The 57,422-nt window shown below is 70.9% G+C and carries 49 protein-coding genes and 3 pseudogenes (2 of these 52 cut by a window edge); 18 read left to right on the top strand and 34 right to left on the bottom strand.

All coding sequences use genetic code 11. The features are described from left to right. From AB852_RS08890 to AB852_RS08910, 5 genes are all read right to left on the bottom strand, one after another. Positions 1–575, bottom strand: partial view of a pyridoxal-phosphate dependent enzyme gene (locus AB852_RS08890; RefSeq protein ID WP_079184441.1) — the beginning only. The gene continues 823 nt to the left of window position 1, outside the view; the window shows 575 of its 1,398 coding nt (coding positions 1–575); its start codon is at positions 573–575; the stop codon falls past the left edge of the window. Positions 576–951: 376 nt separating this feature from the next. Beyond that, positions 952–1,299 carry a hypothetical protein gene (locus AB852_RS39600; protein WP_178390969.1) on the bottom strand — a complete coding sequence of 116 codons (348 nt, stop codon included), beginning with the start codon at positions 1,297–1,299 and terminating at the stop codon, positions 952–954. A gap of 389 nt (positions 1,300–1,688) precedes the next feature. Further along, positions 1,689–3,149, bottom strand: coding sequence for a helix-turn-helix domain-containing protein (locus AB852_RS08900; protein ID WP_245876691.1), 1,461 nt, complete (start codon positions 3,147–3,149; stop codon positions 1,689–1,691). Positions 3,150–3,286: 137 nt separating this feature from the next. Continuing rightward, positions 3,287–4,087 (bottom strand): SAM-dependent methyltransferase, encoded by an 801-nt coding sequence (locus AB852_RS08905; RefSeq protein WP_073785832.1) that lies wholly within the window; start codon positions 4,085–4,087, stop codon positions 3,287–3,289. A gap of 11 nt (positions 4,088–4,098) precedes the next feature. Further along, positions 4,099–4,947, bottom strand: coding sequence for a helix-turn-helix domain-containing protein (locus tag AB852_RS08910; RefSeq protein WP_073785834.1), 849 nt, complete (start codon positions 4,945–4,947; stop codon positions 4,099–4,101). A gap of 194 nt (positions 4,948–5,141) precedes the next feature. Here AB852_RS08910 and AB852_RS08915 point away from each other — a divergent pair, with 194 nt between their 5' ends. Both AB852_RS08915 and AB852_RS08920 read left to right on the top strand, forming a co-directional pair. Further along, positions 5,142–5,582: an ATP-binding protein gene (locus tag AB852_RS08915; protein ID WP_073785837.1), complete on the top strand. Its 441-nt coding sequence runs from the start codon at positions 5,142–5,144 to the stop codon at positions 5,580–5,582. 29 nt (positions 5,583–5,611) lie between these two features. Continuing rightward, positions 5,612–5,965, top strand: a complete 354-nt coding sequence (locus AB852_RS08920) for a hypothetical protein (protein WP_073785839.1) — start codon at positions 5,612–5,614, stop codon at positions 5,963–5,965. Here AB852_RS08920 and AB852_RS40595 read toward each other — a convergent pair. The 3 genes and pseudogenes from AB852_RS40595 to AB852_RS08935 all read right to left on the bottom strand — a co-directional run. Next, positions 5,960–6,210 (bottom strand): annotated as a pseudogene (locus tag AB852_RS40595) (SRPBCC family protein); the annotation flags it as partial. The gene AB852_RS08920 and the pseudogene AB852_RS40595 sit on opposite strands and share 6 nt — an antisense overlap. 37 nt (positions 6,211–6,247) lie before the next feature. Further along, entirely contained in the window at positions 6,248–6,970 is a 723-nt protein-coding gene (locus tag AB852_RS08930; RefSeq protein ID WP_245876692.1) for a hypothetical protein, read from the bottom strand. Between the two features lie 312 nt (positions 6,971–7,282). After that, the gene (locus AB852_RS08935) at positions 7,283–7,696 is read right to left on the bottom strand and encodes a hypothetical protein (protein ID WP_178390970.1); all 414 of its coding nucleotides are present in this window, start codon (positions 7,694–7,696) and stop codon (positions 7,283–7,285) included. Positions 7,697–8,252: 556 nt separating this feature from the next. On the opposite strand from AB852_RS08935, the gene AB852_RS08940 reads away from it, so the two are divergent. Further along, positions 8,253–8,990 (top strand): dienelactone hydrolase family protein, encoded by a 738-nt coding sequence (locus AB852_RS08940; protein ID WP_073785843.1) that lies wholly within the window; start codon positions 8,253–8,255, stop codon positions 8,988–8,990. 244 nt (positions 8,991–9,234) lie between these two features. Here the strand turns inward: AB852_RS08940 and AB852_RS39605 are convergent, their stop codons facing one another. The 6 genes and pseudogenes from AB852_RS39605 to AB852_RS08965 form a co-directional block, all read right to left on the bottom strand. Beyond that, positions 9,235–9,375, bottom strand: a complete 141-nt coding sequence (locus tag AB852_RS39605) for a hypothetical protein (protein ID WP_178390971.1) — start codon at positions 9,373–9,375, stop codon at positions 9,235–9,237. A 68-nt stretch (positions 9,376–9,443) separates the two neighbouring features. After that, positions 9,444–9,671, bottom strand: a complete 228-nt coding sequence (locus AB852_RS08945; RefSeq protein WP_073785845.1) for a hypothetical protein — start codon at positions 9,669–9,671, stop codon at positions 9,444–9,446. Between the two features lie 246 nt (positions 9,672–9,917). Further along, positions 9,918–10,325, bottom strand: coding sequence for a hypothetical protein (locus AB852_RS40600; RefSeq protein WP_245876769.1), 408 nt, complete (start codon positions 10,323–10,325; stop codon positions 9,918–9,920). 307 nt (positions 10,326–10,632) lie between these two features. Then, positions 10,633–10,692 (bottom strand): annotated as a pseudogene (locus tag AB852_RS41610) (hypothetical protein); the annotation flags it as partial. A gap of 405 nt (positions 10,693–11,097) precedes the next feature. Next, positions 11,098–13,821 (bottom strand): cation-translocating P-type ATPase, encoded by a 2,724-nt coding sequence (locus AB852_RS08960; RefSeq protein WP_245876693.1) that lies wholly within the window; start codon positions 13,819–13,821, stop codon positions 11,098–11,100. Between the two features lie 235 nt (positions 13,822–14,056). After that, complete coding sequence (locus tag AB852_RS08965) at positions 14,057–16,441, bottom strand: phosphoketolase family protein (protein ID WP_073785851.1); 2,385 nt, start codon at positions 16,439–16,441, stop codon at positions 14,057–14,059. 297 nt (positions 16,442–16,738) lie between these two features. Between AB852_RS08965 and AB852_RS08970 the strand changes: the two genes are divergently transcribed. From AB852_RS08970 to AB852_RS08990, 5 genes are all read left to right on the top strand, one after another. Next, on the top strand, positions 16,739–17,629 hold the full coding sequence (locus AB852_RS08970; protein WP_073785853.1) for a universal stress protein: 891 nt from the start codon (positions 16,739–16,741) through the stop codon (positions 17,627–17,629). Between the two features lie 348 nt (positions 17,630–17,977). Further along, on the top strand, positions 17,978–18,613 hold the full coding sequence (locus AB852_RS08975) for a hypothetical protein (RefSeq protein WP_073785855.1): 636 nt from the start codon (positions 17,978–17,980) through the stop codon (positions 18,611–18,613). Between the two features lie 207 nt (positions 18,614–18,820). After that, the gene (locus tag AB852_RS08980) at positions 18,821–19,567 is read left to right on the top strand and encodes an HAD family hydrolase (RefSeq protein ID WP_073787566.1); all 747 of its coding nucleotides are present in this window, start codon (positions 18,821–18,823) and stop codon (positions 19,565–19,567) included. Next, on the top strand, positions 19,564–21,957 hold the full coding sequence (locus AB852_RS08985) for a glycoside hydrolase family 65 protein (protein ID WP_073785857.1): 2,394 nt from the start codon (positions 19,564–19,566) through the stop codon (positions 21,955–21,957). Before AB852_RS08980 ends, AB852_RS08985 begins: the two co-directional genes overlap by 4 nt. A 141-nt stretch (positions 21,958–22,098) precedes the next feature. Continuing rightward, entirely contained in the window at positions 22,099–22,965 is an 867-nt protein-coding gene (locus AB852_RS08990; RefSeq protein ID WP_073785859.1) for a universal stress protein, read from the top strand. Between the two features lie 499 nt (positions 22,966–23,464). Here the strand turns inward: AB852_RS08990 and AB852_RS08995 are convergent, their stop codons facing one another. After that, positions 23,465–25,186, bottom strand: a complete 1,722-nt coding sequence (locus AB852_RS08995) for a GAF domain-containing sensor histidine kinase (RefSeq protein ID WP_073785861.1) — start codon at positions 25,184–25,186, stop codon at positions 23,465–23,467. A gap of 103 nt (positions 25,187–25,289) precedes the next feature. Next, positions 25,290–26,051, bottom strand: coding sequence for a response regulator (locus tag AB852_RS09000; protein WP_079184445.1), 762 nt, complete (start codon positions 26,049–26,051; stop codon positions 25,290–25,292). Between the two features lie 245 nt (positions 26,052–26,296). Here AB852_RS09000 and AB852_RS40610 point away from each other — a divergent pair, with 245 nt between their 5' ends. The 3 genes from AB852_RS40610 to AB852_RS09015 all read left to right on the top strand — a co-directional run bounded on the left by AB852_RS40610 (position 26,297) and on the right by AB852_RS09015 (position 28,352). After that, positions 26,297–26,770 carry a PP2C family serine/threonine-protein phosphatase gene (locus AB852_RS40610; protein ID WP_073785863.1) on the top strand — a complete coding sequence of 158 codons (474 nt, stop codon included), beginning with the start codon at positions 26,297–26,299 and terminating at the stop codon, positions 26,768–26,770. Between the two features lie 294 nt (positions 26,771–27,064). Further along, positions 27,065–27,517 (top strand): apotyrosinase chaperone MelC1, encoded by a 453-nt coding sequence (gene melC1 / locus AB852_RS09010; protein WP_073785865.1) that lies wholly within the window; start codon positions 27,065–27,067, stop codon positions 27,515–27,517. A gap of 16 nt (positions 27,518–27,533) precedes the next feature. Continuing rightward, on the top strand, positions 27,534–28,352 hold the full coding sequence (locus AB852_RS09015) for a tyrosinase family protein (RefSeq protein ID WP_073785867.1): 819 nt from the start codon (positions 27,534–27,536) through the stop codon (positions 28,350–28,352). A gap of 46 nt (positions 28,353–28,398) precedes the next feature. On the opposite strand, the pseudogene AB852_RS41615 reads toward AB852_RS09015, so the two are convergent. Continuing rightward, positions 28,399–28,804 (bottom strand): annotated as a pseudogene (locus AB852_RS41615) (IS701 family transposase); the annotation flags it as partial. 395 nt (positions 28,805–29,199) lie between these two features. After that, positions 29,200–29,523, bottom strand: a complete 324-nt coding sequence (locus AB852_RS09020; protein WP_073785869.1) for a beta/gamma crystallin domain-containing protein — start codon at positions 29,521–29,523, stop codon at positions 29,200–29,202. A 426-nt stretch (positions 29,524–29,949) separates the two neighbouring features. Here AB852_RS09020 and AB852_RS09025 point away from each other — a divergent pair, with 426 nt between their 5' ends. The 4 genes from AB852_RS09025 (at position 29,950) to AB852_RS09040 (ending at position 34,522) form a co-directional block, all read left to right on the top strand. Continuing rightward, the gene (locus tag AB852_RS09025; RefSeq protein ID WP_079184447.1) at positions 29,950–30,927 is read left to right on the top strand and encodes a helix-turn-helix domain-containing protein; all 978 of its coding nucleotides are present in this window, start codon (positions 29,950–29,952) and stop codon (positions 30,925–30,927) included. 355 nt (positions 30,928–31,282) lie between these two features. After that, positions 31,283–31,516, top strand: coding sequence for a hypothetical protein (locus AB852_RS09030; protein ID WP_143201195.1), 234 nt, complete (start codon positions 31,283–31,285; stop codon positions 31,514–31,516). A gap of 182 nt (positions 31,517–31,698) precedes the next feature. Continuing rightward, positions 31,699–32,898, top strand: a complete 1,200-nt coding sequence (locus AB852_RS09035; protein ID WP_073787570.1) for an AAA family ATPase — start codon at positions 31,699–31,701, stop codon at positions 32,896–32,898. Between the two features lie 19 nt (positions 32,899–32,917). Beyond that, the gene (locus AB852_RS09040; RefSeq protein WP_073785873.1) at positions 32,918–34,522 is read left to right on the top strand and encodes a VWA domain-containing protein; all 1,605 of its coding nucleotides are present in this window, start codon (positions 32,918–32,920) and stop codon (positions 34,520–34,522) included. Positions 34,523–35,342: 820 nt separating this feature from the next. Here AB852_RS09040 and AB852_RS09050 read toward each other — a convergent pair. From AB852_RS09050 to AB852_RS09065, 4 genes are all read right to left on the bottom strand, one after another. Continuing rightward, positions 35,343–36,566 carry a cytochrome P450 gene (locus AB852_RS09050; RefSeq protein ID WP_073785875.1) on the bottom strand — a complete coding sequence of 408 codons (1,224 nt, stop codon included), beginning with the start codon at positions 36,564–36,566 and terminating at the stop codon, positions 35,343–35,345. Then, positions 36,547–37,359: a tRNA-dependent cyclodipeptide synthase gene (locus AB852_RS09055; protein WP_178390972.1), complete on the bottom strand. Its 813-nt coding sequence runs from the start codon at positions 37,357–37,359 to the stop codon at positions 36,547–36,549. Before AB852_RS09055 ends, AB852_RS09050 begins: the two co-directional genes overlap by 20 nt. 75 nt (positions 37,360–37,434) lie before the next feature. After that, on the bottom strand, positions 37,435–38,265 hold the full coding sequence (locus tag AB852_RS09060) for a class I SAM-dependent methyltransferase (protein WP_073785879.1): 831 nt from the start codon (positions 38,263–38,265) through the stop codon (positions 37,435–37,437). A gap of 584 nt (positions 38,266–38,849) precedes the next feature. Beyond that, positions 38,850–39,731, bottom strand: coding sequence for an NAD-dependent epimerase/dehydratase family protein (locus AB852_RS09065; protein ID WP_073785881.1), 882 nt, complete (start codon positions 39,729–39,731; stop codon positions 38,850–38,852). A gap of 168 nt (positions 39,732–39,899) precedes the next feature. Between AB852_RS09065 and AB852_RS09070 the strand changes: the two genes are divergently transcribed. Both AB852_RS09070 and AB852_RS09075 read left to right on the top strand, forming a co-directional pair. Next, positions 39,900–40,856, top strand: coding sequence for an AraC family transcriptional regulator (locus AB852_RS09070; RefSeq protein WP_073785883.1), 957 nt, complete (start codon positions 39,900–39,902; stop codon positions 40,854–40,856). 486 nt (positions 40,857–41,342) lie between these two features. Continuing rightward, positions 41,343–43,442 (top strand): SMI1/KNR4 family protein, encoded by a 2,100-nt coding sequence (locus tag AB852_RS09075; RefSeq protein WP_073785885.1) that lies wholly within the window; start codon positions 41,343–41,345, stop codon positions 43,440–43,442. A 349-nt stretch (positions 43,443–43,791) separates the two neighbouring features. Here AB852_RS09075 and AB852_RS09085 read toward each other — a convergent pair whose 3' ends face one another. The 12 genes from AB852_RS09085 to AB852_RS09145 all read right to left on the bottom strand — a co-directional run bounded on the left by AB852_RS09085 (position 43,792) and on the right by AB852_RS09145 (position 56,735). After that, positions 43,792–44,142, bottom strand: a complete 351-nt coding sequence (locus AB852_RS09085) for a MerR family transcriptional regulator (protein ID WP_073785889.1) — start codon at positions 44,140–44,142, stop codon at positions 43,792–43,794. Positions 44,143–44,247: 105 nt separating this feature from the next. Continuing rightward, positions 44,248–45,444 carry an MFS transporter gene (locus AB852_RS09090; RefSeq protein ID WP_218623242.1) on the bottom strand — a complete coding sequence of 399 codons (1,197 nt, stop codon included), beginning with the start codon at positions 45,442–45,444 and terminating at the stop codon, positions 44,248–44,250. Between the two features lie 101 nt (positions 45,445–45,545). Further along, complete coding sequence (locus AB852_RS41620; protein ID WP_107499220.1) at positions 45,546–46,046, bottom strand: pentapeptide repeat-containing protein; 501 nt, start codon at positions 46,044–46,046, stop codon at positions 45,546–45,548. A 480-nt stretch (positions 46,047–46,526) separates the two neighbouring features. Continuing rightward, positions 46,527–47,735 carry a flavin reductase gene (locus tag AB852_RS09105; protein WP_143201196.1) on the bottom strand — a complete coding sequence of 403 codons (1,209 nt, stop codon included), beginning with the start codon at positions 47,733–47,735 and terminating at the stop codon, positions 46,527–46,529. Positions 47,736–47,743: 8 nt separating this feature from the next. Beyond that, entirely contained in the window at positions 47,744–49,237 is a 1,494-nt protein-coding gene (locus AB852_RS09110) for a 4-hydroxyphenylacetate 3-hydroxylase family protein (protein WP_073785899.1), read from the bottom strand. Between the two features lie 38 nt (positions 49,238–49,275). Continuing rightward, positions 49,276–50,937 carry a thiamine pyrophosphate-binding protein gene (locus AB852_RS09115; protein ID WP_073785901.1) on the bottom strand — a complete coding sequence of 554 codons (1,662 nt, stop codon included), beginning with the start codon at positions 50,935–50,937 and terminating at the stop codon, positions 49,276–49,278. Positions 50,938–50,996: 59 nt separating this feature from the next. Beyond that, positions 50,997–51,773, bottom strand: coding sequence for an SDR family oxidoreductase (locus AB852_RS09120; RefSeq protein ID WP_073785903.1), 777 nt, complete (start codon positions 51,771–51,773; stop codon positions 50,997–50,999). Then, positions 51,758–52,675, bottom strand: a complete 918-nt coding sequence (locus AB852_RS09125) for an alpha/beta fold hydrolase (protein WP_073785905.1) — start codon at positions 52,673–52,675, stop codon at positions 51,758–51,760. The genes AB852_RS09120 and AB852_RS09125 overlap by 16 nt, the downstream gene beginning before the upstream one ends. Beyond that, entirely contained in the window at positions 52,672–53,460 is a 789-nt protein-coding gene (locus tag AB852_RS09130) for an aspartate dehydrogenase domain-containing protein (protein ID WP_073785907.1), read from the bottom strand. The genes AB852_RS09125 and AB852_RS09130 overlap by 4 nt, the downstream gene beginning before the upstream one ends. Next, positions 53,457–54,476 (bottom strand): VOC family protein, encoded by a 1,020-nt coding sequence (locus tag AB852_RS09135; RefSeq protein WP_079184452.1) that lies wholly within the window; start codon positions 54,474–54,476, stop codon positions 53,457–53,459. The genes AB852_RS09130 and AB852_RS09135 overlap by 4 nt, the downstream gene beginning before the upstream one ends. Positions 54,477–54,549: 73 nt before the next feature. Beyond that, complete coding sequence (locus AB852_RS09140; RefSeq protein ID WP_245876694.1) at positions 54,550–55,083, bottom strand: cupin domain-containing protein; 534 nt, start codon at positions 55,081–55,083, stop codon at positions 54,550–54,552. A 179-nt stretch (positions 55,084–55,262) separates the two neighbouring features. Continuing rightward, complete coding sequence (locus AB852_RS09145; RefSeq protein ID WP_073785909.1) at positions 55,263–56,735, bottom strand: aldehyde dehydrogenase; 1,473 nt, start codon at positions 56,733–56,735, stop codon at positions 55,263–55,265. 191 nt (positions 56,736–56,926) lie between these two features. Between AB852_RS09145 and AB852_RS09150 the strand changes: the two genes are divergently transcribed. Further along, on the top strand, positions 56,927–57,422 hold the 5' portion of the coding sequence (locus tag AB852_RS09150; RefSeq protein WP_245876695.1) for a MarR family winged helix-turn-helix transcriptional regulator. The gene runs 89 nt beyond the window's last position; 496 of the gene's 585 nt are visible here — the first part of the coding sequence; the start codon lies at positions 56,927–56,929; the stop codon falls past the right edge of the window.

Consider the following 57,422-nt stretch of genomic DNA (forward strand, 5'->3'; position numbering starts at 1 on the left):
ACGACCACCGTGCCGGGTGCCAGGGGCGCTTGACGATGCAATTCCCGTAACAGGCCCACAGCCGTTCGGGCTTTGACCGATCCGGTGACCCCATGTTCTTCCATCTTGAGACCGAAGCGGGCCGTCCTGCCTCGCAGCGATAACGAGATCCGCCGTAGCGGGGTACGGCATAAGGCGTGGTCGAAGGCACGTTCAACCTGCAGCATGGACACCTTCCCATGGGTTCCGTCGCACGAATGTCCGCACCGCGAAGGGACCCAGCAGATCATGTATCGACATGTACTCGACTGCAAGCATGTTTCGAGCCACGCCATTCGTCGCGTATCGACGACATCCGCAGGAAATAACGGGTGCGGCCCGTGCCCGGGTTCGCGCGAGTCGGCGAAAAGACGCTGGCCGGGAAGTTGGCCGGTCCAAATTTCGTCCTGTGGCTCGAGTTCCGGAAGTGCAATCCGGGACAACTTGAACTCAGGCATACGGAAGAGCCGTGTGTAGCTGCGCATACAGGAGTTTCGCAAGGTGCACGAGTTGCTAAAGGTCCTTGCGGCGCCATGAGGCAGCCAGAAACGACGCATTCCTGTCCGCCCTCCCGAGCAGACCGTTGAATTCTGTCCTCCCGAGCTCGCCCAATCCAGACGCCTCTCTACCGCCTTCGGCGGGGGCTGACGTGAGGAACCTCCGGCTCACCTTGCCGACGCGTCCGCAGCGATCGCACTGAACGGGTCCTGTGCTCGAGCGCCACGCAGAACCGGAACAGGACACCGCCCGCATAACCTGCGCGCGGTGATTACCACCAGCTTGAACTCCCGGCCACCCGGTCAGCGGATTCCCCGACAGGGGTTTAACCGCTCTCAGGCACGGTGAACGACTTCTCGGTCCCGGCCACCGTCATATGGACGTCGGTCGTGTAGGCATTGCCCTTGACACCGTAGACGGACTGAATCTCCCGGCTCAGATAGCCCTGGTTCCCGGTGAACCGGAAGCAGACCTGTCCTGCCTGCCGCCAAGCGCCCACACCTCCAGCAGTCCCGGCGCACTGCCACAGGTGACGAGGGTGATGTTTCCGTCACCGCCCTTGAGCACGATGCCCTGCTCCTGAAGAATCCTGGCGGCCTCGGGATAGGCGAAGTTTTCCACCGCGTACGGCATCGAAGCGTCCGCCCCGCTCTGCGGAGAGCCCGGCTGATCCGCGAACGCAGAACCCGACAGCATGGCGGGGGTGTCCAGGCGCTGCGGCGGGCAGGCGGACCTGCTGCGGGTGGCCTTCACCGCCGTGAGACCGCGTCCGGCGGCGTCCAAGCAGACCGTCCACACCCGTGGCGTCACCCGCTCCCCGACCGCGGGAGGCTGCCCCGTGAACCGCCCCGTTTTCCGCCTCCACCGAAAGATCCGGAACCGAAGTGCCGACATCATCCGCCATCCCCCGCGCCCGCCGGGGCGATCGGCCACACCGTGCCGCGCCAAGATCCGGCACCGGGATCACGCCACCGCCCCACAACTGGTGGCCCCCCACGAGACGGGAGACGCCCGGGAGTCCGCCGCGCTGATCACGCCGCCCGGGCTGACTCGACTGGCGTGCGGGGTGTGGTCGGCGGGGCCGGTGTGTGCCGAACGAGGACCCTGAACGGCCTCGCTGCGTGCCGAGGCCGGCCATCCGCATCGCAGGCGGCGGTCCCGGTTCGGTCCGCTCATTTCTCCGGTGGCGGGGGTGTTCGCTCCGCAGGCGCGCCTCCTGTGAAGGTCCGGCCGCCGCGTCGTGGGAGCCCGCCGGGCCCGCTGTGCTCGTCGAGTGTCAGGCAGGCGAGGTGGAGTTCCGCGCGGGTGGCCGGTGAGGTCAGGTCGGCGGCGAGGCGTTCGGTGATCTCATCGAGCCAGCGGTTCAGGGTGGTGCGGTGAAGCCCGAGGGCGTCGGCTGCCGGAGCGGTGTGGCCGAGGTGCTGCAGCCAGACGCGGAGGGCGATCCGCAGGGGCGGAGCGTCCAGGGGCGCGAGGAGGGTGGTGGCCCATCGGTGCGCGGTCGGTTCGTCGGTCAGGGCGACGGGGAGCGGTGCACGGCTGCTGGGGTCGCGGGTGGGGGGCGGGTCCGCCGTGGCAGCGGCATCGGGGGTGGGAGTGGGGGTTCTGAGGGCGAGGAGGAGCTGGGCCTGGGTGGTGGCGGAGTCCAGGGGTGTGTGGAGGAGGTGGGCGGTGGTGCGCAGGCGGGTGCGGACGGTGGCGCGGGAGACGCCGAGGATGTGTGCGGTGGTGCCGATGGAGGCGGTGCGGAGCCAGATGTTCAGCAGGCGGCGGGCGGTCGTGTCGAGGGGGTGGAGCAGGGTGCGGGCCCAGGCGGTGAGCCGGTCAGGTGGGATGAGGCGTAGCAGGGCGCGGTCGCCGAGGCCGGTGACGGGGGCGAGGCGGTGGCCGGGGGTCGCGGCGGTTTGTGCTTGTCCGGCTTCGTCCCAGGCAGTGGTGATCATGTCGAGGGCGCAGGGGTCGGCGACGCCGCCGAGGAGGTGGTGGCGTTCGGCCGCGCGGGCGATGAGGCGCAGGACGCGGCCGTTGTCGGCGGCCGGATGGAGGGCGATGACGGTGAGTTCGCCGCCTTGGAGGGTGAGCAGGGTGTGTTCGCCGTTGTCCGGCGCGGTGGGCTGGAGGGCGCGGCGCAGAGCGTGGTGGGCGCGCTGGGGGTCGGGGCCGGTGAGGCGGTAGACGGTGGCGGTGGGGGCGAGGGTGCCGAGGATGGTGTGGGCGAGGGTCGTTTCTCCGCGCAGGAGGAGGCGGACGGCGGCGGTGTGGAGGCGGATCTCGGCGGGTCTGAGGTCCAGGGTGCGGCGGGCGCGGACGTCGAGGAGGCCGGTGGTGGCGGTGGCCACGAGGTCGGCGCGGCGGCTGGAGGTGTCGGTGCCGGGGCACAGGACCAGGGCGGCTCCGGCAACCGGGTGGACGGTGACGGGGGTGGTTTCCCCGGCGTCGGTGGCGGGTGGGGCGGCTGCGGCGCGGATCCCGTCCTCGGCGGCGTCGGGCGGGGTGCTGTAGATCGCGCCGGCGATGGGGTCGGCCAGCACGGCCCAGCCGTTGATGGTGTGGGCTGCTTCGGCGATGAGCCGGGCGCCGGAGCGGGCGGCCGCGGCGATGAGCCGCCGGATCACCACAGCGTCGCTGTCCATGACGACCAGCGTTGGGCAGGTGCTGCCGCGGCGCATCCGCAGGGGTGAACGGCCGGTCGCGGTGTCGGTGGTCGGCGCTGTGCGGTTCTCCGGCCGGGTGGGCAAGGGGGCGGGAGTGCGGGAAGGGGGTGGTGGTCCTAGGGGATGCGGGCGACGGCTCCCCAGCCGGCGCGGATGGCGGTGGTCCCGGTGGTGGCGTCCGGCCGCCAGTTCGGCCAGGACACCAGTCCCGGGGCGACCAGTTCCAGGCCCTGGAAGAAGCGCCCGATCTGCTGGGGCGTGCGGAGGATGTAGGGGATGGCGCCGGTCGCGTTGTAGGCGTCCTGGGCGGCCCGGTGCTCGGGGCCGTCGGCGTCGCAGTGGCTCAGGGCGAGGTAGCTGCCCGGCGGCAGCCGCCGTACGATCCGCTCGATCAGGTCGAGTGCCTCGTCGAAGTCTTCGATGTGGCCGAGGACATCCGCGCAGACCAGGGCGACGGGCCGGGACAGGTCCAGGGTGTCCGCCGCTCCGGCGAGCACGGTGTCGGTGTCGCGCATGTCCGCTTCGACGTAGGCGGTGGCCCCTTCGGGGGTACTGGTCAGCAGCGCGCCGACGTGAACGAGGACCTGCGGGTCGTGGTCGACGTAGACGATCCGGGCGTCCGGGGCGATCCGCTGGGCCACCTCGTGGGTGTTGTTGACCGTCGGGAGTCCGGATCCGAGGTCGAGGAACTGGCGGATGCCGGCCTCGGCGGCGAGGTAGGTGATCATGCGGCGCAGGAACGCCCGGGACTCCTGCGCCCACTGCCGGGCCTGGGGAAGGGCGGCTTCGTAGGCGAGGCCGGCAGCCTGATCCGCCGGGTAGTGGTCCTTCCCGCCGAGCCAGTAGTTCCACACGCGGGCGGAGTGGGCGACGGAGGTGTCGATGCGCGGGCGCTGGGCGGGCTGGTCGTCGGTCATCACGGTTCCTCTCACAAGGTGGTGGGGAGCGGCGTTTCGGGGCCGGGGGCGGCGGCGCACGCCTGGTCCAGCAGCATGCGGTAGGCGGTCACGGTGAGGGTGTCGTCCCAGATGCCGGGCGGGCCGACGGGGCTGTCCCGGACCACATGGTCGGGGATCTCCTCGACGTCGACCCGGTACAGGGTCAGGGCGCAGGCGCCGGTCAGCGGATGCGCCGGTCCGGCGAGCGGCGAGACCTGGATGGTGCGCAGCCCGCGCGGGGGCCCGGCCGCCGTGCGCAGGGCCTCGATCTGCTCCGCCATCACCGCCGGGGAGCCGACACGGGTGCGCAGCGCGGCCTCCGGCACCAGGGCCCAGATGCGGGCTTTGCGTGCCGCGATCCGGGCCTGCCGCTGCGCCAGGAACTCCGCGCGCCGCCACCGGGCCGGCTCCGGGGACCCGGGGAGCCGCACCCGGTCGAGGGCCTCGGCGTAGGCGGGGGTCCGCAGCAGTTCGGGAACCAGGGCGGGGTCCCAGACCCGGATGAGGCTGGCGGCCGTCTCCACGGCCATCGTCTGCTGCTGCCACTCGTCCATGACGTCGCGCCAGGGGTGCCACCACTGCGGTGCGTTCGCCTCCGCCAGCTGGGCGAGGAACTCGGCGGTCTCCGCCTCCCCCGCACCGTAGAACCGCAGCAGCGTGCCGACCTGCCCGGCGTCCAGCGACGTCTCCGCTCCCTCGATCCGCCGCACCGTCGCCGCGTGCGACCCGAGCTCCGCAGCGGCCTGCGCGGCGGACACGCCGGCTCCTTCCCGCCGCCACTTGAGACGGGTGGCCAGCACCGCGTGCAGTACGCCCGGCCCCGATCTCGGCCTCGGCATCCCGGCCTCCTCCCGGCGTGTCCGACACGGTGCGCACCCTGCCCATGGTGTACATCCTGTGCGTTGCACCTGTCGTGCGGTGCGTCACACAGTTGAGTGTGTCCGCAAATCCGGCGCGCCACCACGCCGCGCCCCGCCGGCCGCAGGCCGTCACGCCCGGACCGTCACCGCACCCAACCTGTGGAGCCACCTGTATGACCAGCCCCACCTCGTCCCGACCCGCCGGCATCCGGCACACCCGCATCCATCTCGACCGCTGCGCCCGCGCGTGCGGCGAGGCCCGCCGGTGGGCCAGGAACACTTTGCGTGACTGGCCGCCGCCTGACGGTTGCCCCCATGGGCGTGCGGACGAGGACATCGTCCTGGTCGTCTCCGAGCTGGTCACCAACGCGGTGACCCATGCCGTCGGCCCGATCCGGGCGGACCTGCACCGGCACCCGGACGGCTCCATCCGGGTGGCCGTCACCGACGGCGGCCCCGCCGCCTTCACGCACCGCCCCGCGGCCGGCCCTCTCGCCGAACACGGGCGCGGCCTGGCCATCGTCGCCGCCCTCGCCGCCCGTCACGGCCGCGACACCACCCCCGCCCGGCCCTTCCACGCCAGATCCTGGGCCGTCCTCACCCCCACCCGCTGACACCCCACCCCGCAAGGAGCACCCCACGGATGACCCACGACGCCGTCTCCCTCCCCCGCCAGCGCCGGCACACCGCACCCGATGTCCGCCCCGCGTTGACCGAGGTGACCGTCACCCAGACCCTGCGGCTCGCCGTGGCCGACACGGAACAGCTCCCCCGAGCAGGCCGCCAGACCGCCGCCCAGGACCCCGACACCGCCCGCGCCCAGGGCTGGCGCCCCGGGACACACCTCGACCCGGCCACGGCGCTGCGCCTCCTTCTCGCCGACCGGGACCCCTCCGACCTCGCCGACAACGCCCCCGAGTACGGCCTTCGCCTCACCAGCAGCATCACCCTCGCCACCGCTGCCACCGGCGCCACTCTCTACGAAGAGACGTCATAGCCGTGCCGGAGTCCAGGCGGTGCCGCGCCGGACGCCGGCCTCAAGGCCCTGGGCCCCGGTGAACTCCTTGAAGTCCTTCAGACCGCGCCTGGCCCGACGGCGGACGAACCCGAGCTTGTCACCGTCGGTGTAGGCGGCCTTCCCTGCGGGGCGTGGTCGAGCTGGAGCATCACGTTCGTACGCGTGTCGTCGAGCCGGTGGAACGTGACCACCCCCGCCTGACGGACCTCGCCCGCCACCGTGGTCGATGAGAAGGCCGATGGCGATGCCGGTCGCATCCGCTCAGCCGGCCGCAGTGTTCTGTGTCGCCTCGCGTGCCTCGGTGAGGGCTCGCTGCCTGATGCTGCCGAACAACTGCGTCGTGACGGAGGCCAGGACGTCATCCCTGCCGATGGTCCACCCGTCCCCCGTGCGAACGGACAGGGCCCGGAGGGGGTCCTTGAGGGACAGGGGCGGGGCCGGTTCGCCCGGCATCACCAGGGCGACCGTACCGAAACGTTTGACCCCGCCCCCGCGGACGACCATGGCCGCGTCCCGGGCGAGGTTCGTCAGGAACATGCTCGCGATCCCGTCCAGGTCGCGGACCATCGCCGGGACGGCTGTCACCCCTTGGCCCCGCAGCAGCTTCTTGACCCCGGCCTCGAACCTGTGGGCTCCGACAACAGCACTCGGCTTGCGCGACCTGCTGCGCCTACGAGAAGGCACGACGACACCCTCAGCGCCGTACAGGACACCGGTCAGGCCCCGGAACGTCGGGCTGTAGTGGTACCACTGGTCCCCCACATCGACCTCGACGTCCCGTTCGAGTGCCGAGACAAGGTCCCCGGGAATCAGCTTCTTCCGGGCCTGCTCTGCTCCCACTCTCCTCGCACCGTCGATGATCTGCGTCAGCACCGTACGCGTCACCGACGCGGCGGCCCACACGGCCGGCCGGGAGACGTGCATCAGGGTCACGTCCCTGAACACCGCTCTGACGAGAACGGGCTTGAACGGCGGGACACCCATGACCGAGGCAGCGTCAGGACCTATGCGCGCAGGACGTCCGGGCTGTGCGGTCACCGGAAGAAACGCTCCCTGCTGTCGGAGTTGTCACAAGCCCGCACTTCACCACACAGACCCGCCCTCGTCCCCCATCATCCCCTGGCCAAGGGCCTGACGGGCAATCGAGCCCACCCGGCGGGAGTTCCTGGACCCGCTGGAAACGGGCGGGCGGGATGCGGACCCGGTCGCGGCGGCCGTACGCTCCTTCGCCGCGCTCCAGGCCGCAGTGGTGGGCTCGTCCCGGAGATCGACGCGGTCAGGCGAAGCGGAGCGCTCCTACGGGCTCTCGGGGCTGGCGTCCTCGGCTCGCGCGGTGGCCGCCGGTTCCAGCAGGGACCAGCCGTCGATCTCCACCGCTCCCCGCTCCTCCGGCTGCCACCCACCGGCCAACGCCGCGTCGAGCAGAGCCCGGACGGCACCGGGCTCGTGCAGGTTCAGGCCCGCACCCCGGACGAAGCCCACGTCACCGGAGCCCAAAGGGGCGCCGCCCGGGACGTACCGGCCGGGACCGGAAGCAAAGACGATACGCAGCGGCCCTCCGGTACCGGCCGGCTGCGGGGACAGGGTCAGGGTGTGGCGGCAGTCCACCGACCGGCCCCCGGCATCCATGTGGTGGGAGTGGCGCATCGACCACATGTACACGCGCCCGTTGGCAACCAGCCGACGGGGCTTCTTCAAAGGGCGGGGCACGGAGCCGAAGGTACGCGATCTGCATCCACGGGGCACCCCTGCCCCTGGCAATGACCAAGCATCGATGAGACGAACAGGACAGGGCGGTCGCCCAGGGTCTACGTCCCTGACGGACCGTACGAGCCGCACGAGTTGGCCGCCGAAAGCTCAGAAGCAAGGTCCTGTTTCGACACCATCGCCAGCGGCCACCGGCTCCCGTAGGCGTCGTCGTAGCTGCGGGACTCCGAGTGTCCGCCGTCGAGTGTGTCGTCGCCGGGGCCGCCCCGCAGGATGTCATCGCCGTCAGCCTCCGCCGCCCCGGGACTTCAGGCAACGGCGGGGCGGCGGGCGGATGCATGCTTCACGGGTTTGCCGCGGTACGACGCCGGAAGCCTGCCGCGAAGGTCAGCCTCCAACGCCGCGGCCTGGGCAGGTGATCCGACAGCGCCGCCGTGGGAACGGGGTTTTTTGACCGCTTTCGTTAGCCCGCGCCATATGTCGGAGAGATGCCCGCGGTGTTCTGCCGGTGGCAGAACACCGGCCGGACCGGGCTCGACGATCACTACAGTCCGGTCCCATGACGACGATCACGACGCGTACGGTCGAGTACCCGGCGGACGGTCTGACGATGATCGGGCACCTCGCGCTCCCGGCCGGTGCCGACCGTCGGCCCGCGGTGCTGCTCGGACCGGAGGGCACGGGACTCAGCGACGTCGAACGCCGCCGGGCCGACGCTCTCGCCGAACTGGGATACGTGACATTGGCCTTCGACCTGCACGGGGGGCGCTATCTGGGGGACCCCGAGGAGATGCTGGCCCGTTGCCTGCCGCTGCTCGCCGATCCCGGCCGGATGCGGGGCATCGGCCATGCGGCCCTCGACGTGTTGCGCGCCGAACCGCGGACCGACCCCGACCGGATCGCCGCCGTCGGCTACGGCACCGGGGGCGCCGTTGGGCTGGAACTCGGGCGCGACGGCGTCAGCCTGCGCGCGATCGGGACAGTCAACGCGACCACCACGGGCCGACCGGGTGAGGCGGCGCGCATCAGCTGCCCGGTGTGGGCCGGGGTCGGGTCGGAGGACCCGATCATGCCGCCCGCGCAACGGGACGCGTTCACCGCCGAGATGCAGGCCGCGGGCGTCGACTGGCGCCTCACGGTCTACGGCGGCGCCTTGCACGCCTTCCACCACCCGCCGGTCGACCACCCCGTGGTCCCCGGCGTCGGCTACCACCCACAGCACGCGCGGCGAGCCTGGCGCGACGTGCTCGACCTGCTCGCCGAGTGCCTGCCCGTGACGGAGGATCTCGGGCCCTGACGCAGGTGAGCAGGCCGGCGCCGGGCACTGACAGTCCCCTCCCCGCAAGTCCGCACAGCAGAACCGCATCCGGGCACAGGACAGGGCAGACGCACCCCTGGCCAACGAACAGGCTTCCTTCGTTCGCATCGCTTCACGGCCCCATCGCCGCGCCCGGACATCGGCGGACAGACCACCCTGGCTGTGCCGACGCGCCCTGGAGGGGGAACGCCGTGCCCGGGAGCCGCCGGGAGGCCCCGGGGTCTCACGGCTCGATACCGGCGGTCCTCCACACCGTGGCCGGCTGCGTGTACGCGGCGCCAGCGTCGAAGCCCGGGGTGCCCAGGACGAAGGCCGCGGTGGGGTCCCGGCCGGCCAGGATGTCGAGGGTCAGGACCACCAGCACCCTTTCGAGGCCGGCGATGAAGGCCGCGGCGGCCAGGGAGGGCGAGAAGCATCGACCGAAGCTCTCGATCAGCTCCGACCCCGACGGTCCCTCGCCCGCCGCAGGACCTCCAGGACCTTCCACAGGGCGTCCAGCTCGAAGGCCGGAACGGTCAGCAGGCGGACCGCGGGTCTCCCGGCCTCCGGAGCGAGGACCTCGCCCCTGATGCGCCCGATCACGCACCCGGCGATGCGGTAGGTGAGACCGGTCAGGACGTACCGGTCCGCGTCGTCCCTGTCCTCAGCGACCTCGGCCACTCTACCGAGAAGACGGAAGGTGTCCTCAAGGCAGGCGGCGGCCCCCGATCCAGGCCGGATCGCCGGGCATGACGCACACCCGGCCGGGCCCCTGCCGCTTCGTCATTGCAGCAGCATGCCCTCCTCACAGCAGGTACATACCGGGCACGCGCACCCGCCGTCACCTCAGGGGACGCGGTCCGTGTCACCTCCTGAACCCGATGCTCCGAGACCGGCCCCAGGGGCCGGCATGCCGCCGGGGCAGAGTCAGCAGCCGGGGCCGTCCGGCGCAGACGACGTCAGGGCGAGCGCAGCAGTCCGTATCCCGGCCTCCCACGTCCGCCGGTCGAGCCCCAGCGTGTACCCGATGCAGCAGCCGCATCGCGGAATCAGGGAGACGAACGCCCGTTCCTCAACGGTTTCGGCTTCCGTCTCCCACCAGTCGCCCGTCGCCAGGTCGGCGGGAGCGATGTCCCCGTCGACCGGTCTCGCGGCCAGCCTGCGCAGCGCGTGGCGCCGTGCCACGCCCCGCTCAGGCAACTCGATTCCGGTCTCGGAGAGTGCTTGGTCGAACGCGTCGCGGATATCGCGGGTATCCGCGCTGCGGGGCAGCCCGGCGAGCTCGCACAGCGTGGGGGTGTCCAGCCCGGCAGCGAGTGCCTCGGCAGCGGTCATCGGCCGCGCACCCGGGCAGCATCGAGGTCGCCGTCCACGACCCCGGCCCGCGGATGCCCTCGCGGACCACTGCCTCCAGCGCGGAATGGCCGTCCGGCTCGGCAGCGAGCTGTTTGACGCTCCAGCACCGGCGGTCGGTGTGCACGGTGAACGACCGGCCCTTCGGCGGCACCCTGAGGGTCGCGGGCACGTTCAGCGGCGAACGATCAGCCGCTCTCTCGGGTGAGGGTGGCCCTACAGGCCAGCCGAGTGCCTCGAAGACCCCGGCGCCCCGCCACTGCCGAAACCGGTTGTGCACGGTGGACCAGGCACCGAACCGGTCCGGCACCTCCCGCCACTGCGCTCCCGAGCGGAACTTCCAGATCACGCCCTCGCACTGTGGTCCCGCAGCCGCCCGGGATACGGACCGTACTCACCCACCGGCAAATACCGCTCGACGAACCCCCACTCCTCGTCGGTCAGTTGCGCACGCGTCATGTGTGCTGGCCTACCAGACCCACCCTCGGAACAAGGCCGGATCCGGCAGACTGATCACGGCTCAATACAGGCCCTGAGGTGTTGGCGCGCCGGCTGAACGGTTACGGCTGCTGCTACTGGATCACCTGGTCCGGCTGTCCGACCCGGCACCTCCCTGGCCGGCCGTCCGCTACCGCCAGAGCGCGCCGGTCCCGCCTCCGTCTTGCCGCCTCCACACGCTGTGCTCGATCCAGCCGTTCAACACAGGGGCGAGATGCTCGGTGCGCACGTACGGCACGGACACGACCTGGACGAGTCATTCCGAATGCTGACGGTGTCTCCGTGAGCGCAGACATGACGTCCAAGACCGTTGGGTCACGAACAATCTGGACGCCCTGTGCCTGAAGATCGACGACGAGATCGGAGGTACCCGATGGCGCTTGGCAAGCCGCCGGGCCCGACGGACTCCGAACTGGCGGCCCGTGCCGTTGCGCAGGTGCTGGAGGTCGACCGAGGGGGAGTCATCGTCGGGTTTCGCCAGTCGAGTTTCCGCGCGGGCTGCGGTGAAGGCGGTGAGGCCGACGGCCGCGGTGAGGCCGATGTCTGTCCAGGACGGGGCCGAGGTGCCGAGGAGCTGGGCGAGGAAGGGTACATACGCGGCGGCGGCTCCCAGGGCGGCGGCGGTCAGCACGGCGGCCGGGAGGGAGAGGTTCCGGCGTGTGAGGACCCGCTCGCGCAGTCCCAGTGCGATGCCGAGCTGGGCGGCCAGCAGGGACAGGAACAGCACTGTCTGCCAGGGGCCGCCTGTATGCCGGACCCACAGGCCGACTGCGAGGCATACAGCCGTGACGAGGATCGACAGGCGCAGGACACGCTGCCACAGGCCGTCGCCGAGGACGTGCTGCCGCGGTCGGCGCGGGGGGCGGTGCATCGTGTCGGGGGAGGCGGGTTCGGCTCCCATGGCCACCCCGGTCAGGCCGTGGGTGAGGAGGTTGATCCAGAGTATCTGTCCGGCGCGCAGGGGCAGTGCGAGGCCGAGCAGGGGGCCCAGGAGCATGATGAGGATCTCTGCCGCGCCGCCTGCCAGGGCGTAGAGGAGGAAGCGGCGGATGTTGGCGTAGACGCGGCGTCCTTCTTCGACGGCGTCGACGACCGAGGTGAGTTCGTCGTCGGCGAGGACCAGGTCGGCGGCCTGACGGGCGACTTCGGTGCCCCGGCGGCCCATGGCGACGCCGATGTCGGCCTGGCGCAGTGCGGGGCCGTCGTTGACGCCGTCGCCGGTCATCGCGGTGACCTCACCGCTTGCCTGCCACGCCTCGACGATGTCCAGTTTCTGCTGGGGTGAGGTCCGTGCGAAGACACGGACCCGGGTGAGGTCGGGGACCTTGCCTGCCGCGAGTTCCTGGCCGGTGACCACCAGGCCCGGCCGGTCGGCTTCGTCGCGGCGCAGGATGCCGACGCGTACCGCGATGGCGCGGGCGGTCGCCGGATGGTCCCCGGTGATGAGGACGGAGGTGATGCCGGCGCGTCGGCAGGCGAGTACGGTCGCCTCGGCGGCCTCCTTGGGCGGGTCGCTGATGGCCGTGAGGCCCAGCAACTTCAGGCCGCTCTCGCTCTTCTCCGCGGGGTTGGGCACATCGGTGCGGGTCCCCTTGGCCACGGCCAGGACGCGGTAGCCCTCGGCGGACAGGGCAGCCGCCTCCTCGCGGGCACGCTCCAGGACTTCGGGCTCCTCGTCGAGCAGCGAGGGTGCCAGCACTGCTTCCGGTGCGCCCTTGAGGCAGATGTCGATCGTCCCTCGCGGGGTGCTGTGGAGGGTGGTCATGCGTTTGCGGAGGCTGTCGAAGGGGACTTCCCCGACCCGGGGCCGGGTGGGGGCGAGGTCCTCGCGGGCGCGCCCGGCCTTCGCGGCGGCGGTCAGCAGGGCGGCTTCCGTCGGATCGCCGAGGGCGGCCCAGGGTGCGCCCGCCTCGGCGGGCGGGACCAGCGAGGCGTCGTTGCACAACGCTCCCGCGACGAGGACTTCGCGTACGGCTCCGGTCAGGACGGGATCGGGAGGAAGGCCGCCATGCAGGAACTCACCCACCGGTTCGTATCCGGCCCCGGAGACGGTGACGGTGCCGTGGGGGGTCCAGACGCGTTCGAGGAGCATGCGGCCCTCGGTGAGGGTGCCGGTCTTGTCGGTGGCCAGGACGGTGACCGATCCCAGGGTTTCGACGGCGGAGAGACGGCGCACCACCGCGTTGCGGGCGGCCATCCGCCGTGCGCCCAGGGCCAGGCCGAGTGTGACCACGGCCGGCAGCGACTCCGGGACCGCGGCGACGACGAGACTGATCGCGGTGACGGCCATGAGTTCCAGCGACTGACCACGCAGCAGTCCGAGAGCCAGGACCAGGAGACACAGCCCGACAGTGACGAGGGCCAGTACCTTCCCCAGTCCGGCCAGGCGTTTTTGCAGGGGAGTCATCTGCTGCCTGGGATGCAGAGAGGCGGCGATCACGCCCAGGGCGCTGTGCGGTCCGGTCGCGGTGACCGTGGCCACGGCCCGGCCTCGCACCACCACCGTCCCGGCCCGCAGCCGTGCCGCGTCCGGGTCTGTTCCGTGGGCGTCCTTGTCTGCCGGGACGGATTCGCCGGTGAGAGTCGATTCGTCGACCAGGAGTGCGGCGGCCGCCAGCAGGGTGGCGTCGGCCGGCACGATGTCGCCCTCGCCGAGCATCAGGACATCTCCCGGAACGATGCCGGAGGAGGCGATTTCCTGCTCCGTTCCGTCACGCCGGACGCGCGCGGTCGGGGCGGTCATGGCGGACAGGGCCGCGACCGCGTTGTCGGCGCGGACCTCCTGCACCACCCCGACGGTGGTGTTGAACAGGACGACCGCACCGATGATGATCGCGTCGGCGTGGTCCGCGGTGGCGATGGTCAGGGCCACCGCGGCCAGCAGCACGATGATCAGCGGGTCGCGCAGTTGTGCGGAGACGCGGGAGGACAGGGAGATCGCGGGAGGCGGGGCGAGCGCGTTGGGCCCGTACTCGGTCAACAGCCGGGCAGCCTGTTGCCGGCTCAGGCCCGCTCGTTGGGCCGGTTCGGGGTGAACGTCGGACACGAGGGACATGGCGGCTCCGGATGCTCTGGTTCCGGCGCCACAGGTTCTGTGACGCGGTGTGGTGACGGTCTGCCGGGGTGCTGTGGTGTTCGCGGAGCTGCCGGGCGGGTCACGGGGGCCGGTCTCTGCCCTGGCCCCTCCGTGACTCCGCCTCCCCCGCTCCCGGAGCTCAGCCGGTCCAGGTCCAGTCACTGACCTCGGGCAGATCGGTGCCGTGCTCGCGGATCCAGGCGTGGTGGCGCAGCCGTACGTCCGCCATCTCCTGGCGGACCGCGGCGGCGCGGACGGCGAGGCCGGGGACGCGGTCGATGACGTCCATGACGAGGCGGTAGCGGTCGAGGTCGTTGCGCACCACCATGTCGAAGGGGGTGGTCGTCGTGCCTTCCTCCTTGTATCCGCGCACGTGCAGGTTCGCGTGTCCGGTGCGCCGGTAGGTGAGGCGGTGGATGAGCCACGGGTAGCCGTGGTAGGCGAACACGACGGGCTTGTCGGGGGTGAACAGGGCGTCGAAGTCCGCGTCCCGCATGCCGTGCGGGTGCTCCTCCCGCGGGAGGAGACGGGCCAGGTCGACCACGTTGACGACCCGGACGGCGAGGTCGGGCAGGTGGTTCCGCAGGAGCTGGGCGGCGGCCATGACTTCCAGCGTGGGGACGTCCCCCGCGCATCCGAGGACGACATCGGGCTCCCCGTCGTGGTTCTCGGTGCCGGCCCAGTCCCAGATTCCCGCACCGCGGGCACAGTGTCCCCGGGCCGCTTCGAGTGTCAGCCAGTCGAAGCACGGCTGTTTGCCCGCCACGATGACGTTGACGTGGTCACGGGAGCGCAGCACGTGGTCCGCCACGGACAGCAGCGTGTTGGCGTCCGGCGGCAGATAGACCCGTACGACCTCGGGTGCCTTGTTGAGGACATGGTCGATGAAGCCGGGGTCCTGGTGGGAGAAGCCGTTGCTGTCCTGACGCCACACGTGAGAGGTGAGCAGGTAGTTGAGGGAGGCGATGGGGCGCCGCCAGGGCAGGCGCCGGGAGGTGCGCAGCCATTTGATGTGCTGGTTGACCATGGAGTCGATGATGTGGACGAACGCTTCGTAGCAGGAGAAGAGTCCGTGCCTGCCGGTGAGGAGGTAGCCCTCCAGCCATCCCTGGCAGGTGTGCTCGGAGAGGATCTCCATCACCCGGCCGTGCGGGTCGAGGTACTCGTCGGTGTCCCGTGTCTGGGCCTGCCAGGCCTTACCGGTCGCCCCATATACGGCCTGGAGCCGGTTGGAGGCGGTCTCGTCCGGTCCCACGAGTCGGAAGTCGCGCCGCTGAGCGGTGTTCTCCATCACCCCTTCGATCAGGCCGCCCAGGACCCGTGTGGGTTCGTGCAGGGTGGCGCCGGGTTTGTCGACGGCCACGGCGTACCGTTCCAGCGCCGGGACCGGCAGGTCGCGGACGAGCAGCCCTCCGTTGGCGTGCGGGCTCGCGCCCAGCCGCCGTGTCCCGGCCGGCATGCACTCCAGTACGGCGCCGACGGGCCGTCCGGCCTCGTCGAAGAGTTCCTCGGGACGGTAGGAGCGCATCCACCGCTCCAACTGGCTCAGGTGGTCGGGGTTCTCGCGCACTTCGGTCAGCGGGACTTGGTGGGCGCGCCAGGTTCCCTCGACCGGCAGGCCGTCGACCTCGGCCGGTCCGGTCCACCCTTTGGGGGTGCGCAGGACGATCATCGGCCAGCGGACGCGTTCGCTCACGCCTTCGTCGCGGGCTCGCCGCTGCGCGGTCCTGATCCGGTCGAGTGCGGTGTCCATCGCGTGCGCCATGGCCCGGTGCACCCGTAGCGGGTCGTCGCCCTCGACGTGCAGGGGCTCGTGTCCGACGCCGCGCAGGAAGGCGTCGAGCTCTTCCCGGGGCAGGCGTGCCAGGACGGTCGGGTTGGCGATCTTGTAGCCGTTGAGATGCAGGATCGGCAGGACGGCCCCGTCATGGACGGGGTCGAGGAACTTGTTGGAGTGCCAGGAGGCCGCCAGCGGGCCGGTCTCGGCCTCACCGTCGCCGATCACGCACCCGACGAGGAGGTCCGGGTTGTCCAGGGCCGCGCCGTAGGCGTGGGAGAGGGCGTATCCCAGCTCGCCGCCCTCGTGGATCGAACCCGGGGTCTCCGGTGCCACATGGCTGGGCACGCCGCCGGGGAAGGAGAACTGACGGAAGAGCCGGCCCATGCCGGCCTCGTCCCGGCCGATGTCCGGATAGGTCTCGGAGTACGTGCCCTCCAGCCAGGAGTTCGCCAGGACGGCCGGTCCGCCGTGGCCGGGGCCCCAGACGCAGACGGTGTCCTGTCCGCGCTCCCGCGCCACGCGGTTGAGGTGGGTGTGCACCAGGTTCAGGCCGGGCGAGGTTCCCCAGTGGCCCAGCAGCCGGGGCTTGATGTGTCCGGGTCGCAGCGGCTCTTTGAGGAGCGGGTTGGAAAGCAGGTAGATCTGGCCGACGGCCAGGTAGTTCGCGGCCCTCCAGTGCGCGTCCAGCGACGCGAGTGCGGCATCGTCGAGGTAGGAATCTTCTCCCTGGATATGGGTGGGCATGTCTCGCTCCTTGGCTGATGCCGAGCGGGGCCTGATCGTTCGGCCCGCCCGCCGATGTCCGAACCCGCCGGACGGCGACGATCACCGTTGCGCCGGGCACGGTGTTCCGGCCGTGGTGACCGCCGGGTGGGGCTGTTCTCCATCGTCGTCGCCCCGGCGATCGGGAGGCGAGGGCCGTTCGGCCCCAGGCGGGAGCCGGGCGGCCTCTCTTGCGGCGCTGCCACCGGTGCGAGGCTCCGGCTGAACGAGCCACGACCTCGATCTGTTCAGAACAGCACACAGCAGGAGGCGAGCAGCATGCTCCGACCCGTCATCGTCGGCATCGACGGATCTCCCGAGAGCCTCGCCGCCGCCGGGTGGGCGGCGAGGGAAGCGCAACGCCGTGACACGGCGCTGCGCCTCGTCCACGCCTGGGCATGGTCCCCGCATCCCTCCTGCGCCGTTCTCCCGGCGATCAGCCAGCGTCATTGGGCGCAGCGCATCCTGCGGGAGGCCCGCGATCATCTCGGTGCCTCGTACCCACACCTGGACGTCGAGGAATCTGAGGTAGAGGGACTCGCTCCGGCCGTGCTCATGGAGGCGTCGTCCGGCGGGGCGCTCCTCGTACTCGGATCGAGGGGGATCAGCGGCTTGGCCGGCTACCTGTCGGGATCGGTGGCGCTGCATCTGACAGCACGGTCCACCACACCGGTCGTCCTCGTGCGAGCAGGTGAACAGGCTTGTGACGCGCGCCAGTTGAACGCGGAGGGCCGCAGTTCGACGGATACCCCCTACCGCGACATAGTGCTGGGGATCGACCTGGCACACCCGAGCGAAGAGGCGCTCGGATTCGCTTTCGAGGTGGCCCGGTCGCGAGGCGCCGTCCTGCGTGTTCTCCACTGCTACCGTCCTGGGCCGATCGCGGCGACGGGTTCCGGTGCCGCGGTCAGCCCCGAGGCAGCCGCGGAGTGCAAGTCGGCCCTCGACGCGCTGGTGCGACCGTGGCGCGAGAGGTATCCGGAGACCGTGTTGACGACCATGGCCCGGCCGGGACGTGCCCAGAGCCTGTTGTTGCACGCCGCGTCCGGGGCCGGGCTTCTCGTCCTCGGCCGCCGGGAGCGGCTCCGGCCCGGACCGTACACCAGGCCGGTGATTCATGCCGCCATGCACCACGCCCGGTGTCCGATGGCCACGGTGCCGCACGTCTGACCCGGCAGCCGGCTGACAGGCGTGGAATGTGACCTCGCGGATGCGGGTTCCGGCCCGGTGCGGTCCGCACCCGGTCCGCACCGGGCCGGTACCGCTGCTGGACGATGTCCGGATCAGGCCCGCTGGGACGGCCGCGCCGACGAGTCGACCGAACAGATGGGGAAGGGCAGCCCCCGCGCGGGGTACCGGCTCTCGGCAGCCGTCCCGGCCGGGAGACCCGACCGGCCTGCCGGGCAGGGACCTTCGGCCTGCTGCCGGGGGCCAGCCGGACCGGTCCCCGCGACCGGCCCGGCAGACAGGCTGAAGGGGTTCACGCATCTCGCGTGACTCAAGCAAGGGTGGGCCACCATGGCGCTGCATCATCCTCGACGACTCGCGGGCATCCGCTTCCCCTCCTCCCGCAGGACCTCGGGGGAGGGAGCGGCCGCTGGCCAGACGGCCGCGCGTGACGAAGCGGCCCCGTCTGCCGTCGCTCTCGCACGTACCGCCGCGGTACTGCGCGTCCTCACCGCGTTCACCTTCCTGTGGGCGTTCTTCGACAAGGCCTTCGGCTGGGGCTACGCGACCGGGGCCGGCAAGGGATGGATCGACGGCGGTTCGCCGACGCTGGGCTTCCTGAGCGGCGTCTCGGCCGGCCCGATGGAGGGCACCTTCCATGCCTGGGCCGGCGACGCCTGGGCGGACCGGGCCTTCATGCTGGGCCTGCTGGGTGTCGGCGTCGCCCTGGCGAGCGGGATCGCGCTACGGCTCGCGGCAGGTGCCGGCATGGCCATGATGGCGCTGATGTGGGTGGCGGAATGGCCTCCGGCGCGGCACCTGTCCGACGGTTCGCCCAGTATGTCGACGAATCCTTTCATCGACTACCACGTGCTGTACGCGGCCATCCTCGTGCTGCTCGCCGTGGCGGCCGCCGGGCGAACCTGGGGCCTGGGCATCGCATGGGCGCGGCTGCCCCTCGTACGCGGGCACCGCTGGCTCCTCTGACCCGCCGTCACCTTGCCACCAGTGCCATCGAGCTCTCGCGTCGTCACCTGTTCCCCTCGCGTGCGCCCGGAACCCGCCGATCACAGGAGAACCGTCATGACCGCACACCCGCGGACCGCAGCGGGCGACATCCCGGGCGACGCCACCGCCGATCCCGGCCACGCTGCCGCCGTTCGGGACCGTTCGCGTCTTCCCGTGCTGCGAGACATGAGAGCCGTCGTGTTCGACACCGATGGAGTCATCACCGACTCCGCGCGGATCCACGCCGCTGCCTGGAAGACCGCCTTCGACGCGTGTCTGCGCGCACACCCGTCACGGAGCCCCGGGCCCGAACGGCTCTTCGCTCTCCCGGCTGACTACCTGCGCCACGTGGACGGCAGATCGCGGCTCGACGGTGCCGCCTCGTTCCTCGCCTCACGCGAGCTGCGGCTCCCCGCGGGCAGCCCCGACGATCTCCCGGGAACCGGAACCGTGACGGCGGTCGCCGCCCGCAAGGAGCAGCTCTTCGTGGAGCGCCTGAGCCAGGGCCGCATCGAGGCGTACCCCGGCACGGTCCGGCTGCTACGCGTTCTGCACGCCCGAACCGTGCCGATGGCCGCCGTCTCCGCGTCCCGTCACGCGGGCGAACTGCTTCGGGGCGCCGGAGTGCTGGATCTCTTCGCGGCCCTGGTGGAAGGGGGTGAGGCGGCCCGGCTGGCGCTGCCGGGCAAACCGGATCCCGCCCTGTTCCTGGAGGCGGCCCGCAGGCTCGGCACCCCGGTGGAGCACACCGCGGTGGTGGAGGACGCCTTGGCGGGAGTCGAAGCAGGTCGCCGTGGCGGTTTCGGCCTTGTGATCGGCGTGGACCGTACCGTGGGTCCGGGCACGGGCACCGCGCTACTGAGCCACGGCGCCGACCTCGTGGTCACAGACCTGGCAGAACTGTTCGACGACGACGGCCAGGACCGGCCGTGACGGGATGGACCTGGGAGTACCACGGGTACGACCCGGCGTCTGAACGGCTGCGCGAGGCCCTGTGCACGCTGGGCAACGGATACTTCGCCACCCGCGGTGCCACGCCCGAATGCCCGGTCGGCGACTCCCACTACCCCGGCACGTACGCCGCGGGCTGCTACAACCGGCTCACCTCGACGGTGGCCGGCCGGCAGGTCGAGAACGAGGACATCGTCAACCTGCCCAACTGGCTGCCCCTGCGCTTCAGGATCGGCGCGGAGAACACCGACGCGCCCTGGCTCACTCCGGACAGCACAGCGCTGCTCGACCATCACCAACGCCTGGACCTGCGCGCGGGAACCCTGGAACGGACCACGCGCTACTCGGTCGGGGACAATCAAGTGCTGTCCGTGCGGCAACTGCGGCTCGTCCACATGGCGGACCCGCATCTCGCCGTATTGCGGACCGAGTTCACCGCGGAGAATTGGGCGGGCAGCGTGGACGTCGAGGCGGCCCTGGACGGTTCGGTCACCAACGACGGCGTCGCCCGATACCGGCAGCTCGACGGCCAGCACCTCACCGATGTCCGCACCGGGCACGGCACACCGGACTCCGCCTGGCTGACCTGCCGCACCCGTACGTCCGCGATACGCGTCGCCATGGCCAGCCGTATGACCGCCGACGGCCCCGTCGAACACCGCCACACCGATCCGGGCGCCCTCCGGGTCACCCAGTTCCTACGCCTCTCCCTCGCACCCGGCCGGCCGGCCGCCGTCGACAAGGTCGTGGCGCTGCACACGTCACGCGACCCCGCCATCAGCGATCCACTGCACGCAGCCCTTGACAGGGCAGGCCGGGCACCAGGATTCGAGGCGCTTCTCAGCTCTCACCGCGAAGCCTGGCGGCACCTGTGGAACGCCGCGGAACTGGACGTACCGGGGAAGACGGGCGAGATCCTGCGCCTGCACCTCTTCCACGTCCTGCAGACGCTCTCCCCCCACACGGCCGCCCTCGATGCCGGGGTGCCGGCCCGCGGCCTGCACGGAGAGGCCTACCGGGGCCACATCTTCTGGGACGAGCTCTTCGTCCTGCCGTATCTGAACCTGCGCTTCCCCCAGGTCTCCCGGGCTCTGCTCACCTACCGCTACCGGCGCCTCGAACAGGCACGGAACGAAGCCGCCGACGCCGGCAGGGCCGGCGCACTCTACCCGTGGCAGAGCGGGAGCGACGGCCGGGAGGAGACCCAGCAGGTGCATCTCAACCCCCGCTCCGGACGATGGCTGCCCGACCACACACGACTCCAGCACCATGTCGGATCGGCGATCGCCCACAATGTGTGGCAGTACTGCGAGGCCAGCGGGGACACCGAATTCCTGCACACCCAGGGCGTGGAGATGCTGACGGAGATCGCCCGCTTCTGGGTGGATCTCGCGACCTACGACGACGCCACCGGACGCTATCGAATTCTCGGCGTGGTCGGCCCCGACGAATACCATGACGCCCGTCCCGGCTCCCCGGTACCCGGTCTGGACGACAACGCCTACACGAACGTCACCGCCGCCTGGGTACTCGCCCGCGCGCTCGACGTGGTGCGCGCACTGCCGCAGGCACGCCGGGACCGGCTACGCGAGCGAACGGGTCTCCAGGTCAGCGAACTGGACCGATGGGACGAGGTCTCGCGGAAACTGCGGGTGGCCTTCCACGACGGAGTCATCAGCCAGTTCGACGGCTACGCCGAGCTCGCCGAGCTCGACTGGAGCGCCTACCGGGCACGCTACGGCGACATCCGCCGGCTCGACCGGATCCTGGAGGCGGAGGGCGACACGGTCAACCGCTACCGGGCCTCCAAACAGGCCGACGTCCTCATGCTCGGATATCTCTTCCCCCTGTCCGAACTACGTCGGATCTTCGCCCGGCTGGGCTACGAACTGGACGACGCGATGTGGGGCAGGACCGTCGACTACTACCTGCCGCGTACGAGTCACGGCTCCACCCTCAGCGGGCTGGTGCACGGCTGGGTACTGGCCCGCCTGGGACGCGAGGACGCCTGGACGTACATCGAGGAGGTGCTGGCGGGCGATGCCGCAGACATCCAGGGCGGCACCACCGAGGAAGGCATACACCTCGGCGCCATGGCCGGCACCCTGGACCTCGTCCAGCGCGGGCTCACCGGCCTCGAGACACGGGACGGCGCCCTGTGGCTCGACCCCGTACCGCTGCCGCAACTGCCCGAATACAGCTTCTCCGTGCGCTACCAGGGGCATGAGGATCTCACCGTGCAGGTACGGGCCGGAGAGTTCCGGGTCACCGCATCCGCATCCGGACGATCACCGATCGACATCAGACTCCCCACCCGCACGGTGTCCCTCGCCCCGGGCGAGACCTGCTCGCTGCCGCTGCACGGCCGGTGACGCACACCTCCGACGGCACCCCGGCGACGACAGCCGGGGCCGGTCGGGGACGGGCGGGGGTCCAACGGCCCCTGCTGCGAGCCCCCATGACATGGCAAGAGTGGGGACTATCCGCACGACGACCAACCACAGGAGGTTCACATGCCCCGTACCGTCATCGCAGGCGTCGATGGTTCGCGCGAGAGTCTGTCGGCCGTGGAGTGGGCAGCCGGTGAGGCTTCGCGGCGAGGACTGCCGCTTCGGCTGCTCCATGTCCGGGACACCTCACCCGGGGTTCGCGCCTTTTTTGCCGGTGCCGGGAGAGCACTCTGGCCCGATGGCGGACCGCAGGCGGCGATCGAGGGCCTCCAGGCCCGGCACCCGGGCCTCGAAGTGACAACCGACGACATACCTGGCAGGCCCGCCGAAACCCTCTGCACGGCGAAGGACCAGGAGCTGCTGGTCCTCGGCTCACGGGGGCTGGGCCGACTGGCGGGATTCCTCCTCGGCTCCGCCTCACTGGCGGTCATCGCCCGCAGCACCGCGCCGGTCGTCCTCGTGCGCGCCAAGGACACGTCATCCGCCCAGGAGTGGCAGTCGTCCGGCGATGTCGTGGTGGGCCTGGACACTTCCCACCGGTCGGACGCCGTGCTGGAATTCGGCTTCGCCCACGCGGAACGGCACAGCCTCGCGCTGCGGGCGCTGCACAGCTGGCAGGTTCCCCAGGTGTACGGCGGCGATCCGACGGGCGCGATGCTGTCGGCCCAGACAGATCTGGCCACGGTGACGAGCGAAGTCCTTACGGAGATTCTGGCGCCCTGGCGGGAGAAGTTCCCCACCGTCGCCGTGACCGAGCGGTGTCGGCTCGGTCACCCCGCGCACGACCTCGTGGAGGCATCGCGCGATGCCGGTCTCCTCGTCGTGGGCCGCAGGGAGCGCCGGGTGGGCGTCGGCGCGCACATCGGCTCCGTCGCGCACGCCGTGCTGCACCACTCGAAGGCCGCGGTGGCCGTGGTGCCCCACGCCTGATCCCATGCGAGCGCTCTGCCAGGGAGGGCAGGGGCGGACACACCGCCCCTGCCCTCCCCCGCTCTCGGCCGACGACAGGCAAGCTGTGCCATGTCCCCCACTTCAGCGCCCGCGCTACGCCAGGGGCCGCACCACACGGGGCCGGGAACAACTCGGTCTGCCCCGCCAGGATGTGGCAGCACGCTGCGACCCGGTGCCCGGATACCTCACGGAGGAACAGCGGGCCTTCAGCAGGCATCGGCTTCCTGGCCTCCTCCCGGCAATGCCCGTGCAACCCCAACTGCCGTGATCGGCAACGCAGTCGACCAGGACACGCCCAAGCCGCCTGCCCACACCGCGTCCCGTTCCATGCGTCCTCGACCGGTACGAGGACGCGCGACCCCGTACCAGCTTGGGCCCCGGCCTCCCCTCGGAACGCGACGCCCGCGCTCGGTGGCGAGGCGAACCCCACTGACGCAGCAACTGGCACGGCACCGCCGTCGGGAAGGTCTGCCCCGCCCTAAGGTCCGGCCGCCGGGACACGCCACACCAGTCGAGTTCCGCCGCCGGGGGGCGAGGACAACTCCATCGTGCCGCCGCAGCGTTCCGCCCGGTCCGACAGGTTCCGCAGACCGCTGTGCCGCCCGCTCCCCTCGATCCCGACCCCGTCGTCGGCTACGGTCAGGGTCACTTCACGGCCGTTGGTCCGCAGCGTCACTTCCACCCGGCTCGCGCGCGCGTGGCGGACGACGTTGGCCAGACTCTCGCCCAGGACGGCCAAGAGGTGGTCGGCGACGAACCGGGAGACCTGGGTGTCGAGCAGGCCCTCTTTGCGCAGACCGGGCGAGAAGCCCAGGCTCGCCGCCGCGACGGCCACGGCCCGCACCGTACGGGCCCGCAGTCTCTCCCCCTCGCCTTCGACCTGCGTCCGCAGCCCGAAGATCGTGGAGCGGATGATCTTGATGGTTGCGTCCAGGTCGTCGACCGCACGTTCCACCCGTTCCGACGCCTCGGGGTGGTCGATGAAGCGTCCAGCGCTCTGCAACGTCATCCCCGTGGCGAACAGTCGCTGAATCGCCAGATCGTGCAGATCGCGCGCGATCCGGTCGCGTTCCTCAAGCAGCACGATCTGCTCGGTGTCGCTCCGGCGTTCCGCCAGCTCCATGGCCACCGCGGCCGTACCGGCGAATCCCAGAACGGGGCGGATCTCCTCGGCGAGGAACGGCGCACGACCCGAGGCACGGACAAGCAGCAGGACCCCGCGCACGCCGGCGCCGGTGCCGATGGGAATCGCCACGCCCGGACCCAGCCCGGTCGGTCCGCCCAAGTACGCCGCGGGACCTGGATCATCCATGTCCTCACTGGTGACCGGCACAGCACGGGTGAACGCCGTACCGATCAGTCCGCTGGACACCGCCAGACGCAGAGCTCGGTACCGGTCGGCCTCCAGACCGTCGGCCAGCTCCACGACCAGCGAGTCCCGGTCGGCAGCGGGCAGCGCGACCACGACCAGATCGGCGCCCGCGATCTCTCGCGCCCGGTCGGCGATCAGAGCGAGCACCACAGCGCGCTCACTGCCCGACAGCAGGCTCTGCGTGACCTCGGCCGTCGCCTGGAGCCACAGCTCCCGCTGCTGGGACCTCTCGTACAGTCGGGCGTTGTCGATGGCCACGCCCGCCGCCACGGCCAGGGTGGTCAGGATCGACTCGTCCTCGGCGTCGAACTGGGCACCACCCAGTTTCTCGGTGAGGTACAGATTGCCGAACACCTGGCCGCGTATCCGGATCGGCACTCCCAGAAAGGTGCTCATCGGGGGGTGACCGGCCGGGAAGCCGTAGGAAGAGGCGTGCTCGGAGAGTTTCGCCAGACGCAGGGGCTCAGGGTGAGCGACCAGCTCGCCGAGGATGCCGTGGCCGGACGGCGACGAGCCGATCACGGCGGCCTCTGCGTCGTCCACACCGACGGTCAGGAACTGGACGAGCTTCTCGTGATCCGGACCGATGACCCCGAGGGCCCCGTATCGCGCACGCACCAGAGCCGTCGCCGCCTTCACCACATGCCGCAGGACGTGTTCCAGTTCCAGGTCACGCCCGACGGACATCACCACTTCCATGAGGTCCTGAACCCGGTCACGCGTGCTGTGCGCCGCATCCAGCCGCCCCTGCAACAGAGCGAGCTGCTCATCGCACTCCTGCCGCCCGCCCTGTGCGGGCCGGGCTCCGCTGTCCTGTGCGTGTGTCACCGAACACGCTCCTCGGGCTGCCTCAGGAGACCCGCTGTCACGGGCGCGAGTGCCCGGACGGGCCGAAGCACCGGCTCACGGCCAAACCGACCGCGCTGCGGGCTCATCGGCCGGGGCCACGGTACCGATCGGGATCCGCCCGTCCGGAACCGTCCGAACCCGCTCTCGCGGCGGCGGCCGGCCTCCCCTCCGCCGCGCCGGACACCTGGGTGGCGATGACCGCCGCCTGCACACGCCGCTCGACACCGAGCTTCGCCAGCACGCGAGATATGTGATTCTTGACCGTCTTCTCGGCGAGAAAGACCCGCAGACCGATCTCACGATTGGTCAGGCCCTCGCCGATCAGCGCGAGGATGTCACGTTCACGGCTGGTCAGACCGTACAGAGCGTCCGCCGCCGACTCGTCGCGGTCCTCACCCCGCAGCCGCGACATCAACCGGGCCGCCGCGCTGGGATCCAGCAAGGACTTGCCCGAGGCCACCGTGCGCACGGCCGCAACAAGATCGCCGCCCTGGATCAGCTTCAGCACATACCCGGACGCCCCGGCCATGACGGCGTCCAGCAGGGCCTCCTCGTCATCGAAAGACGTCAGCATCAGGCAGGCGAGGTCGGGCATTCGTGAGCGCAGCTCCCGGCAGACGTCCACTCCGTTTCCGTCGGGGAGCCGCACATCGAGCACCGCCACGTCCGGGCGCAGCGCCGGGACCCGCGTCAGAGCCTGTTCCGCGGTCCCCGCCTCACCGACCACGCTGATGTCCGGCTCGTCGCCGAGGAGATCACGCACACCGCGCCTCACCACTTCGTGATCGTCCAAGAGGAAAACCCGGATCGGATTCTCAGGACCGCGTGAACCGCTGTCCGGCATGGACCGCTCCTCAGTGCTGTCGATCGCGCAGTCCGCGGGAACAGGGGCCCCCGCTCAGCCAAGACTCCAGCATTCCTCCATTTGCGGCTAGTGATCCGAGTCGAAGATTCATCGACAATGGTCGACCACCTCGCCCGCACCACCGCGGTCACCTGGCCGCCCGGTAGGAGGCCGCGCAGCGGGAGGCGCTGATCGGCGGCGATCTCTACAGCGCGTGCTCCACCCCGCACGGTGTACGGCTGGTCATGGGCGACGTCCGGGGCAAGGGCATCACCGCGATCGAGACCGTCCCCATCGTCCTGGGCGCCTTCCGCGAGGCGTCGCACGACGAGAGGACACTCCCCGAGGTGGCGGCCCGCCTGGAGAAAACGCTGGACCGGGACCGCGCGGACCGGAACGGTGGCCACGACCTGGAACTCCGCCTGACGGGCAGACGCTTTCCGACCCCCGCCCGCCTCCTCAGCACCCTCGTCGACGACGTACAACGCTTCTCGGGCGGCCTCACCGCGACGACATGGCCCTCCTCGCCACCCACAAGCCGCTGCCCCGCCCGGCACGCCGAAGCCGTTGCGAGCGCGGATCGCGGGCGGCTTCGGGTGGTAGACGTCGCCGGACCGTACGAGGTACCCGCCCCGGCCGTCCTTCTTCCGGATGGCCGGCTACTGGAGGGCACCACGTTGATCAGCCGGCGACGGCCCGCACCTCGCACGGTGGTCTAATTCCGGACACGTTACCTGTGCGGACGTGGACACGACGCATTGCCCTGTCAAGGGCATTTCTCATGAGGCAGAAGTGATTCTCATCGAATCCTCACCTCAACACCCCCGCGCATCCGGCCACCCACTCGACGCGAAAAGAACCAGCCACCGGCTGTCCAGTTTCAAAATGACCACTTCACACCGAACCGAGAATTCGTCCCTTCTCCGGCACTCCAACGGCCTGTACTCATGACGCAAGCGGCCCGAATTCATCATCTGGCCGCGTACAGCCGTGAATCAGGGGGTCTCTCTGTCATGACCAAACTCACCCGACGCCAAGCCTTCGGCACCGTCGCGGGTGCCGCAGCGGGCATAGCCGTGGCCGGAATAGCCGTAGCTTCCGCGAACGCCACACCGGACAAGGCCAGCCGGTCCACCACCGCAGCAACCGGAACCGCAGCCGGCACGAAGCACCACCACACAGCCGTCCCGGCGCCCTTCAGCGAAGTCTTCGAAGGGCGTCGTATCCAGGGCATACCCGGCGACGCCAACGCCAAGAGCGAGGCGCACGGGCAGCATCACACATCCGCCACCGGCTATCGCGTCCTGATCGACGGCCGGGAACTGCATGTGATGCAGAAACCGGACAGCAGCTGGACCAGCGTGATGAACCATTACCAGACGTTCCCGGACCCACACACCACCGCCCGCGCCGCGGTGACCTCGCTCATGGGCGCCGACCTCGTCCCCCACACCCCCACCGCCTGAACCGGGAGCAGCCGCCATGACCGTACGGAAGAATCAGGCGAACCTCACCCCCGCCGAGAAGCGAGCCTTCGTCAACGCCGTGGTGGAACTCAAGCGGAGAGGCCGGTACGACCCCTTCGTCACCACTCATCGCGAGATCTTCATCTCCGATATGACGGGCCCGATACGGCAGGGGCACGAATCACCGTCGTTCCTGCCGTGGCACCGCCAATATCTGATCGACTTCGAGCGGGCACTCCAGTCGATCAACCCCAATGTGTCCATCCCGTACTGGGACTGGACCAGGGACCGGACGCCCACATCCTCCCTCTGGTCGGCCAACTTCCTCGGTGGAAACGGCCGGCGGCCGGACGGACAGGTGATGAACGGCCCCTTCGCCCACTCCAACGGCAACTGGAGCATCACCGTCCAGGACGACACCGCGCCCTTCCTCCGGCGTGCCATGGCGCCAACGGGCATGCCACTGCCGACCAGGGCCGAGCTGAACACCGTTCTCGCCGTCACTCCGTATGACACGACGCCATGGGACTTCACCGCCCCGGGGTTCCGCAACAGCCTCGAAGGCGGAGCCGGTCCGGGCCTGCACAACAGGGTGCACAACTGGGTCGGCGGGCAGATGCTGCAGAGCGTGTCTCCCAATGATCCGGTCTTCTGGCTGCACCACTGTTTCGTCGACAAGATCTGGGCGGACTGGCAGCGGCGCCACCCGCAGCACTCCTATCTGCCCGCAGTGAGCACCACGGGCGTGGTGGCGCTCAACCAGGCCATGGCCCCGTGGAACAACGTCACCCCGGCCGCGATGCTCGACCACACCCGCTTCTACACCTACGCCTAGCGATGGTTCGTCAAACCGGGCGGTAGAGATCAGGTGGGCGTCAGCGTCTCAGCCCGTGGATCCTTACGGCTTCGGCCAGGTCAACCGCGGCTGCGGGCTGGGGGTACCGGGCCGGGGCAGGTCGGTGGCCGTACCAGGTCGACTCGCGGGCAGGGTCTGCGGGTGGGCGATGGCCACGACGAGGCGGACGTTGCCGTCAGTTCCCCGGCGATGCCTCGGCAGCCCACCAGGTGATGGTGTGTCCGTCGCGGAAGGCCGCTACCGCCCGTGACGTCACTCCGGCCTGTTTGGCTTTGCGGGCCGGTTCGCCGGCAGCTTGCTGCGGAAGCCTGGGCCCTTCTTGCCAGTCAGGAAGTGGTGGGTGGGGATGTACGGCACCGCGTGCAGCGGGTAGCACAGACGCTCATCGGCCAGCAGGTCGTCACCGTGACCACGCCGCGGTCGACCTTGCCATCGACGTGGCGGCGTGCTGATCTTCCTCGAAGAGATCAACGCCTCCATGGAGCAGCCGGCCCACTGTTCGGGAGAAGCCCCGTGAGCCCGGCGACCCGAAGATCTCCCCGGCCGTCGTTGCCCTCAACGAGGTCCTCGACGACTGCGGGCAGCCCGCGCCCAGCCCGGCACCACTCGACGGGCCGGGCTGGGCGCGGGGTGAAATGTTGCCTCCGTGCCAGCCCTCTCCGGCTTGGGGCGTTGAGGCGGCAGGGCGGTCCGGCGGAGCAGTCCCCGGGCCTATGGGGCCGGATGCGGCCGGAGCTGGAGCAGTCTTCGAGCAGGTGGGTCCAGGCGGGCCTCGGACCGTCCGTTCGGCTCCGCCGTACCACGAGGGACGCTCACTCTTCGGCTATCAGAAGATCTCGATCCGAGTCACCTTGTGCACGTGGCCGGGGTTCCACGCACTCCATTTTCCCATGGTGACGCTTTCGATCCTCGGGTTGCCCACACTCCTCTGGAACTGAATTTCCGCTCTGTTGTTGCCTGACTCAATCCAGTTGATGCCATAGATGGCGACGCCCATGAACCCGCGGTCGGCGAAACAGAGAACGCTCTGACCGTTGTTGCCGTGGACCTCCAGATAGTCGGTCCGGTCGCAACTCACGCGGTGGATGAGCGGTGAGACACGGTCGCTTGCGGCGCTGGCTGGTAGAGCCGTTGCAGCCAGGGCGGCCATCGTGGCGGCAATGACTCCGAGAGTTCGACGTAAGGACGATTTCATACTTCCTCCAGCGTTTGTTGCGGACATGTGCCCGTACGTGACGAGCACATCCAGATCTTCGGAACTCTTGCGTATCCCACGCCCATGGTGGCCAGTAGGGTGGTCCGTAACCGCAGGGCTGAACTCGTGGGGCATTTCCATGGCTTCGCCCGGCTGCGAGAACAGCGCGACCGGGGAGAACCCGTTTCACCGCAGTGCCCGGGCGGACAGTTTGCCGGGGCATGGTGCGACTACCCGGCTTCAGTCTCCCGCCGGACTCTCGCCTGCCACTGGACTCTACGGGCGGCGGCTCGGCGGGCGATTGAACCTTCGCGACATGCCGATTGAATATCGGCGCCACGAGATAGGAACGCCACACCGAGAGAGGCGGATCGACGGGCGATGGCAGGTACTGAGGCAGGGGCCGACGACTCGCGGGGGGCGTTCTCCCTGGACACCACTACCCCGGGTCCCTTACCGCGAGGATTCGCCAGCTTCCGCCGCGAGTGGGAGACACAGGTCGGTGACGGCTTCCCGCTACCGACCTTCAGCCCGGCCACGACGGGCGACTTCCGGGTCGAGGGCCGCGTCGCGAAGGTACGCGATGCGGCGATCACCGATGTCAACTGCGCATCAGCCATCCGGACCGCCGCCCTCGGCGATGTCGAGGATCAGGTGCGGATGTGGGTCGTGCAGCGCGGCGCATGGACTCTTGGCGGCCCCGGTGATGAGCACACCGTATCCGCCGGGCAGTTCCTCCTTCGGCACGTCGGGCGGCCCTCGCACTTCGCGACGGCCCCACACACGACGGCGAAGATCGTCGTACTACCCGCCACCATGCTCAAACCGTTGCTCGGGAACCAGATCGTTGCCGGCTCGCTGGACTCGGCCGAGGTGCGCCTGCTCGTGGCTCACACGAACATGATCCACGCCAACGTGACCGACCTCGGCCCGGCCGGTGTGCGAGCCGCCCACAGCGCTCTGATCGAACTGGCCAAGGCGGTGGCAGGACACCGGTTCGACGACAAGGAACCCTTACTGGCTTCCGCCCTCGCCCAGGCCGCGAAGGACCTGGCGGACAGCCGACTCACCGACCCCTCCCTCTCCTCCAGCATGCTCGCAAGCGAACTCAGTGTCTCCGTACGCACTCTGCAACGGGCGTTCGCCACAGGAGGAGAACCAGTGACCGCCTACATCCGCCGCAGGCGGCTGGAAGAAGCGCGGCTCGCCCTCACCGCACCGTTCGGCCGGCTGAACATCTCGGAACTCGCCGCCCACTGGCAGTTCGCGGACAGCAGCCACTTCATCCGGGCCTTCAAGACACACTATGGCCAGACACCCACCGACCATGCCGGCCGGGCAAGGTCCCGAAAGGAATGAAGTCCCCCCGGCGAAGACGAGTGGGGGCACCTGCACAGCCTCGCCACCCTGGAGGTCTTCGGGCCCGCCGCGATCGTCGGCGGCCACCAGGCGGAGTTCTTCCGCTCGGCCATGCGGAACATGGGCCTGAGACCACAGTTCGCCACTGATCTCAGCGACGGGCCTGTCACTCCCGTGCACAGCTGGCGTGAGCCGAGCACTGCCTGGTGTCGTTCCTCTCGCGCGGCGCCCTCGTGATGTCACGCGGCGTGCTTCACCGCGGTGCGGTGACCGTTCGACCGGGCTTTCACGGCAACAGATGACTGCCAGTACCAGAAGAAGCTCAGACTGCCAGAGCTTCCTTCCCCTCGCTAGCGTGATCGAAATGCTCGGACTCGCGGTCCGGTCCCGGTACGAATGGCTGAGATTCGAGGACGTCTACGCCACTTCGGCCTGGGCATCGATACTCGTCAGCGCCGGTGTCGTCGAATGGTTCGTCGTCCACCGCACCCTCAAGCCCCTCGCCCGCAGACCCCGCCCGCGCGGGACTCCCGCCGTCACCCCAGGAGGGGCGACCACCATTCCCCGCACAGGACGCATACCCGCGTAACGAACGATCCCAGGGGCTGAGGTGTCACACGTCGAGTGCGTGGGCGCGGTGGGGCCGTGCGGTCGCCTCGTCGTTCGGTGTGCCGGTATCGAGGCAGCGTGCAGAATACCCACGAGCCGTTCGGCGAGTTGGCGCCGGGCAGCGTTTTTGCTCAACCCGGCTTCATGGATGAGGAGTTGCATATGGAGGCACAGGACTCGCAGGACACGGCCAAGAGGCTGCGGGCCATCTGCAACGAAGTGTCGGACCGCTTCTTTGAGCGGGCTGACGTGGTGCGAACTCTCGTGATGACGCTGTTGGCCGGCCAGCACTCGCTGGTACTCGGCCCGCCCGGAACGGCGAAGTCTGAGATGGCCCGGGAGCTCACGGGCAGGGTCGAGGGTGCGACCTACTGGGAAATCCTCCTTTCGAAGTTCACCGCGCCGACAAGGATCTTCGGTCCCATCGACGTCGCCGCACTGGCCCGGGGTGAGTACCGTCAGGTCTACGAGGGCCGCGCCACGACGGCGCACATCGCGTTCATCGACGAGATCTTCAAATGCTCCACGGCGGCGCTGAACGAGACGTTGGGCTTCCTGAATGAACGGCTCTACCACCCAGAGAACGGCGGCAAACCACTCTCCTGCCCGTTGATCGGAGCCATCACGGCGAGCAACGAACTGCCTATCGGAGAGGATTCGGCCGCGATCTACGACCGGCTGCTGGTGCGGATCGAAGTCGGGTATCTGGCTGACCCATCGAACTTCGCCGCGCTGGTGCGCTCCGCCGTCAACCGACCGGCCCCGTTGACGCGGACCACGGTCGAACTGAGCGCATTGCAGCACGCCGTGGCCGAAGCCGTCCCGGCCGTGGATCTCCCCGATGTGATGGTGGACGCGGTGTGTACGCTGCGAGCCGCCCTGCGCCGCAAGGAACTCATCGCCTCTGACCGCCGCTGGCGGCAGGCGGTGGGGCTGCTCCAGGCATCTGCGTTCCTGGATGGCCGCCCAGCGGTCACCGAGGCCGATCTGGCGGTACTCACCCACGTGCTGTGGGACTCCCCCACCGAGCGCCCGACCGTCGAACGCGAAGTACTGCAGCTGGTCAACCCCGATGCCAAGGAGGCACTCGACCTGGCCGATGTCATCGAGGAGCTGGAGGCCCAGCTCGAAGCCATGGCCGGGCAGTCACGCGAGGCGCTGAGCGAGTGGGTCATCAAGAAGGCCCACAACAAGCTCGCCACAGCCGGGAACAGGTTGGCGAAGCTGCGTAAGGAGGCAGCGGGCGCCGGGCGGTCCACTGCCGCCATCGACCGAGTCACCGGCCGCCAGCGCGCCGTTCGCGCCCGTGTTCTCACCGAGGCCCTCGGCATGGACGCGAGCATGGTGCAGACCCAGCTCTGAGCACCGGGAGGTCACAGCCATGGGCAGGACTCCGAGCAGGCACAACGAGTCGTCGAGCCGGGCCGGGGGGAAGCTGAGCACCTCCGCCACAGCTCCCGAGCGGCACCGCACAACCGTCGTCGTGGACCGCTTCGACCAGATCTCCTGGCGCGACACCTACGAGCAGTCGGCCGGACTCAGCGAGCTGGCCAAGGAGCTGAACGAGCGCTATGGCTGCGGCGCCGACCTCTTGGCCGACGCGTTTCAGGCCGCCTACAAGGTCAGTGCGCGGTTGCGCGAGCGCGCGGAGATGGACCGCTCCCGATTGGTCAACCACCAGATCATCACCGCATTGGCAGAGTCATGTGAGTTCGCCGAGCTGCGCCGGGTGACGGTCGGCGACCCCTATGCCGCAGCCATGGCCGTACTCGCCCAGGCCCCCGCACTGCGCCGGATGCTGGAACACTCCCGCAACGCCCAGGAACAAGCTGAGCAGGTGGAGAAGGCCCAGCAGAATGCCGCAAGCGATGCAACCACTCTGTGCGAGGCGCTCCGACGAACAGCCGGCAGCGCCGACGAGGACACCGCAGTCTCGGCATCCGACGCCGTACAACATTCCATCAAGGCGGCCACAGCTGCCGCGCGGCAGAGCGACCGAAGTGCCGCGCAGGCCCTCCCGGCGGCGGCACCCGGTATGGGTGCCACCGCGCGCAGTGCGGCGATGAAGGCCGTCGAGATCGTGCGAGGGGAAGCCGCGCTGATGCGGGCATGGGGCATTGGTCCAGGCGAGCTGGAGAAAATGCCGTTCGACCAGCGCGCTCAGCTCGCCGAGCGGCTGCGCACCGGCCGTCTCGCGCAGTGGGCCGAGCTGATCGGTCGATTCCGGCAGATGGCGAGCGGTGAACGCGCCCGAAAGGTGGCGAACGCCACCGGGGAGCTGGTCGGCGTCACGCTCGGCGATGATCTCTCCCGCGTCATCCCCTCCGAACTCGTCAACCTCGGCCTGCCGGAGCTGCGTGCAGTGTTCGCCGCGCGCTACGCCGCAGGGGAGCTGATGCTCTACCACAGTCAGGGGGAGCAGGCCACCGGCCAGGGCGCCATCATCGCGTGCGTAGACACCTCGCACTCCATGTACCTCGCGGGGCGGGACGGGGTCAGCCGTGAGGCGTGGGCCAAGGCATGCGCCCTGGCGCTGCTGGACCAGGCCCGCCATGCCAAGCGTGACTTCGTCGGCATCCTGTTCTCCGCTGCCGACAAGATCCAGGTCTTCCGCTTCCCGGCCGGCCAACCCGCCGACCCAGCCCAGGTGCTCGACTTCGCGGAGACCTTCCTCGGCGGTGGCACCAGCTACCAGACGCCCCTGACTGCGGCCGGCGAACTACTGGCAGAGGAGCTCAACGACGCCGCCCGTGGACGTGGCGACATCGTGATGATCACCGACGATGAGTGCGGCATCGCCGAGGAGTGGATGCGTGGCTGGAACATCGCCAAGCATCGGTTGGGCTTCCGTGTCTTCGGCGTGGCCATCGGCGCCCCGCGCGCCACCGAAGCCGACTCGGTCCTGGACGCCCTGTGCGACAACCTCCGCTCCATCGAGGACCTCACTGATGTCTCCGCCGCCGCTGACCTCTTCCGCATGATCTAAACCCCTTTGAGGTGGAAAATGCCGTTGCTTTGGTCGGGTAGCCGGTTGTTTCAAGGCCACGACGATTGGTGGTCGACGGCGGCTGGAGGGTTCGCCTGGAGCTTTGCCGGCGTAGCCGGTGATGCAGGAACGGATCTTGCGGGGGCAGCCACGGGATCTTCGCGGGGTAGGAGGCTGTGACCGATTTCGGGGAGTTCGAGGCGTCGGTCCCGCTCGTGGGCTGAGAGGGAAAAGCCGCTCGGTGAGATCACTGAGCGGCGGACAACGTCCAGGGCCCGGGTGAACGAGGTCCGTTCGGCAGTGCTGTGGCGCCAGCAGGCGGCCACGTCGAGCGGGCCCCGGGTGCTCGGCCCGGGTGAGGGCCTGGTCGGTGGAGCGGGTCGGCGATCGAGGTGATGGGGCGGCCGGGGTCGGGTAGCGGGTCGCGGGCGGCTTCGGTGACTTTCCCGGTGGCGGCGTTGGGGCATCTGCCGACCCGGCCGCGGGCGGCGGCCAGGACCTCGCGGGCTGCACGCCTCTGAGCGGGTGGTTTACGACAGCCGTGAGGAAGTCGCCCGGCACGATCGGCTCATCGCCTGCGGCGCTGCCCGCCTTGGCCTCGACCACTACCTGGAGGCCCTGATCCGGAAACCGGGTGCCCTGCCCGGCGCCACCGCCCTTGACCAGGCCCGCGCCGTCGGCCGTTCCGCACCCATCCACGACGCCTGGTGGCAAGCCGCAGTGAAGGCGGCGCACGGGAGGGCACCCGGGCCCGGATCGAAGTCCCCCTCCGCCCGTTGGGGACATCGGCTCGTCGCCGGACCGTGGGACAGGTGGTCCGTCACCAGGTGACGGGCAGTTCCACCGGCCGGGTGAAGAGATAGGTGTCCGGTTCCCAGGCGATGTCCTCGTGTTTGGCCGCCAGGGCCAGGTCCGGCAGGTGTGAGAACAGGGTGGAGAGCGCGGTCTCCAAGTACATGCGGGCGATGTTGACGCCGAGGCAGAAGTGGGGGCCGGTGCCGAAGGTGATGGCCGGGTCCTCCTGCGCACTGCGGTCGAGGCGGAATCGTTCTGGTTGTTTGTAGTGTTCCGGGTCCCAGGTCGCGGCGACCCAGGGGGTGATGACGGCGTCGCCGGCCCGGATGAGTACCCCGTGCATTTCGGTGTCGGTCAACGCGAGGCGGGGCATGGAGGTCATGCCGTTGTGGTGCAGCCGTAGGAGTTCGGCCACCGCGTCGGGCCACAGGGTGGGGTCGCGCTGTATCCGGGCGAGTTGGTCGCCATGTCGCAGCAGGGTGTACACGCCGGTGGTGACGGGGCCGGTGACCGGTTCGGCGGAGGTGACGAAGAGGTACATCACCGTGGCGTGCATCTGCTCCCGGGTGATGGTCCCGTGACGGTGGGCGCGGATCAGTGCCTCCACCGGGTCCCGCGGTTCGCGGTTGTCGTCGTAGTCCGCCGACTTGGCGTCGATGACTTCGTCAGCGAAGTCGAGCATCCACCGGGTGGACGTGTCGATGGCGGAAGCCGGTGTCGTGTAGTCGACCTGGGAACGTAGCCGGGGCACGATCTTGCGGCGTTGCCGGGGTGCCACGCGCATGAGGTCGCAAGCCAGTGTCGCCGCCAGCGGATGCGCGTAAGCGCGGTGCAGGTCAGCGGGGTTGGGGCCATCGCGTAGCGCCGTCGCCAGGTCGGTGGCGGCCAGGGCGACCGCGGGCCTGAGGGCGGTCGCGGCGGCAGGGTTGAAGAACGGCTGGACCACGCGCCGCACGGTGGTGTGCGCGGGGGGATCGAGGTTGAAGATGCCGCCCGGCACGCTGTTGAAGTCGTCTCCGGCGATGCGCTGCCCGCCCGGGCAGGTGAGATCGCGCGAGAAGCTGCGGCTCGATCCGATGGCGGTGATGTCGGCGCGGCGGGTGACGAGCCACGCGTGGTGGCCGGAGGGGAACGCCACCCGGGCGACCGGCCGCTCGCGTCGCAGGAGGTCGAACATCTCCGGTGGCAGCCCGTGTCCGCGGGTGGGAAAGGAGTCGGGCCAGGTCAGGTCATCGGGAATCGTGGTCATCACGGTCGTTCCTCTCGTCGGTGAGCACGGACAGGACATGGCCCGACCCGATGGTGAGACCGGGAACCTGACCGTCGGCCACCACGTCGTAGACGGGCACCCGGCGGTGGTACACGAACAGGGCACGGGGTCGCGCCAGCACTCCGGTCGAGTCCAGCAGCAGCGGGGACTCGGCGAAGATGTAGCGGGTGTTGTCCTCGATCTGGGCGGGGGTGGGCTCGGAGTCGATGGAGGCTTCCAGGGCCGTGCGGGTCATCGCGCACACCGCCTCCCGCATCGGGGTCTGCGTGCGGTACGCCGTCTCGATGCGGGTCCGGACCTCCCGGTAGCGCGGGTGTGCGGCGAAGCGGGTCAGTACGTGGACCCTGGAGTCCGTGTCGGGCACCCCGCAATCGGCCAGGGTGCGACGCGCCACATTGCGCATGTTGTGGATGACGCGCTTGGAACGCTGGACCGCGCGCCGTGGCGCCTTGCCCGCGGAGATGTGGCGCAGTGCTGATTCGGGCGCCCCCGGAAGGACCACGTGCACATCGTCGAAGGAAACCGACGCGCTTCGGCACAGCGCGGTCACGGTCTCCGTTGAGTAGAAGGAGTTGAACGGTGACAGGCCGAGCACCACGGTGCCGTACCGCTCGGCAAGGCGCGGGTCGTGGAGGTCGAGGCCCTCCACCCGGAACCCGCTGGGAGCGATGGGCTCCTGCGGCGGCGAGGGCGGGAGGTCGGTGCCGGTGCTGGCGCCGGTGCCGGTGCCGGTGCCGGGTACGTGTGCGTGTGTGTCCTGGATCTGACTCATGCTGGTGACCTCAATCTTCTGCTGGTCGTTCTGAGTCGGGGGAACCGCGGAGAGCCGGCTCATGGGAGCGGGGTCTCACTTCGCCGGAGTGGGGGCGGGGTTCTCCACCGGGAGGGGACGGTCGGCGGGTTCGGACCCGGGGCCGGCCTGCGCGTCGATGATCAGCGAGTGGGGGCAGGTGAGGTAGTTCTCCCAGAACGCCTCTCCGTGCTTCGCCAGGCCCTCTTCGGAGACGGTCGGGCGGATCCACGAAACGCGGTCGAAGCCTGCTGTGGCCAGGGCTTGTTCATGCGCTGCCGCGGACCAGCGGAAGAGGTCCAGGTCGAGCACGTCCTGCCCGACCCAGGCCCGCAGGTGCCCCGGGGTGCCCTCCGCCGGTGACTGCCGCACACTCAGACGCATGCCATAGCCGCGGTACCACTGGGGGTCCGTGGAGAACCCGGGGTTGAGCACCGCGGCCACGAACCGGCCGCCCGTCGGGCGCAACGCCCGTCGCGCGGTGACGCAGAACCCCTCCAACGCCTCTCGGGTGGGGGCGTAGGGCAGTACGTACACGGCGGTGACCACATCGAACGCCCCGGCGATACCGGGCAGATCGGTGGCGCCCGGATCGGTGGCGTTCGCGGCCAGGTACTCCACACCCAGGCCCTCGCGCTCCTCGCGCCGGCGGGCGTGTTCGACCATCGCGGCGGACTCGTCCATCCCGACGACCCGGGCCGCCCCCGCGCCGCGCAACCGGCGGGCGTACAACCCGCTGCCACAGCCCAGGTCGAGCACATCCCGCCCGGTGACATCGCCGACCGCGTTCAAGAAGCTGTATTCCTCTATGTGCTCCCGAAAAGGCATCTCTTCCATGCTGCGTTCATACGCGGCCACCGCCGTGTCGAACTGGGAATCCATCGCCATGCTCCTCGCTCCTCTGCGATTTCGTGTCAGGCCGGCCCCAAGTCCGGGGCACGCTCGTAGGCCTGTTTTTGGAAAGGGGGGTCCCGGCATCGAGCCGAAAGTCCTGCGTAGGCCCGGCACCCGGCCCAGCGTTCGATCGCACGTTCCGGGCCGGACGGGTGCCTCACACCCCGGTGGGACACCACGACATGTCGTGTCCCCGAGCGAGCGGGAACCGCCGCACCGGCGGCCGGTTCAGCGGCCATCCCCACCAAGGCGCGACGGACTCGCTCGGTGGACATCCATCGGGCCGCCGATACCCCGGTGTGAGAACCGTTCTTCCTCTCCACCCTTCTTGCCGCGATCCGGCGCCGCAAGAGTCCACACGCAATCGGAAGCGTGCACGCGTTGAACGCTTGTGCCCTTGTGAAGAACGGCAGGCCCGAAAGGGCCCGCGACGCGTGCGGACCCTGGTAGCGGCGCAGGCGCAGTGACGGGCCCCGTCCGTGGGCGTCCAGTCAGCGTGATCGCTCTGGACCGGTCGGAGGCGGCCGGGACGACCCGGCACACGCCGAATGCCCCGACCTAGCCTTCCGCGACACCCTTCAGGAAGCGCGGTACCCCTGGACGGGATTGCGCAGCGCGCCGCAGATGCCGCCGAGTGCTTCCCCGAAGACCGGTGACCAGCCGAGGGATCGCAGCCGGCTCGCGTCGAGCGCCGCGTCCATCGCCAGGAATCCGGCCAGCGGGCCGTGGGTCTCCAGCGCCTCGGCCAGGCTCCACGACGCCACCGGTACCCGGGCGGCCTCACCGATCGCGGCCGCCAGCGACGCCATGTCGACCGGGACCGGCTCGGCGATATGAAACACCCCTTGGGCGGGCTGTTCGAGCAGCGTGGCATACCCGGTCGCGAGGTCGTTCACCTGCACGGTGGACCAGTGGTTGTCGCCCGGACCGGTGTAGCGCGCCACACCGTCGGCGCCGGCCTGGCCGACCAGCCGGGCGAGCGGTCCGCCGCCGTCGCCGTACACCATCGGGGGGCGCACGACAACGCCACGGACTCTCGGGGCCTCCAGCACACGCGCCTCGGCCGGGGCAAGCCAGGCGAGCGGTCCGGTGGGCTCCGCGGTGTCGTCCTCGGTCACCGGTGTCCGCGACGAGCGGGCCCGCGGCGCACCGGTCGTGGTGATGAAGACGCCGCCCTCCATCGCGTCGAGCATGGCGGTCACCGCCGCCGCATCGACGGCGGGCCGGTCCGCCGTGTCGGTAGCCGCGGTGTGGACCACAGCGTCACCGCCGGCCGCCTGTGCCGCCAGTACGGCGAGGTCGGTGAGGCTGCCCCGGACCGGGTCGCCGCCGTTCCCCCGTACCCTGGCCTCGGCCGCGTCACTCCTCGCCAGTCCGCGCACCCGGTGGCCGCGGGCGACGAGGGTACGGGTCAGAGCCGAGCCGATGTAGCCGCTCGCGCCGGTGATGAAGATATCCATGGTGGTGCGGTCTCCCTGTTCCTTGGGGTCGTCGAGAGTTCCAGGCATGCTCCGGGGCCACTCGGGCCTTCCGGGGGCTCCCGCTCTCGGGCTGTCCCGGGTTCCCGGGTGTTCGTTTGAGCGTAGGAAGCGGCAGGAGGGGCGGACATGCGCCTGAGTCCAGGTGTTTTGCGCGATCGTTCAGGGCCGGATGCCCTCGGTACGCTGCTCGGCCGGATACGGGTCGGCACCGCACGGTTCGGGCGCATCGAGCTCGGCGCGCCATGGGGGGTGCGGATGGGGCCCCGGGACACCGTGACCCTGCATCATCCGCTCGACGGCGAGATGTGGCTGGACGCCGATGGGCGGACGGCCCGGATCGGGCCGGGGGATCTGGTGATCCTGCCGCACGGTGTCCCGCACTCGCTCAAGTACCGCCCGGACGCCCGGGTCATGATGGAGGAGCAACGGCACGGTCCCCTGCCGGAAGGCGGATTGTCGGTGCGGCGCAGCTTCGGCGGCGACGGGGTGCGCACGGTGGTGCTGTGCGCCGAACTCGCGCTGACCGGCGCAGCACGCGGCCTTCTTCTGCGGGCCCTGCCTCCGGTGATCCATCTTGGGCCGAACGCGGGCGGCGATCCCCTTCCGGGGCTGCGCCGGATTCTCGACGCTCTCCGCGAGGAGGTCCGCGACGGCCGGTCCGCCTCGCCCCTGCTCGCCGCGCGGTTGGTCGAGGTGCTGCTGCTCCAGGGGATCAGAGCCGAGCTGGAGCGGCCGGCAGCGGCCGGGACATGGCGTGCCGCGCTCGGCGACGATCGCGTGGGCCGGGCGCTCGACGCGTTGTACAAAGCGCCCGGGCATCCATGGAGCGTCGCGGAGCTCGCCCGGGTGGCAGATATGAGCCGGGCGGCGTTCGCGCCATTGTTCCGGGAGCTGGTGGGCGAGAGTCCGATCGCCCACCTCACCGCCTGGCGCATGGCACTCGCGAAGACGGCGCTGTGCGAACAGCCCGATCTCCCGGTCGGCCGGATCGCCGCATCGGTCGGATACGGCAGCGAGTTCGCGTTCAGCGCGGCGTTCCGGCGAGTGGTGGGCATGCCACCGGGCCGGTACCGCGCCACCACGAGGACCACAAGCACCCCCTGAATCCGCCGCACCGTCCTTCCGCCCAGGGGGATCCGAGCCTCTTCGGCCCGGGCAGCACAGCGGGGGATCGCAGCAGGTCTCCCAGGCAGCGGTCACCAGACGGACGGTCCCGTGGCCCGGGCGCGCTCTTCCCTTCCAGGCCGCGTGAGTGTGTGGACATGCCGCGGGCCTCGACCTGTTCCGGACACGTGTCCGGGCAACGCCCGCTGTCTGGGATCGAGTCCCGCTGCGACGACGGCATTCAGGGGAGGCTGTCGTCGCCGGACCGGCCGACCAGGACCGTGTTCACCCACCGGTCCGTGTACTGGGCCGGCTGCCGATGGCCCCGGTACTGGTCCGCGACGGCTCCCGCGTACGACGCCCCGCCCCCTGGGTGTCCAGCTCCACGCTCCCGAGGGCGGTCCGGCGGAGAGGAACACCTGCACAAACGATCCGGCAGGAGCGGCGACGGGACCCGTTGTCAGTGGGGGGTGTCACCCTCACCGTATGACTTCGACGGACGAGACCACGAGCGAAACCCCGTTCGACTGGCGGGAGTTCCTCGCTCGCTGGAGCGGGGAGTGGGCGGACGCGCAGGACCCCCATGAGCAGGACGAATGGGACCCGGAGCTGACGGCGGCCCGGTGGCTCGGCTGTCCGGGGGCGTCGGACGCGGATATCGCCGCCCTGGAAGAGCGGATCGGGCATCGGCTACCGCCGTCGCTCGACACGTTCCTGCGGATCAGCGACGGCTGGCGGCCGGAGGACCACCCCGTCTACCGGCTGGCGGGGACCCGGGAAATTGATCCGCACGAGAACGCCAACGGCCTCGCCGAGATCTTCGCGGAGGGTCTGGACGAGGACGCGTCGCCGCAGGAGCTGCTGGAGGCCGGGATGTGGCACCGGGCGTTCCGTCTGGACGCGGAGACGGACGCGACGCTGGTCCTGATCGATCCGCTGGACCGGGACGCGGACGGTGAGTGGGCGGTGTACGAGTGGGCGTACTGGCGGGCCGCGCCGCCCGACCGCTTTCCGTCCTTCCGCCATTACATGCTGGAGCGATACCGGTCCTTTCACAGCTCGGCCGCCCACAAGGCCGCTCACGGCGAAGGACCGGCGTTCGTCAACGACACGACGCGGGCGCAGGACGCCGTGGTGGAGCTGGCCCGGCGGGCGGCACTGGGCGGGGAGTACGAGGAGGCCCTGACCCTGCTGCGGGAGGCCGGTGAGTACGGCAGGCCGCGGGCCGGACTGCTGCGGGGGCAATTGGACTGTCTGCTCTCAGCACAAGCTTCGGCGTACTCGGTCGATGTCCTCGCGGTCGACCCGGTGTACGCCCCTGATCTGCTTCCGGTGGCCGCGGCGGGCTTCGCCACGACGGACCGGCATGACAGCCGTACCGGCCAGTCGTGGGCGCTGCTTGCCCGCTGTACGACGCCCGAGGCGGTGGAGAGGGCGGAGGAGGCGCTGCGGGCGGCGCGGGAGGGGACGTACCGCTTCACGGCCGAAGGGCCGCTCGGGGAGGCGGCCGATAAGGCGCGGGAGTTGGCCCGCTGGGGCCGGTGGAACGAGGCGTGGCGGCTGCTGTGGGCCGCGCTGCCTCACTGGCGGCCCCTGGGCCCCGACCATATGGCACCGCTGGGACTGCTCGCGGATCCGGTGCTGGGTCCGGTGATCACCCCGGAGCGGGGGCGGTTGCTGCTGGCTCTGCCGCGGGGCGAGTTCGCGCGGCCGGAGCGGGAGCTGCCCGGTACGGTCCTGGGTCCCGTCGGGGAGGCGCCGGGGGACGATCCGGTGGGTCTGTCCTGGCTGGAGGACGAGGTGCCGGACCGGTTCGATGGGGGCTATCGGGCCGTGTTCGTCGCGGACCCCGATCCGGCGGGCCTGCCGGCCCGTCTGAAGGACCCGGGCGGGGGCGGCCCCGGGCCCGGCGGCCGGCCGCAGCGGGAAGTGACGCCCGGGCCGGACGGCTTGTACCCGCCCCGCAGCACGTGGGACGCGGACCACCGGCTGGGCCTGGCACTCGGCAGTACGTCGTACGACGACCGCGCCCTGGCCTGGGTCGGGCAGGCGGCCCCCGGGTGGAGCTTCGCCTTCGACGGCAGAGCCAGGGGCTTCGGCGAGGAGCGCTTCGTCTCCCCGGCCGCTGCCGCCTCGCAGGGGACCAGGGCGGTGGTCGTCTGGCACAGCGTCGGCACCTTCGACCGGACCCGGACCCGCTTCCATCTCTCCGCCGGGGTCGACGGAGAGGAGGTGTGCGCGTTCACCGTCACGGCCGGGGACGTCGACCCGCACTGGACCGGGGAGATACCGCCATGGCTGTCGCTCGACGGCTTTCCCGGCACGACCGGGGAGTGGCGGGGCGATGAGGACCCCTGGACGGACGCGGACGACCGGAACACCCCCGACCGCGGGCTGCCGGGGACGCGGGGCGCGCTGGCCGCCCTGGAGCGGGCCCTGGGACTGACCCTGCCCCGCACCGCCCTGCTGGAAGGCCCGCTGCACAGCTTCGTCACCCGTTCGTGGACCCGTCCACCAGGGCCCGGCGAGTCGTACGCCACCCTCATCATCACCACAAGCCTCCCGGACCCCGGCGAGAACGCGTGAACCTGCCTGCGCTCCGTATCCCGCGCCGCGCCCGGACGGCGCCAAAGGCATCGTCCCCCTGCCGGTGATCCGGGACCGTGGCGGCCGTACTGAGCCGGCGGAGCCTCTGGAGCTCGTTGTCCTTGGCCGCCAGGACCGACAGCAGGCACCGGTGGCATTCCTTGAGCCGCGTGAGCTCGGTGTTGGGTCCGGGCGAGTTCGCCGGTGAGCAGCTGACCGCGGCCTGCGCCGCGCTGTCCTCTACCGCCGCGGCCACGAACAGTCCGCGCACTGCCGACGGCTCAACTCGCCGGGCGGGAATCCTCACCGGTCACGGCAGGCCCGGGCAGCGCGGCGGGCGGGACGCGGATCACTTAGGGACCCCGGCGAGCTTGGCCCGGAGTCTGCTCTCCACCTCTGTGAGCGCCGCCAACTGGGCCTGCACGGCTCGAAGCCGCTGTTGGTACAGGACGTAGGCCTCACAGGTCGGAATATGCTCAAGTTGCTTCTCGTCGAGGCACAAGTTGAGTTCGCGAATGTCGTCGACTTTGAGGCCTGCGTCGAGGAGCGCCCGGACATTGTGCACGCGGATGACGGCAGACTCGTCGTACTCGCGGTACCCATTGCCCTGGCGACGGGCCTGGAGCAGGCCCCGCTGTTCGTAGTATCGGAGAGCCCGCGTCGAAACACCGGCCGCGTTGGCAAGTTCTCCAATCCGCATGCGCCCCCCTTTTTTCAAGGCCTGCCATGATACCCAGCGTGCTGGTGAACCTCTTCACCCTGCTCCGCATGGCGTGAACGTGCCTGGTCGTGAGGTGGTGACAGGTTACGGACGGGCGACCTCGCGGGGAGCGGTGCCGCCCTCGGGCGCGCGGGTGGGAGAGGGGTAGCGGCGTACGGACATCGCCATCACGACGATGGTGATCAGGCCGGCGACGCAAGCGACCACCAGGACGCCAATTCCGCCGGAGGCGTTGACCGCACCGCCGCCGATGGCACCGGCCAGCGCGATGCCCGCGTACAGTCCGCTGGTGTTCAGCGCCAGCGCCTCGGTGGCGGCGTCGCCGCCCATGTGCATGGCCCTGGCGTTCATCGGAGGGTTGTTGCCCCATCCGGGAACCCCCCACAGCACCAGCACGACGCCGACCACCCACACCGGAACCGTCCCCTGCCCGATGCCGCCGACCGCGAGCAGCACCAGAGCGGCCACCACCACGCCGCCGAACGCGGCCAGCAGGGTGCGGTCCACACCCCACCGGTCGGTCAGCCGTCCGCCCAGCACCGTTCCCACCGCGCCCGAGACACCCACGATCGCGATGAACACGCCCACGTACTGACCGCCGACGCCGGTGAGATCGTGGGTGATGGGGGCCATGTAGATATAGGGCATCAACCCGCCGCAGGCCGCGAGCATCGTGCCCAGCACGCACAGCAGCACCGGGGGCCGACGCAGCAACCGCAGCCGCTCGGCGACCCCGATCACCCGGGTCTGCGGAATCGAGGGCAGCATCAGCGCCGTGATCGCGACCGCCAGACAGGAGAACGCCCCCACCGCGATGAAGGTGGCCTCCCACTGCCACACACCGCTCACCCAGGAGCCGAAAGGCACGCCGGCCACCAGCGACAGGGTCAGCCCCGCGGCCACGGTGCCGATCGCCCTGCCGGTGCGCTCCGGCGCGGCCAGCCGGCCGGCGACCGCGAAGGCCGCCGGCGAGAGTGTGGCGGCCACCAGCGCCGCCACCACCCGAAGCGCCATCAGCGTCCCGAAGGAGGGTGCCAGCGCGGTGATGAAGTTGACCACCGCGAACACTGCCAGCCCTCCCACGATCAGCGCCTTGCGCGGCACCCGGCTGGTGGCGACCGCGAGCACCGGACAGGCAATCGCGTAGGTGATCGAGAACACCGTCACCAACTGACCCGCCGCCCCCTCGCTCACCCTCAAGTCGGCGGAGATCTCCGGAAGGATCCCGGCGATGACGAAGTCATCCGTACCGATGACAAAAGTCGTCAGCAGCAGGCCCAAGAGCCAACCCGAACCGGTCGGGAGCGCTATGCGCTCGTGTTGCGATTCCATGTGTCCACTGGTCCTTCGTGCATCCTGCGCTTACGGAGTCGCCCGCTACGCTAAAACCTTGACACTGCGTCAATGTCAACCCGTCGTTCGACTGCCTTCGGGCAGGTCCGAGCGAGAGGCCCGAGGCAGTGCGCGGTCAGCTGCGCGCCGGTCAGTTTCACACGGGCCAGGTCCGCTCCGGACAAGGTGGAACCGTGCAGGTCCGCACCAGACAGATCCGCGTGGATCAGGGCCGCGTGGATCAGGGACATGCCGGAAGGCCTCGCATCCCGCAGGACGGCCCGCTGCCCCGAGGCGACGAGCTCGACGCTGTCGAGCCGGGTGCCGCTCGGGTCCGGGCGGAAGTCTCTGTCGTGTGAAGGGGCACGGAAGGCCAGAACGGTGAGGGCCGCACGCATGTCGGCCGAGTCGTCCTGACTCAGGATCGGCCAGGAGGAGTCGTGGACCGAAGGGAGCTCATGCTCCTTGTCGGCGGCGTGGGAGCGGACGTAGGAACCCGCCCAGCACGTCGTCCGCCATGCGCCTCCGCACGACACCCACGCCGGTGACATCGTCGCCGGGGCGCTCTCCCGGCATTCGATGGTGCGGGCCACCGCCGTGATGACGGTCGCCGCCGCGGCCGGGGCCGGGGCCGGGGCCACCGGACCAGGCGCGGCCCGGGCCGAAACCGCTGCCGCCGCCCGGCCGACGAGTTTCCGGCACGGCCGGACGGACGGGGCCCAGGGCCTGCGTTTCGCACCGGTCACCCCCAACGAGCACGCGCAGTTCCTCGGGCGGGACCTGGCGCATCCCGCGGATCGTGACGGGTATCTGCACCGGCCCGTCCTCCATATGCATGGTCAGGTGATGGCCCCGTTCGGTCGTACGGTCCCTCCAGTGGGTGAAGGCAAGACCGGTCGCCCTGGTAGCAACGCCGGGAACCACGCGGGCCTGCCCCTCGGCGTCGCTCCCCTGATCACAGGGGGACAACGGCCCGGTGCCCGCGGCTTCCGATGAAGCCGCGGGCACCGGGCCGTTCCCGTGTGCCGGGGTCAGACACGGCCTCCCGCGTTGCGGATGCCCAGGTGCTGCGCCTGCTTCGTGTGCTGGTTGTGGAGCGTGAGCAGCCGGGCGATCCCGGCGGAGTCGCCGGCGGCGAAGGCGTCGATGATCTCGTAGTGCTCGTCCACGGCGTGGGCGCTGGGCGCGCCGCCGCCGCTCAGCGCCGCGGCCATGAAGCCGGGTGTGCTGAGCGCGCGGTAGACCTGATGCAGGGTGGGATTCTCCGCGAGGGCGATCAGGAAGTCGTGGAACTCGTCGATCGCGACGAGATAGCCGTCGAGGTCGGTGATCCGTCCGCCGCGCACATGGCGTTCGGCGGACGCGGCGATCCGCCGCCAGCGGTCGGCCACCGCCGGGCTCAACGGCCCGGGGAGCGAGGCGGCGACCCCGAGCTCGATGGCCAGCCGCCCGTCGAACGCCTCGTCCGAGGCCCGGGTGTCGAGCGGCACGAGGACATAGCCCCGTTCCGGGTCGCGTCCCACGAGCCCCTCGCCGATGAGACGGGTCATGGCGTAGTACACCGCGGACGGCGGGGTCCGCAGCCGGGCCGCGAGGTCGTCGACGTCGAGACTGCCGTCGAGCGGCAGCGTGCGGTGGACGACGAGCTCCCGCAACTGCTCGTACGCGGTGGTGTCCTGCGCCAGCTCGAACCGGCCGAACCTGCCGCGGAAGTACCCGAGGGGGGCGCCGTCCCGCGCGCTGGCGCCGACGACGCGGGCGAGGAACACCCGGTGCGTGCCGCCGACGACGTCCTCGATCACCTCGCACTCAAGGGCGGCGAGCGCGGCCGAGAGCACCGGGACACCGCGGACACCCCGGTCGCAGTCGACCCCGGCGAACTTGTCGGCGCGCGGTCCGGCGAACTGCGCGGCGAGATGCTCCTGGTCCTCCCCGAGCACATTGACGGCGAACACCCCCGCCCGCTTCACCGCGGCATGGGTGGGCGCCTTGGTGTGGGCGCAGATCAGCAGCATCGGCGGATCGAGGGAGAGGGAGGACACCGCGCTCGCGGTCATCCCGTGGTCGACGCCGCCCTCATGGGTGGTGATGACGGCGACCCCGCTCATGAAATGGCCGATGACATGCCGGAAGAGGGCGCGGTCCAGGGGCTGGTCCGGCGCGTCCGGCGATTCCGGGGCCGGCGCCGGGTCCGCCACGCGGCGCTCCGGGCCCGAAGTCCGCTCCACGGCCGTGCTCATGGGCCGCTTCACGACCGCGCCCACGGTCCGCGCGTCCAGCCGTCGAGATCGTAGTCGCCCAGGCAGTCCTCGACGACGGAGTCGAGCCGGGCGGCGAGCCCGCCGCGCCGCGCCGCGTTGAGCGCGTCGATCCTGACCTGGTCCGCGTTGCCCGAGTAGACCCGCTCGTACAGCCCGTGACGGCCTCCGAACTCCGTTCCGATGGTGTCCCAGACCAGCTTGAAGAGCTTGATGCGGCTCTCGGCGGAGGAGTCCGACCCCCGGTAGTACCGCTCGATGAGCGGGCCCAGTTCCGGATGGGCCAGATCGTGCCGGCTGGAGGGGACGACCAGGGGGGCGCCGCCGAGATGCGTCTCGAACAGTTCCCGGACCCGCTCCCATGCCTGCGAGGTGAACATCCGCAGCGCGCCCGCGTGCTCGATGCTGGGCATGACGGTCCCGCCGGGACCGTCGACGGGGTCCATCGCCATCACCGTGGTCAGCGCCCAGGCCGTGTTGCGCAGGGTGATCACCTCACCGAGGGCGGCCTGGACCCCGCGGAAGCCGCCGGTGCCGTTCGACGCGACCGCGCGGGCGAGCAGCCCGGCCATCAGATCGAGCTTGACGGCGAACCGGGTGCCGGCCTGGAGATGGGAGCGGTTGACGAATCCGGAGCGCGGGAAGAACGAGTTGGCCTTCTCCACGTCCCGGTAGATCAGCACGTTCTCCCAGGGGATCAGCGCCTCCTCGAAGATGAGGACCGCGTCGTTCTCGTCGAACCGGGACGAGAGCGGGTGGTCGAACGGGCTGGCGGCACGGGCCTCGTAGGAGCTGCGGCTGATCAGCACACAGCCCGGGGTGTCCATCGGGGCGATGAAGGCGAGCGCGAAGTTCTCCGCCTTGCCGGCCTCCATGCTGACGGCGCTGTTCTGGGCGACGAAGGTGGCGTGGGTCAGCGCGGAGCCGGTCGCCAGCATCTTCGCGCCGCTGACCACGATGCCCCGGTCGTTGTCGCGGACGACCCGCACATACACGTCGCCGACCTCGTGGACCGGTCGGCTGCGGTCGACCGGCGGGTTCACCAGGACGTGGTTGAGGAAGAGGGCCTGCGAGGCGTAGCGGCGGTACCAGGCACGGGCGTTGTCCGCGTACGGCGCGTAGAGGTCGGGGTCGCTCGACAGGCTCGCCATGAACGCGGCCTTGTAGTCGGGGGTGCGGCCCAGGAAGCCGTACCCGAGACGGGACCAGGCGGCGATGGCATCACGTGCCTTCAGCAGCTCGTCCGGGGTGCGGGAGGGGGCGAAGAAGCGGTGGGTCCTGATGCCCTGGTCGTCCTCGAAGGTGAGGGTGTCGCGCAGTTCGGGGTCGTGGAGCGCGTCGTACAGCCGGGAGATCGAGCGGGCGCTGTTGCGGAACGCCGCGTGCTCGGTGACGTCCTTGACCTTCTCGCCGTCGATCCAGACGGTGCGGCCGTCGCGGAGGCTGTCGAGGTAGGTCTGTCCGTCGAGGAGTGTGTCGGTCATGAGGTCCGTCCAAGGGTGTCGGGGCCGATCGCGGCGGGTCAGGAACCCGGGATCGGGACGGGCGGGGTGAAGGGGACGGGTGTCGGACCGATCGCGGTGACGTCGATCTCGATCACACAGGGGCCACGGGTGGCGAGGCTCTTGTCGAGCGCGGCGGGGAAGTCACCGGCGTCGGTGACCCGCTGGAAGGGCAGTCCGTACGCGGCGGCCAGCGCGGCGAAGTCGGGCGTCGTCAGATCCACCGCGCTGCGCCTGCCGCGATGGGCGTCCTGCATGTTGCGGAGCACGCCGTATCCGCCGTCGTTGAAGACGCAGAGCACGAGCCAGGGGCGTTCCTGGGCGAGGGTGCCCAGTTCGCCGAGGTGCACCGCGAGACCGCCGTCCCCGGCGATCACGAGGGTGGGTACGCCGGGTCTGGCGAGGGCGCCGCCGATGCCCATCGCGAGCCCCTGGCCGATCCCGCCGCCGAGCGGGAAGAGGTTGGTGCTGGGGTGGTGGATCTCCAGCAGGCGGTTGCCCCACTGGCTGGAGGCGATGGTGACGTCGCGGGCGATCACGGACTCCGGGGGGAGCCGGTCCCTGAGGGTGTCGCAGATCAGGGCGTAGGGGCCGATCGCGGTGCGCAGTTCGGAGCGGGCGCGCGTGGCCGCCGCGGCGCCGCGTGCCCGCCAGCCCTCCTCGGCGGTGTGCTCCCCCAGAGCCGTGAGGAGTGCGGTGAGTACCGGTGCCGCGGCGCCGACCACCGCGGCGGCGGCCGGGAACACCCGGCCCACGGCGCGTGGGTCGATGTCGATCTGCACATGGCGGGCCGGGACGGGCAGTCCGTAGTCGGCCGTCTCGTTGGAGCGGAAGTGGGTGCCGACGCTGAGCAGCAGATCGCAGGAGGCGAGCAGTTCCCGGCCGGCGGGCGAGGCGGCGAAGTTGCCGACCGCCAGCGGATGGTCCTCGGGCAGGGAGCCCCGGCCCGCGTTGCTCGTCAGCACCGGGGCACCGAGCCGCTCCGCGAGGGCGCGCAGGGGGCCGGCGGCCTCCCGGGCGCCGCCGCCCGCCCAGATCAGGGGACGGCGTGCGTCCGCCAGCAGTGCCGCCGCCGCGGCGAGTTGCTCCGGGTCGGCGTCGGGCGGCGCGGCGACGGGAGCGGCCGGGCCCGTCAGTGGCTGCCGCGCGTACTGGAGGTCGATCGGCCATTCGACGCTGACCGGGCCCCGCGGCGGGGTCCGGGCGCGGCCGGCGGCGTACCGGAGCAGGGCCCCGGCGTCCGCGCCGGGCCGTACGGTCGCGGTGTGCCGCGAGACCGCCCGGAGCAGCCCGGTCTGGTCGTGGGTCTCGTGGATCACGCCCCGGCCGAGGCCGAGGTAGCGGCTGTCGATCTGGCCGGTGACATGGAGGACGGATGCCCCGCCGGACTGGGCCTCGATCAGCGATCCGGCGGCGTTGCCGCAGCCGGTGCCGGTACTCGTCAGCGCGACGCCGAGGCCGCCGGTGACCCGGGCGTGGGCGTCGGCCGCGTTGACGGCCGCCGCCTCGTGGCGTACGGGGACGAATCTCAGCGCGCGGTCGACGGCTTCGACGAGCGGCATGTTGTGCACGCTCACCACGCCGAAGACCACCTCGGCGTGCTGCTCGCGCAGCACGGTCACCAGCAGATCACCGCCGTCGCCGTGGCTCTCGTTCCGGGGTCCTTCATCGTGGTGCGACACGTGGGTCTCCGTTCTTGTCGCGGGGCCGGGTGATCGGCGCCGGGTCCGGCGGGCGCGGGTCAGACATAGCGGCCCACCCCGCCTCCGACGTCGACCGTGGCTCCGGTGATGTACGCGGACCTCGGGGAGAGCAGGGAGGCGATCGGGAAGGCGACTTCCTCGGCGGTGCCGAGCCTTCCGAGGGGAATGCCCCGGTCGGCGGCGAGCCGGGCGCTCCACCGGGTGTAGTCGAGGGCGCCGCCCTCGGCCTCGTGGCGGCGCCGCCACTGGCCGGTGTCGATGAGGCCCAGGCACACCGAGTTGACCCTGATGCCCCGCGGTCCGAGGTCGTCCGCGAGAGTGCGGGTGAGGTTGAGGAGGGCGGCTCTCGCCGCGGAGGTGGCCGCGAGCCGGGGTTCGGGCTGCCGGGCGAGGATCGCGTTGACGTTGACGACGGCCCCGGCGTCGGACGCGCTCAGCAGGGGCAGGGTCGCCTCGACGGTGTTGAGGACGGAGAAGAGCTTCAGTTCGAGTTCCTCGCGCCACTGGGTGCGTGTGGTGTCCGGCCAGGGGGCCATCAGTGAGCCGCCGGCGTTGTTGACGACGCCGTCCAGCCGTCCGAACCGCCGTCGGGCGGCGTCGGTGAGCCGGGCGACCGCCTCGGGGTCGAGGACGTCGGCGGCCGTCGTGACGAGCCGGTCGCCGTCGGGGCCGAGCTCCCGGGCGAGCCGGTCGCCGTCGCGGGCGCAGACCGCGAGCGAACAGCCCTCGTCGAGCAGGAGCCGGGCGGTGGCGAGGCCGACGCCCGAACTCGCGCCGGTGACCAGATAGGCGCGTTCCCTCAGTCCGAGGTCCATGGGTCCTCCTTCGGCGTGGGGCGGGGGCCGTCGCCGTGGTGTGCGTCGGCGGTGGGCCCGGCGTCCGGGTGGGCGGGGCCGGGCGCCGCGCCGTCCTGTTCGGCGAGGAAGCCGGCGACGAGCGCGGTGAACAGGGCGGGCTGTTCCTGGTTGGCGAGATGCCCGGCGCCGGGGATCACGGTGAGCCTGCTCCCGGCGACAAGCCGGTGGAGGGTCCGGGACTCCTCCACCCCGGTGATCCGGTCGTGTTCACCGACGAGCACGAGCGTGGGGACGTTCAGTCCGGGCAGGGCCGCGGTGTGGTCGGTGTCGGCCATGGAGGCGGCGGCCCGGGTGTATCCCGGCAGTCGTACGGAAGCGGTCATCACCTCGCGTACGGCGGCGACGGCCGCGTCGGGCGCCTGGTCGGAGAGCAGCCGGGGAGCTCGTGCCCGGGCGAACTCCCGGACCCCGTCCCGGGCCAGTTCCCGTACGCGCTGCCGCATGGCCGCCGCGCCCTCGGGAGTGCGGCCGGAGCCCCGGGTGGAGTCCGCGAGGACGAGTGAGCGCACCAGAGCGGGGTGGCGCAGCGCGAGCCGGGTGGCGACGACCCCGCCCCAGGAGACGCCCACGACATGGGCGGGGCCCGGTGCGAGGGCGGCCAGCAGGGCGGCGGCGGTGTCGGCGTAGTCGTCCATGCGGTAGCGGGCGCCGGGATCGCCGGAGCGGGCGTAGCCGGGGGCGTCCCAGGCCATGACCCGGTGGTGGCGGGCGAGTGCGGTGAGCTGTCCGGTGAAGGAGGCGGCGGACGAGCCGATGCCGTGGAGCAGCAGGACGGGTGAACCGGCCGTGCCCGCGGTGTCGACGTGGACGCGGACGCCGCCCGCGGTGAGGTGTCCGCCGGTGACGGCGGGGGTGTTCATACGACGCCTCCGGGGTTCCCGGCGAGGGCGCGGATCGCGCGGAGCGCGGCGTACGGGACGATGCCGCTGGTGCGGGGGTTCGCCGGTGAGGGAAGGTTGGCGATCTCGAAGCGGTAGCGGCCCGCGGGGCCGGTGGCCTCGATCTCATGGCGGCTCAGGGTGGCCCCGGGGTCGGCGACGACGACGGCCTCGACGAGGTCCCAGTCACCGACGGCCAGGGCCACGGACGCCGCCACGTTGCTGGTCGCGGGGAACGCGCGGGTGACCTCGCGGGCGGGGGCGCGAAGCACCTCGTACGGTTCGGCGGTGGTGCGCAGCCGGGATGTCTCGGCCTCGGTCATCCAGGGACGGGCCAGGGAGCCGGGGGACTTGGACGTACGGATGGTGACGGTGTCGAAGGGGGCGAGGGCGCCGGCGGCGGTCAGCAGGTCGAGTCCGCCGACCGCGCCGGCGCACAGGCTGAGCCTGCCGGGTCCGGCCAGCAGCCGCCGGTGCAGCACGTCGTCGGCGAGTGCCCCGGTGGAGAGGGCGAGCAGATGCCGGCCCGCGGCGACGACCGAGGGGCCTGTGTCGCGCAGTGCGGTCTGTCCGGCGCATTCGACGACGAGTTCGGCGCGGGCCAGCGCGGTGGCGAGGGGCACGACCGGCAGCCCGGGGGCGGGTGCCGTGGCCGGGTCGACGACCGCGACGAGGCGGGCGCCCGGCACGTGTCCTTCGCGGAGCGCGCCGGCGATGACGGACCCGATGGCTCCGTGGCCGAGGAGGGCCACCGTCAGTTCCGTCATGCCGGTGTCCCGCGGTGCCCGGGGTCGGGGATGCCCGCCATCCGGGTACGGACGTCGGTGGACGGCGGCCCGGCGGTGCCCCAGAGGTCGGACAGGGCGGGGGTGCGCCGCCAGGTGCGGCAGAGCCAGGTGTCCTCCTGGACCTGGTCGACCTCGGAGGTGTACTCGCAGACCAGCCCGGCCGGATCGGCGAAGTAGGAGAACGTGTTGTTCCCCGGGCCGTGGCGTCCCGGTCCCCACAGGGGCAGCCGGTCATGGTGGCGGAGCCGGCCGATGCCGCGCATGAAGTGGTCGATGGAGGTCATCTCGTAGGCCACATGGTTGAGCGAGGTCCACTCGGCCTGGTTGAACGCGATCGCGTGGTGATCGTTGTTGCATCGCAGGAACGCCATCCGGTGTTCCGACCAGTCGGATATCCGCATGCCGAGCACCTGGGTGTAGAAGGCGCAGGCGGCGTCGATGTCGACGGTGTTGAGCACCACATGGGCGAGCTTGCGGGGGATCGCGGCCCGGCCTTCGGGGTCGCCGGGGACGACCGCCTCGACCTCGCAGGAGAGTTCCACGAGGCGGCCCTCCGGGTCGGCGAACCGCAGTCCGTAGCCGCCGCCCGGCTGGTCCAGGACGCCCGGTCCGGCCAGCGGCCGCGTCCCGTGCGCGGCGAGCCGCCGGGCCGCGGTGTCGACCTCCCGGCGGTCCCCGACCGAGAAGACGATCTTGCCCAGGGCGTTGCGCTCCGCCTCGTGGAGTTCGAGGATGTGGTGCTCCTGTCCGGTGCCGCGCAGCCACGCCGCCCCGTCGCCGCGTTCGACCGGGGTCAGTCCCCACACCTCGCTGTAGAACTCCGCGGACTCGGTGGCCCGCGGGGTGTGGAGGGAGACCGCGCGCAGCGAACGCAGTCGGGCGACGGGCCGCGGCGGATCGGCGGAGCTTCCGGCGCGGCCGGCGCGGCGCTCTCCCGCGTCGGCGGGGCGGGCGCCGTCGTGGGTGGGGCCGGAGGTGGTGGCGGTTTGGTTCATCGGGTGACTCCTCAGGGGCCGGGCGGGACCGCGGGACCGGGCCGGGTGCGGGCGTTCGGTGGCGGGGCCGGGGTCAGCCCCGGGTGATCCCGTGCATCGCGGAGGTCGGCGGGTAGGTGGGCAGCTGGGGCCTGTTCGCGCCGATGACCACACAGAACAGGGCGTCGGTGGTGCCGATGTTGCGCAGGCTGCGCGGCACCCCGGCGGGGACCCGTACCAGGTCCCGGTAGCCGAGGACACGGCTCGCGGTCCGGGTGCCGTCCTCGGTGTCGTGGACGGTGACCTCCAGCCGCCCTTCGAGGACGAAGAACGCCTCTTCGGCGTCGTGGTGGGTGTGCTCCGGGCCGACGGCCCCGGCCGGCAGCCGCATGTTGGAGAAGGTGAAGTGCCCGGCCGCGAGGATGCGGTCGTCGCCGTCGTGGTCGCCGGTGGCGCCGGAGCCGATGTACCGGATCTGGGCCCGGCGGAACTCGTCCCCCGCCTTGGCCTGGAAGCCGAGGGTGTCCCAGTCCTCGTGCCGGGAGTCACGGCTGGCGACGCAGGAGTCCAGGAGCGTCCGCAGGGCGGCCTCGGTCGACTCGCGGGTGGTGGCGTTCTGCTCGCTCACGGTGTGTCCTTTCGCTGGTGACGGGCTGGTCGCCCGCCGGGGAGGGGGCCGTACCGGATCGGCCGGCCGGCCGTGGGGAAGGTCATGGGTGGTGCGGGCGGCTCGACCGGAGGTCCGGGAGCCGGGGAAGGGGGCCGGGTGCCGTCCGGGGGCGGTCCCGTGCCCGGGGCGTTCAGGGCTCAGGTGCCCCAGGCGGACGGCGTCGCGTCGAGGCCCCAGTACAGGCTTTTCTGCGTCATATAGGCCCGGATGCCCTGCCGGCCCTTCTCGCGCCCGATACCGCTCTCCTTGACCCCGCCGAACGGGGTCGACGCGGAGAGCTGCTTGTAGGTGTTGATCCAGACGGTGCCCGCCTCGATCCGGCGAGCGAGGCGCCAGGCCCTGCGGTAGTCGCGGGTCCAGATCCCGCACGCCAGTCCGTACGGTGTGGAGTCGGCCAGCGCGCCCAACTCCTCCTCGTCGTCGTACGGGAGGACCGCGAGGACCGGGCCGAAGATCTCCTCCTGGCAGACGCGTGAGGCCGGGTCGAGTCCGGTGATCACGGTCGGACGGTAGTAGAAGCCGCCGTCCAGACCGGGTCCGGTGGGCCGTTCACCCCCGGTGCGGATGTGCCCGCCCTCGTCGGCCGCGAGCTGGACGTACGACTCGACCGCGGCACGGTGCTCCGCGGAGATCAGCGGGCCCATATGGGTGCCTTGCGCCATCGGGTCACCGATGACGAGCCGTTCGGCGGCCGCGACCACGCGGCCGGTCAACTCCTCGAACGCGGACCGGTGGACGAAGAGGCGTGAGCCGGCGACGCACGCCTGTCCCTGGGACGAGAAGATGCCGAGGAGCACCCCCTGGACGACCTGGTCGAGATCCGCGTCGGGCAGCACGATCACCGGCGATTTGCCGCCCAGTTCGAGGGAGACGGGCATCAGTTTCCCGGCGGCGATCGACGCGATCCGCCGACCGGTGCCGGTACCGCCGGTGAAGGCCACCTTGCGGACCCCCGGGTGACGTACCAGTGCCTCACCGGTCACCTGTCCGGGCCCGGGCAGCACACTGACCAGGCCCGGGGGGACACCGGCGCGCAGCAGCAGGGAACCGAGCCGCAGGGCGGCCAGCGGCGACCACTCGGCGGGTTTGATCAGTACCGCGTTCCCGGCGGCGAGGGCGGGCGCGGCCTTCTGGGCCTCGCTGGCGATCGGTGAGTTCCAGGGGGTGATGGCGGCGACCGGGCCGATCGGCTCGTGCACGCTCATGCTCAGATAGGGGCCGCGCGGGGTGGTCAGCTCCTCGTCCAGGGTTTCGAGCGCGGCGGCGACGTAGCGGAAGGTCCCGGCGGCACTCGCCACCAGGGCCCGGGTCTCGGTGAGGGGCTTGCCGATGTCGTGCGCCTGGAGCCGGGCGAGGTCCTCCGCCTCCTCCTCGATGAGCGCGCCGACGCGATGGAGCAGCGCGGCGCGTTGATGGGGAAGAAGACCGCGCCAGCGGGGGTCCCGCATGGCGGCGGCGCCCGCTGTCACCGCGTCGTCGACGTCCTCGGCGGTGGCGGTCGTGACCTCCGCGAGGACGGCCCCGGTCGCCGGGTCGAGCGACCGTATGACCGCGCCGCGCCCTGGTCGGTGCCGCCCCGCGACGATGATGTCCATGCTTGTGCCGGCCATGACGACCTCTCTCTCCGCCGGTTCGGGAGCGGCTCTCGCCGCCGCTGGGCCGGCGCTCCCACCACCGGATCCTGGTGTCCGGCTGGTCCAGCGGGAGAAAACTTAGATCTAAGTCTCTTAGAGCGTCAATACATAGGGCTGATATTCTCCGCGTCCAGCCTGTTCATGACGAGCCGTAGGTGGGCGCACCCGTGAGCCATCGACCCGACAGACGTTCCGCCGTGTCCGATCCCGCGTCGCCGGGGTCGGCGGACCGGGCCCCGGAGCCCGCCCGGGAGGACACCCCCGACGAGGTGGACCGGATCATCGCCGAGTGGCGCAGGGAGCGGCCGGGCCTCGACGCGGACAGCATCGACGTGGTGGGCCGCATCACCCGCTGCGGGGTGCTGGTCCGCAATCTGTCGAACCGGATGTACGACCGCCACTCCATCAATCAGTCGATCTTCGACGTACTGGCGAGCCTGCGCCGGATGGGGCCGCCCTATCGCAAGACGGCGCGGGAACTGGCGGCCTCGTCCCTGCTCACATCGGGCGGGATGACGATGCGGCTCGACCGGATGGAGCGGGACGGGCTGATCCGCAGGATCCGCTCGGCCGAGGACCGCCGCAGCGTGTACGCGGAGCTCACCCCGGCGGGTTTCGCCCTGATCGACCGCATCATCGACGACCACCTGGAACGGGAGCGCG

Source organism: Streptomyces uncialis (genome assembly GCF_001905345.1).
Taxonomy (GTDB): Bacteria; Actinomycetota; Actinomycetes; order Streptomycetales; family Streptomycetaceae; genus Streptomyces; species Streptomyces uncialis.

Bases quoted from the DNA above. Each gene is read 5' to 3' on its own strand.
- AB852_RS41620 (WP_107499220.1), bottom strand. From the start codon at position 46,046: ATGTCACCGGCGTGGGTGTCGTGCGGAGGCGCATGGCGGACGACGTGC.
- AB852_RS08920 (WP_073785839.1), top strand. From the start codon at position 5,612: ATGACCCACGACGCCGTCTCCCTCCCCCGCCAGCGCCGGCACACCGCA.
- AB852_RS09135 (WP_079184452.1), bottom strand. From the start codon at position 54,476: ATGAACCAAACCGCCACCACCTCCGGCCCCACCCACGACGGCGCCCGC.
- AB852_RS09075 (WP_073785885.1), top strand. From the start codon at position 41,343: ATGACTTCGACGGACGAGACCACGAGCGAAACCCCGTTCGACTGGCGG.
- AB852_RS08940 (WP_073785843.1), top strand. From the start codon at position 8,253: ATGACGACGATCACGACGCGTACGGTCGAGTACCCGGCGGACGGTCTG.
- AB852_RS09125 (WP_073785905.1), bottom strand. From the start codon at position 52,675: ATGAACACCCCCGCCGTCACCGGCGGACACCTCACCGCGGGCGGCGTC.
- AB852_RS09060 (WP_073785879.1), bottom strand. From the start codon at position 38,265: ATGGCGATGGATTCCCAGTTCGACACGGCGGTGGCCGCGTATGAACGC.
- AB852_RS09000 (WP_079184445.1), bottom strand. From the start codon at position 26,051: ATGCCGGACAGCGGTTCACGCGGTCCTGAGAATCCGATCCGGGTTTTC.
- AB852_RS09130 (WP_073785907.1), bottom strand. From the start codon at position 53,460: ATGACGGAACTGACGGTGGCCCTCCTCGGCCACGGAGCCATCGGGTCC.
- AB852_RS08915 (WP_073785837.1), top strand. From the start codon at position 5,142: ATGACCAGCCCCACCTCGTCCCGACCCGCCGGCATCCGGCACACCCGC.
- AB852_RS09120 (WP_073785903.1), bottom strand. From the start codon at position 51,773: ATGGACCTCGGACTGAGGGAACGCGCCTATCTGGTCACCGGCGCGAGT.
- AB852_RS09055 (WP_178390972.1), bottom strand. From the start codon at position 37,359: ATGAGTCAGATCCAGGACACACACGCACACGTACCCGGCACCGGCACC.
- AB852_RS08910 (WP_073785834.1), bottom strand. From the start codon at position 4,947: ATGCCGAGGCCGAGATCGGGGCCGGGCGTACTGCACGCGGTGCTGGCC.
- AB852_RS40600 (WP_245876769.1), bottom strand. From the start codon at position 10,325: ATGACCGCTGCCGAGGCACTCGCTGCCGGGCTGGACACCCCCACGCTG.
- AB852_RS08905 (WP_073785832.1), bottom strand. From the start codon at position 4,087: ATGACCGACGACCAGCCCGCCCAGCGCCCGCGCATCGACACCTCCGTC.
- AB852_RS09105 (WP_143201196.1), bottom strand. From the start codon at position 47,735: ATGAGCACGGCCGTGGAGCGGACTTCGGGCCCGGAGCGCCGCGTGGCG.
- AB852_RS09035 (WP_073787570.1), top strand. From the start codon at position 31,699: ATGGAGGCACAGGACTCGCAGGACACGGCCAAGAGGCTGCGGGCCATC.
- melC1 (WP_073785865.1), top strand. From the start codon at position 27,065: ATGACCAAACTCACCCGACGCCAAGCCTTCGGCACCGTCGCGGGTGCC.
- AB852_RS09065 (WP_073785881.1), bottom strand. From the start codon at position 39,731: ATGGATATCTTCATCACCGGCGCGAGCGGCTACATCGGCTCGGCTCTG.
- AB852_RS08980 (WP_073787566.1), top strand. From the start codon at position 18,821: ATGAGAGCCGTCGTGTTCGACACCGATGGAGTCATCACCGACTCCGCG.
- AB852_RS08975 (WP_073785855.1), top strand. From the start codon at position 17,978: ATGGCGCTGCATCATCCTCGACGACTCGCGGGCATCCGCTTCCCCTCC.
- AB852_RS40610 (WP_073785863.1), top strand. From the start codon at position 26,297: ATGGGCGACGTCCGGGGCAAGGGCATCACCGCGATCGAGACCGTCCCC.
- AB852_RS09110 (WP_073785899.1), bottom strand. From the start codon at position 49,237: ATGACCGACACACTCCTCGACGGACAGACCTACCTCGACAGCCTCCGC.
- AB852_RS09040 (WP_073785873.1), top strand. From the start codon at position 32,918: ATGGGCAGGACTCCGAGCAGGCACAACGAGTCGTCGAGCCGGGCCGGG.
- AB852_RS09145 (WP_073785909.1), bottom strand. From the start codon at position 56,735: ATGGCCGGCACAAGCATGGACATCATCGTCGCGGGGCGGCACCGACCA.
- AB852_RS09085 (WP_073785889.1), bottom strand. From the start codon at position 44,142: ATGCGGATTGGAGAACTTGCCAACGCGGCCGGTGTTTCGACGCGGGCT.
- AB852_RS09050 (WP_073785875.1), bottom strand. From the start codon at position 36,566: ATGACCACGATTCCCGATGACCTGACCTGGCCCGACTCCTTTCCCACC.
- AB852_RS08970 (WP_073785853.1), top strand. From the start codon at position 16,739: ATGCTCCGACCCGTCATCGTCGGCATCGACGGATCTCCCGAGAGCCTC.
- AB852_RS08930 (WP_245876692.1), bottom strand. From the start codon at position 6,970: ATGGGTGTCCCGCCGTTCAAGCCCGTTCTCGTCAGAGCGGTGTTCAGG.
- AB852_RS09025 (WP_079184447.1), top strand. From the start codon at position 29,950: ATGGCAGGTACTGAGGCAGGGGCCGACGACTCGCGGGGGGCGTTCTCC.
- AB852_RS08965 (WP_073785851.1), bottom strand. From the start codon at position 16,441: ATGCCCACCCATATCCAGGGAGAAGATTCCTACCTCGACGATGCCGCA.
- AB852_RS09015 (WP_073785867.1), top strand. From the start codon at position 27,534: ATGACCGTACGGAAGAATCAGGCGAACCTCACCCCCGCCGAGAAGCGA.
- AB852_RS08990 (WP_073785859.1), top strand. From the start codon at position 22,099: ATGCCCCGTACCGTCATCGCAGGCGTCGATGGTTCGCGCGAGAGTCTG.
- AB852_RS08900 (WP_245876691.1), bottom strand. From the start codon at position 3,149: ATGGACAGCGACGCTGTGGTGATCCGGCGGCTCATCGCCGCGGCCGCC.
- AB852_RS09020 (WP_073785869.1), bottom strand. From the start codon at position 29,523: ATGGCCGCCCTGGCTGCAACGGCTCTACCAGCCAGCGCCGCAAGCGAC.